Annotated in this window: 59 protein-coding genes and 3 pseudogenes (2 of these 62 running past the window's edge); 27 read left to right on the forward strand and 35 right to left on the reverse strand. The window is 39.9% G+C overall.

The annotated features are described in order from the left end of the window. Positions 1–160 carry the 3' end of a catalase gene (locus tag BM195_RS09080; protein WP_090236855.1) on the forward strand. The gene continues 1,451 nt to the left of window position 1, outside the view, so only the last 160 of its 1,611 coding nucleotides appear in the window; its start codon lies beyond the left edge, outside the window; the stop codon is at positions 158–160. 131 nt (positions 161–291) lie between these two features. On the opposite strand, the gene BM195_RS09085 is transcribed toward BM195_RS09080, so the two are convergent. From BM195_RS09085 to BM195_RS09130, 10 genes are all read right to left on the reverse strand, one after another. Further along, the gene (locus BM195_RS09085; protein ID WP_090236858.1) at positions 292–1,896 is read right to left on the reverse strand and encodes an ABC transporter permease; all 1,605 of its coding nucleotides are present in this window, start codon (positions 1,894–1,896) and stop codon (positions 292–294) included. Continuing rightward, positions 1,896–2,795 carry an ABC transporter ATP-binding protein gene (locus tag BM195_RS09090; protein WP_090236861.1) on the reverse strand — a complete coding sequence of 300 codons (900 nt, stop codon included), beginning with the start codon at positions 2,793–2,795 and terminating at the stop codon, positions 1,896–1,898. Before BM195_RS09090 ends, BM195_RS09085 begins: the two co-directional genes overlap by 1 nt. A gap of 12 nt (positions 2,796–2,807) precedes the next feature. Next, positions 2,808–3,431, reverse strand: a complete 624-nt coding sequence (locus BM195_RS09095; RefSeq protein WP_090236864.1) for a TetR/AcrR family transcriptional regulator — start codon at positions 3,429–3,431, stop codon at positions 2,808–2,810. A 290-nt stretch (positions 3,432–3,721) separates the two neighbouring features. Then, on the reverse strand, positions 3,722–6,544 hold the full coding sequence (locus BM195_RS09100; RefSeq protein WP_090236868.1) for a UPF0182 family membrane protein: 2,823 nt from the start codon (positions 6,542–6,544) through the stop codon (positions 3,722–3,724). 190 nt (positions 6,545–6,734) lie between these two features. Beyond that, entirely contained in the window at positions 6,735–7,193 is a 459-nt protein-coding gene (locus BM195_RS09105; protein WP_170848207.1) for a YndM family protein, read from the reverse strand. Positions 7,194–7,508: 315 nt separating this feature from the next. Further along, positions 7,509–7,907 (reverse strand): secondary thiamine-phosphate synthase enzyme YjbQ, encoded by a 399-nt coding sequence (locus tag BM195_RS09110; protein WP_211772920.1) that lies wholly within the window; start codon positions 7,905–7,907, stop codon positions 7,509–7,511. Positions 7,908–7,921: 14 nt separating this feature from the next. Next, the gene (locus tag BM195_RS09115; RefSeq protein WP_090236878.1) at positions 7,922–8,611 is read right to left on the reverse strand and encodes an RluA family pseudouridine synthase; all 690 of its coding nucleotides are present in this window, start codon (positions 8,609–8,611) and stop codon (positions 7,922–7,924) included. Positions 8,612–8,678: 67 nt separating this feature from the next. Next, a complete protein-coding gene (locus BM195_RS09120; RefSeq protein ID WP_090236881.1) occupies positions 8,679–9,344 on the reverse strand; it encodes a permease prefix domain 1-containing protein in 666 nt (221 codons plus the stop codon). Beyond that, positions 9,331–9,684 (reverse strand): PadR family transcriptional regulator, encoded by a 354-nt coding sequence (locus BM195_RS09125; protein WP_090236884.1) that lies wholly within the window; start codon positions 9,682–9,684, stop codon positions 9,331–9,333. Before BM195_RS09125 ends, BM195_RS09120 begins: the two co-directional genes overlap by 14 nt. Before the next feature lie 131 nt (positions 9,685–9,815). Continuing rightward, a complete protein-coding gene (locus BM195_RS09130; protein WP_090236887.1) occupies positions 9,816–10,397 on the reverse strand; it encodes an NADPH-dependent FMN reductase in 582 nt (193 codons plus the stop codon). Positions 10,398–10,636: 239 nt separating this feature from the next. Here BM195_RS09130 and BM195_RS09135 point away from each other — a divergent pair, with 239 nt between their 5' ends. After that, the gene (locus BM195_RS09135; protein ID WP_090236890.1) at positions 10,637–11,002 is read left to right on the forward strand and encodes a carboxymuconolactone decarboxylase family protein; all 366 of its coding nucleotides are present in this window, start codon (positions 10,637–10,639) and stop codon (positions 11,000–11,002) included. Between the two features lie 149 nt (positions 11,003–11,151). Here the strand turns inward: BM195_RS09135 and BM195_RS09140 are convergent, their stop codons facing one another. The 3 genes from BM195_RS09140 to BM195_RS09150 all read right to left on the reverse strand — a co-directional run bounded on the left by BM195_RS09140 (position 11,152) and on the right by BM195_RS09150 (position 13,536). Then, positions 11,152–11,718, reverse strand: coding sequence for an NADPH-dependent FMN reductase (locus tag BM195_RS09140; RefSeq protein ID WP_090237082.1), 567 nt, complete (start codon positions 11,716–11,718; stop codon positions 11,152–11,154). 290 nt (positions 11,719–12,008) lie between these two features. Then, complete coding sequence (locus tag BM195_RS09145) at positions 12,009–12,998, reverse strand: DUF3231 family protein (RefSeq protein WP_090236892.1); 990 nt, start codon at positions 12,996–12,998, stop codon at positions 12,009–12,011. A 250-nt stretch (positions 12,999–13,248) separates the two neighbouring features. Continuing rightward, entirely contained in the window at positions 13,249–13,536 is a 288-nt protein-coding gene (locus BM195_RS09150; protein WP_090236896.1) for a hypothetical protein, read from the reverse strand. Between the two features lie 52 nt (positions 13,537–13,588). Between BM195_RS09150 and BM195_RS09155 the strand changes: the two genes are divergently transcribed. The 3 genes from BM195_RS09155 to BM195_RS09165 all read left to right on the forward strand — a co-directional run bounded on the left by BM195_RS09155 (position 13,589) and on the right by BM195_RS09165 (position 15,470). Next, a complete protein-coding gene (locus BM195_RS09155) occupies positions 13,589–13,798 on the forward strand; it encodes a hypothetical protein (protein ID WP_090236899.1) in 210 nt (69 codons plus the stop codon). A gap of 359 nt (positions 13,799–14,157) precedes the next feature. After that, on the forward strand, positions 14,158–14,514 hold the full coding sequence (locus BM195_RS09160; RefSeq protein ID WP_090236902.1) for a DnaJ family domain-containing protein: 357 nt from the start codon (positions 14,158–14,160) through the stop codon (positions 14,512–14,514). A gap of 434 nt (positions 14,515–14,948) precedes the next feature. After that, the gene (locus tag BM195_RS09165) at positions 14,949–15,470 is read left to right on the forward strand and encodes a type 1 glutamine amidotransferase domain-containing protein (RefSeq protein ID WP_090236903.1); all 522 of its coding nucleotides are present in this window, start codon (positions 14,949–14,951) and stop codon (positions 15,468–15,470) included. 77 nt (positions 15,471–15,547) lie between these two features. On the opposite strand, the gene BM195_RS09170 is transcribed toward BM195_RS09165, so the two are convergent. The 4 genes from BM195_RS09170 to ltaS all read right to left on the reverse strand — a co-directional run bounded on the left by BM195_RS09170 (position 15,548) and on the right by ltaS (position 20,456). After that, positions 15,548–16,777, reverse strand: a complete 1,230-nt coding sequence (locus BM195_RS09170) for a winged helix-turn-helix domain-containing protein (RefSeq protein WP_090236906.1) — start codon at positions 16,775–16,777, stop codon at positions 15,548–15,550. A 208-nt stretch (positions 16,778–16,985) separates the two neighbouring features. Beyond that, positions 16,986–17,621: an endonuclease III domain-containing protein gene (locus tag BM195_RS09175; RefSeq protein WP_090236909.1), complete on the reverse strand. Its 636-nt coding sequence runs from the start codon at positions 17,619–17,621 to the stop codon at positions 16,986–16,988. 98 nt (positions 17,622–17,719) lie between these two features. Further along, positions 17,720–18,352, reverse strand: coding sequence for an HAD family hydrolase (locus BM195_RS09180; RefSeq protein ID WP_090236911.1), 633 nt, complete (start codon positions 18,350–18,352; stop codon positions 17,720–17,722). A gap of 169 nt (positions 18,353–18,521) precedes the next feature. Further along, complete coding sequence (gene ltaS, locus BM195_RS09185) at positions 18,522–20,456, reverse strand: lipoteichoic acid synthase (RefSeq protein ID WP_090237085.1); 1,935 nt, start codon at positions 20,454–20,456, stop codon at positions 18,522–18,524. A gap of 356 nt (positions 20,457–20,812) precedes the next feature. Between ltaS and BM195_RS09190 the strand changes: the two genes are divergently transcribed. Next, entirely contained in the window at positions 20,813–21,181 is a 369-nt protein-coding gene (locus BM195_RS09190; protein WP_090236912.1) for a thiol-disulfide oxidoreductase DCC family protein, read from the forward strand. A 285-nt stretch (positions 21,182–21,466) separates the two neighbouring features. Here the strand turns inward: BM195_RS09190 and BM195_RS09195 are convergent, their stop codons facing one another. After that, entirely contained in the window at positions 21,467–22,828 is a 1,362-nt protein-coding gene (locus BM195_RS09195) for a TrkH family potassium uptake protein (RefSeq protein WP_170848208.1), read from the reverse strand. A gap of 225 nt (positions 22,829–23,053) precedes the next feature. On the opposite strand from BM195_RS09195, the gene BM195_RS09200 reads away from it, so the two are divergent. The 3 genes from BM195_RS09200 (at position 23,054) to BM195_RS09210 (ending at position 25,748) form a co-directional block, all read left to right on the forward strand. Beyond that, entirely contained in the window at positions 23,054–23,728 is a 675-nt protein-coding gene (locus BM195_RS09200; RefSeq protein WP_090236913.1) for a potassium channel family protein, read from the forward strand. Positions 23,729–23,731: 3 nt separating this feature from the next. Continuing rightward, positions 23,732–25,045 (forward strand): TrkH family potassium uptake protein, encoded by a 1,314-nt coding sequence (locus BM195_RS09205; protein ID WP_090236914.1) that lies wholly within the window; start codon positions 23,732–23,734, stop codon positions 25,043–25,045. A 64-nt stretch (positions 25,046–25,109) separates the two neighbouring features. Then, complete coding sequence (locus BM195_RS09210; RefSeq protein ID WP_090236918.1) at positions 25,110–25,748, forward strand: potassium channel family protein; 639 nt, start codon at positions 25,110–25,112, stop codon at positions 25,746–25,748. Between the two features lie 214 nt (positions 25,749–25,962). On the opposite strand, the gene BM195_RS09215 is transcribed toward BM195_RS09210, so the two are convergent. From BM195_RS09215 to BM195_RS19000, 11 genes and pseudogenes are all read right to left on the reverse strand, one after another. Further along, positions 25,963–26,463: a DinB family protein gene (locus tag BM195_RS09215; protein WP_090236922.1), complete on the reverse strand. Its 501-nt coding sequence runs from the start codon at positions 26,461–26,463 to the stop codon at positions 25,963–25,965. A 118-nt stretch (positions 26,464–26,581) separates the two neighbouring features. Continuing rightward, positions 26,582–26,821, reverse strand: a complete 240-nt coding sequence (locus BM195_RS18550) for a hypothetical protein (protein WP_244535715.1) — start codon at positions 26,819–26,821, stop codon at positions 26,582–26,584. A gap of 302 nt (positions 26,822–27,123) precedes the next feature. Continuing rightward, on the reverse strand, positions 27,124–28,098 hold the full coding sequence (locus BM195_RS09225) for a helix-turn-helix transcriptional regulator (protein WP_090236927.1): 975 nt from the start codon (positions 28,096–28,098) through the stop codon (positions 27,124–27,126). 146 nt (positions 28,099–28,244) lie between these two features. Next, a complete protein-coding gene (locus BM195_RS09230; RefSeq protein WP_090236929.1) occupies positions 28,245–28,448 on the reverse strand; it encodes a GNAT family N-acetyltransferase in 204 nt (67 codons plus the stop codon). Positions 28,449–28,571: 123 nt separating this feature from the next. Further along, positions 28,572–30,563 (reverse strand): M6 family metalloprotease domain-containing protein, encoded by a 1,992-nt coding sequence (locus tag BM195_RS09235; RefSeq protein WP_090236931.1) that lies wholly within the window; start codon positions 30,561–30,563, stop codon positions 28,572–28,574. Positions 30,564–30,803: 240 nt separating this feature from the next. Continuing rightward, positions 30,804–31,060 (reverse strand): annotated as a pseudogene (locus BM195_RS19140) (ATP-binding cassette domain-containing protein); the annotation flags it as partial. Positions 31,061–31,106: 46 nt separating this feature from the next. Continuing rightward, positions 31,107–31,247, reverse strand: a complete 141-nt coding sequence (locus tag BM195_RS18555; RefSeq protein ID WP_244535716.1) for an ATP-binding cassette domain-containing protein — start codon at positions 31,245–31,247, stop codon at positions 31,107–31,109. A gap of 71 nt (positions 31,248–31,318) precedes the next feature. Next, positions 31,319–31,618, reverse strand: a complete 300-nt coding sequence (locus tag BM195_RS18995) for a hypothetical protein (protein ID WP_342028025.1) — start codon at positions 31,616–31,618, stop codon at positions 31,319–31,321. After that, complete coding sequence (locus BM195_RS09245; protein ID WP_342028026.1) at positions 31,608–32,264, reverse strand: protein kinase family protein; 657 nt, start codon at positions 32,262–32,264, stop codon at positions 31,608–31,610. The genes BM195_RS18995 and BM195_RS09245 overlap by 11 nt, the downstream gene beginning before the upstream one ends. 903 nt (positions 32,265–33,167) lie before the next feature. Continuing rightward, complete coding sequence (locus BM195_RS09250; RefSeq protein ID WP_090236934.1) at positions 33,168–33,695, reverse strand: methylated-DNA--[protein]-cysteine S-methyltransferase; 528 nt, start codon at positions 33,693–33,695, stop codon at positions 33,168–33,170. A 157-nt stretch (positions 33,696–33,852) separates the two neighbouring features. Beyond that, the gene (locus tag BM195_RS19000; protein ID WP_090236936.1) at positions 33,853–34,437 is read right to left on the reverse strand and encodes a bifunctional transcriptional activator/DNA repair enzyme AdaA; all 585 of its coding nucleotides are present in this window, start codon (positions 34,435–34,437) and stop codon (positions 33,853–33,855) included. Between the two features lie 807 nt (positions 34,438–35,244). Between BM195_RS19000 and BM195_RS18850 the strand changes: the two genes are divergently transcribed. Both BM195_RS18850 and BM195_RS09260 read left to right on the forward strand, forming a co-directional pair. Continuing rightward, entirely contained in the window at positions 35,245–35,376 is a 132-nt protein-coding gene (locus BM195_RS18850; RefSeq protein WP_280141254.1) for a hypothetical protein, read from the forward strand. Positions 35,377–35,425: 49 nt separating this feature from the next. Further along, positions 35,426–36,111: pseudogene (locus BM195_RS09260) on the forward strand (SDR family NAD(P)-dependent oxidoreductase). An 87-nt stretch (positions 36,112–36,198) separates the two neighbouring features. Here the strand turns inward: BM195_RS09260 and bla are convergent. Together bla and BM195_RS09270 are read right to left on the reverse strand one after the other, a co-directional pair. Next, complete coding sequence (bla, locus tag BM195_RS09265) at positions 36,199–37,134, reverse strand: class A beta-lactamase (protein ID WP_090236940.1); 936 nt, start codon at positions 37,132–37,134, stop codon at positions 36,199–36,201. A gap of 146 nt (positions 37,135–37,280) precedes the next feature. Beyond that, positions 37,281–39,293: a penicillin-binding transpeptidase domain-containing protein gene (locus BM195_RS09270; protein ID WP_090236943.1), complete on the reverse strand. Its 2,013-nt coding sequence runs from the start codon at positions 39,291–39,293 to the stop codon at positions 37,281–37,283. A 669-nt stretch (positions 39,294–39,962) separates the two neighbouring features. On the opposite strand from BM195_RS09270, the gene BM195_RS09275 reads away from it, so the two are divergent. The 15 genes from BM195_RS09275 to blaI all read left to right on the forward strand — a co-directional run bounded on the left by BM195_RS09275 (position 39,963) and on the right by blaI (position 54,593). Then, on the forward strand, positions 39,963–40,970 hold the full coding sequence (locus BM195_RS09275) for an AraC family transcriptional regulator (RefSeq protein ID WP_090236946.1): 1,008 nt from the start codon (positions 39,963–39,965) through the stop codon (positions 40,968–40,970). A gap of 43 nt (positions 40,971–41,013) precedes the next feature. Further along, complete coding sequence (locus tag BM195_RS09280; RefSeq protein WP_090236949.1) at positions 41,014–41,808, forward strand: SDR family NAD(P)-dependent oxidoreductase; 795 nt, start codon at positions 41,014–41,016, stop codon at positions 41,806–41,808. Positions 41,809–41,962: 154 nt separating this feature from the next. Then, positions 41,963–42,856, forward strand: a complete 894-nt coding sequence (locus BM195_RS09285; RefSeq protein ID WP_090236951.1) for a hypothetical protein — start codon at positions 41,963–41,965, stop codon at positions 42,854–42,856. A gap of 35 nt (positions 42,857–42,891) precedes the next feature. After that, a complete protein-coding gene (locus BM195_RS09290) occupies positions 42,892–43,140 on the forward strand; it encodes a hypothetical protein (RefSeq protein ID WP_090236954.1) in 249 nt (82 codons plus the stop codon). A gap of 113 nt (positions 43,141–43,253) precedes the next feature. Beyond that, positions 43,254–43,760 carry a hypothetical protein gene (locus BM195_RS09295; RefSeq protein WP_090236956.1) on the forward strand — a complete coding sequence of 169 codons (507 nt, stop codon included), beginning with the start codon at positions 43,254–43,256 and terminating at the stop codon, positions 43,758–43,760. Between the two features lie 97 nt (positions 43,761–43,857). Then, a complete protein-coding gene (locus BM195_RS09300) occupies positions 43,858–44,325 on the forward strand; it encodes a VanZ family protein (RefSeq protein ID WP_090236959.1) in 468 nt (155 codons plus the stop codon). Positions 44,326–45,141: 816 nt separating this feature from the next. Beyond that, on the forward strand, positions 45,142–45,531 hold the full coding sequence (locus BM195_RS09310; RefSeq protein ID WP_244535717.1) for a hypothetical protein: 390 nt from the start codon (positions 45,142–45,144) through the stop codon (positions 45,529–45,531). 121 nt (positions 45,532–45,652) lie between these two features. Continuing rightward, entirely contained in the window at positions 45,653–46,222 is a 570-nt protein-coding gene (locus BM195_RS09315) for a hypothetical protein (protein WP_244535718.1), read from the forward strand. 232 nt (positions 46,223–46,454) lie between these two features. After that, entirely contained in the window at positions 46,455–46,982 is a 528-nt protein-coding gene (locus BM195_RS09320) for a GNAT family N-acetyltransferase (RefSeq protein WP_090236968.1), read from the forward strand. 291 nt (positions 46,983–47,273) lie between these two features. Then, positions 47,274–47,960 carry a response regulator transcription factor gene (locus BM195_RS09325; RefSeq protein WP_090236969.1) on the forward strand — a complete coding sequence of 229 codons (687 nt, stop codon included), beginning with the start codon at positions 47,274–47,276 and terminating at the stop codon, positions 47,958–47,960. After that, positions 47,957–49,741, forward strand: a complete 1,785-nt coding sequence (locus tag BM195_RS09330) for a HAMP domain-containing sensor histidine kinase (protein WP_090236970.1) — start codon at positions 47,957–47,959, stop codon at positions 49,739–49,741. The genes BM195_RS09325 and BM195_RS09330 overlap by 4 nt, the downstream gene beginning before the upstream one ends. A gap of 200 nt (positions 49,742–49,941) precedes the next feature. Then, complete coding sequence (locus BM195_RS09335) at positions 49,942–50,670, forward strand: N-acetylmuramoyl-L-alanine amidase family protein (protein ID WP_090236971.1); 729 nt, start codon at positions 49,942–49,944, stop codon at positions 50,668–50,670. A gap of 195 nt (positions 50,671–50,865) precedes the next feature. Next, positions 50,866–51,717, forward strand: coding sequence for a polysaccharide deacetylase family protein (locus BM195_RS09340; RefSeq protein WP_090236972.1), 852 nt, complete (start codon positions 50,866–50,868; stop codon positions 51,715–51,717). A gap of 564 nt (positions 51,718–52,281) precedes the next feature. After that, entirely contained in the window at positions 52,282–54,051 is a 1,770-nt protein-coding gene (locus BM195_RS09345; protein WP_170848209.1) for a BlaR1 family beta-lactam sensor/signal transducer, read from the forward strand. A 152-nt stretch (positions 54,052–54,203) separates the two neighbouring features. After that, the gene (gene blaI / locus BM195_RS09350; RefSeq protein WP_090236973.1) at positions 54,204–54,593 is read left to right on the forward strand and encodes a penicillinase repressor BlaI; all 390 of its coding nucleotides are present in this window, start codon (positions 54,204–54,206) and stop codon (positions 54,591–54,593) included. A 29-nt stretch (positions 54,594–54,622) separates the two neighbouring features. On the opposite strand, the gene BM195_RS19145 is transcribed toward blaI, so the two are convergent. The 3 genes and pseudogenes from BM195_RS19145 to BM195_RS09355 all read right to left on the reverse strand — a co-directional run. After that, positions 54,623–54,742: a CysS/YqeB C-terminal domain-containing protein gene (locus BM195_RS19145; protein WP_425283905.1), complete on the reverse strand. Its 120-nt coding sequence runs from the start codon at positions 54,740–54,742 to the stop codon at positions 54,623–54,625. 34 nt (positions 54,743–54,776) lie between these two features. Further along, on the reverse strand, positions 54,777–55,208 hold the full coding sequence (locus BM195_RS19150; protein ID WP_425283908.1) for a YqeB family protein: 432 nt from the start codon (positions 55,206–55,208) through the stop codon (positions 54,777–54,779). Further along, positions 55,182–55,547 (reverse strand): annotated as a pseudogene (locus BM195_RS09355) (LLM class flavin-dependent oxidoreductase); the annotation flags it as partial. The pseudogene BM195_RS09355 and the gene BM195_RS19150, both read right to left, overlap by 27 nt. Positions 55,548–55,583: 36 nt before the next feature. Between BM195_RS09355 and BM195_RS09360 the strand changes: the two are divergent. Next, positions 55,584–55,985 carry a hypothetical protein gene (locus BM195_RS09360; protein ID WP_090236974.1) on the forward strand — a complete coding sequence of 134 codons (402 nt, stop codon included), beginning with the start codon at positions 55,584–55,586 and terminating at the stop codon, positions 55,983–55,985. 402 nt (positions 55,986–56,387) lie between these two features. Here the strand turns inward: BM195_RS09360 and glmS are convergent, their stop codons facing one another. After that, a protein-coding gene (gene glmS / locus BM195_RS09365) for a glutamine--fructose-6-phosphate transaminase (isomerizing) (RefSeq protein WP_090236977.1) crosses the window boundary here: on the reverse strand, positions 56,388–57,671 show its 3' portion. 519 nt of this gene lie beyond the right edge of the window; only the last 1,284 of its 1,803 coding nucleotides appear in the window; its start codon lies beyond the right edge, outside the window — the gene reads right to left on this strand; its stop codon occupies positions 56,388–56,390.

Raw genomic sequence — 57,671 nt, forward strand, 5'->3', positions numbered from 1 at the left:
AGCTGACGAAGAATATGGACGTCGTTTGCGTGAAGGACTGGAAAAGGCGTCCAAAATGATGATGAAAGACGACTCAAGTAAAAATCCGATCGGCAACAAGGATGCGGAAAAAGCACCAGATCAGGCAGTTGAAAAAGGACATGACGCTAATCCGTACTAACGGAAAAAAACTTAGCTTCCAGAAACTAATGATCAGTTCGGTGTTGAGGTAGTCAGCAGGTCAGCCCATTTCCAATTTTGCTTTCAAATTTTTTAACCCCCAGCCAATGAAAGCTGGGGGTTTTACGTTGTTCATTGCCCTTGAATATCCCGCCGTCTGTATCCGAGTATGCCGGCAATCGTTAATCCAATCACAATAACCGTAAGGACAACCACAGGCAGCCATTCCATCTCATCCACTGGCAATTCCGGGATATACCCAAACGGTGACAGTTTACCAACCCAATCCGGAAATTGAAACATGCCGCCAAAATACAAGACGAAAAATGAATAAAGCACATACAGCCAGATCAGACTGCTAACTTTTGGCACAAATCCAATAAGCAGTACAGTCAGGCCTATTATGACAAGCAACGCCGGATAATAAGCCAGTCCGGCACCATAGATCGTGCCAAATTCAAATGGTTCTTCCATTACACTGGCAGCGGCCATCCAAAGTCCAACAGCCGCAAGTGACAGCATGACAAATCCATTTATGACAGCAATCACCAAGTATCCTGCCAGAAGCCGTACGCGTGATACAGTCCTGCCCAATAAATGATCAAGCCGGTTCTTCTTTTCTTCTCCGTATAATTTAAGCATAGCCATCACAGGCGGAACCGTCCCGATTAATGCCATCACCACCATCAGCATGGAGACAAACTGCTCAGTAAATGAATAGCCCTCCTGTGAAACCAATAATTGCTGCATCATTTCATTACCTTCAAAAAATGAATCAAGATCACCCATGACCGAGCCATAAGAAACGCCTACCAGCAGCATCGCGACCGCCCATGAAATCATCCCGGTCCGCTGCAGTCTGAATGCTAAGCCAAGTGGACTGAGCAGCCTGGCAGATGCGTGTTTTTTGCCGGGTTTTGATCGAAGAAATCCCGCTTCCAGATCCCGAATAGTGTTCAAATATCCAGCTAGAGCAAACAGAACAATGGCACCGCTAAGCAGCAGCAACAGCACCCATCCATTGTTTTCACTGTAAACTTCGGCAGCCGAAACCCAACCTAACGGTGAAATCCAGGATAACGCTTCATTGCTGACATCGCCTATCGCACGGATAAGATATGAGACAAGCAGTAATGCCAACGAAATTCCAAAAACATTGCGTGCATTTTCCGTAATTTGTGCTACCAAAGCCGTGAGCCCAGCGAAGAATAAACCTGTCATCCCTAATACGAAGCCATATAAAAGAGAACCTGCCAAATTCATACTATCAATACCCAACGCATATAACCCAACACCGACTATAAGTGCCAGGAGCACATTTAACACGGTTAAAACGATACACGATCCACCCAAATTGGCAAGCTTTCCAACAGGGAGTGAACGGATCAATTCCAGCCGGCCATCTTCCTCATCTGACCGTGTATGCCGGTTCATCAGCAGGATATTCATCAAGCCGACAACAACTGCCGTCAAAAGCAGCATCTGATGTGCCGTCATTGCACCTACTGTATAATTTCCCAAATCCCCTGGCCCTACCATCGCAATCATTGCAGGGTTTTCCATTGTTTCAGCCATCGCATCGCGATCCTGCTGTGTCGGGTACAAATCAGAAAAGGCGATCGGAACCACTAGCGTAAAAAAAGAAATCGCAACCAGCCAGATCAGTATCCTAAAACGGTCAAGCCGCAGTATGAACCCCGACAGTTTTCCTGTATTGGAAAAAGACTGATTACGCATCAGGATTCACCCCCTGAAGCTCCTTCGTAATGACGCATAAACAAGTCCTCCAGCGTCGGCGGGGCGCTTTCCAGTTTAATCACACCAAATTGGCTGATATAGTGGACCACCTCATCCAGCTGCTCAGTGTCGACCTGAAATGACAGCGTTCCTTCCTTCTTTTCAATATGATGGACACCCTCCATATCGTCCAGTGAGGGAATCGCCTGCTTCGTCTCGACATTTAAATTGGTTCTCGTTAAATGGCGCAATTCATCAAGTGACCCCGACTCAATTATCCGACCTTCCCGGATAATGCCGACCCGGTCACAAAGTCGTTCTACTTCCGATAAAATATGACTGGAGAGCAAAATACTTTTACCATCATTACTGGCTTCCATCACACATTCCTGAAAAGTCCGTTCCATCAATGGATCAAGTCCCGATGTCGGTTCATCTAAAATATACAAATCGGCATCAGATGCAAACGCTGCAATTAGTGAAACTTTTTGCCGGTTCCCTTTTGAATACGTCCGGCACTTTTTTGAGGGGTCGAAGTTAAATTTCTGAATCAACTCTTCTCGTCTTTTTTGATTGGCCTTACCGCCGCGAAGTTTCATAAACAGGTCAATCACTTCCCCGCCAGTCAGATTCGGCCACAAATTCACATCTCCCGGGACATAGGCAATCCGCTTATGAATATCCACTGCATCCGCCCAGATATCCTTGCCAAAAATGGACGCACTGCCGCTTGTCGCTTTTAACATTCCCAGCAAAACACGAATGGTTGTCGATTTCCCCGCACCATTGGGTCCGATGAAACCATACACTTCCCCTTCCCTAACTTCAATATTAATGTGGTCCACGGCTTTGAAGCTCCCATACATTTTTGTGAGGTCTTCTGTTTTCAAAACAGCCATGCCATCCCCTCCTTATCGGTAAAACGTTTTTTTTAATATATCCAGATATTCAAAGAATTCATCCCAGTATGGATCAAAGTCGACAGATGCCAGATTTTGGCCTTTCAGACGATTGACGACCTCGTTCTGATAACCGTCCATCACCCATTTAATAAGATTGAATAGCTTATCAACATTGACATCATCTCTAAACAAAGATTTATCGATGTTGTGATACATGATTGAATACCCTTCTTCCAACAATTGATCATACAGCCTTCTTAAATGAGACGGTAATTCTGGTTCGTTTTCCAGAAAAAACATCCCCAGGAAATGGAACACATTGGGGTTCTCAGCCATGCTTTTCATTTTGACTGATAATATCTGTTTCATCCGTTCAATAAAATCCCTTTCGTTCGTATCGATTAAACCTAAATATTCCACAATTGTTGTATTCAGGGAACGTTCAATTAAATAATGATACAATTCCTTTTTACTTTGAAAGTAATAAAACAGCATTCCTTTCCCGATTCCGGCACTTTTAACAATGCGATTTGTTGAAGCACGTTCATAACCATTTTCCGCAAATTCCTGAAATGCCGCATCTAAAATCCGTTGCTGTTTATTTTCATCGAGGTTCTGAAATTTTTCCGTAATGTTTTTTCACCCCTTTTGTAACATAATTATGCATATAACCGTTCATCTAGACCATAATGGTCGATTTAATCCTAACATTTTAGACCATAGTGGTCAATGTATAAAATAAAACGTCAATCAGTGAAGGACAGAACCTTCCCACTGATTGACGTTTCAACTTATAGCGAGAGCCGAAGTTTTTGTTACAAAAATCAACCTTAACCTATTATCAAAATCCAGTACTGCCTCTTCAATTTTTATTCATTAAAATCGGGATAGCACTCATGGCGTATCCCGATTTAACGCTTTATTTAATCTTCCGTGTCATCCGCTGTTTCTGCATCATCGTCAGGTGGCTGGGAGCCCTCAGGATTTTCCGGATCATTGGACAATTCCATTTCCTCCAGCTGGCTTTCGAGCTCACTCATGATTTCTGCAGCCTCTTGCCAATTACCATCAGACAACGCTTGCTGATAGGACTCAAACAAATCGGAAAACTTCTGTAATCTTTCTTCAGCTTCCATAATCGGCTGTGAAGGATCCTGCTGCTCTTCTTGTTCGGTATCCTGCTTTTCGTTATCCTGACTATCCGGATCAACGATGTTCAGCATTGCATCCAGTGCCGCATCAAAGTTTGCTTCCATGACAATGTGATCACCGTATGCCATCACAACCCTTTTGACTTCCGGCAGTGATGTCTCATTGTTGGATTCGATATAGATTGGTTCAACGTAAATGATCGTATCCTCAATCGGTATTGCTAGTAAATTACCGCGGATAACGTCTGAACCGCCTTGTGCCCACAAATTCAATTCCTGGGAGATCTCGCTGTCCTGGTTAATCCGGTTTTCAATTTGTTGCGGACCATATATATTCCGCTGTTTAGGAAACTCATATACAAACATGTCACCATAATGCTCGCCATCGTTTCGTACACCTATCCAGGCAGTCATGTTTTGCCTGTTTTTCGGCGTATATGGTCTCATCAGGATAAATTCTTCTTCGTCCTGATCAGGCAATTTCATGGTCGTATAATACGGTTCCATTTCAATATCCTCACTAAAGTATCGCTCTGTCGGAACCTGCCAGGTATCCTCACGGTTGTAAAACATCTCTAAATCAGACATGTGATACGTTCCATACATAGAGGCCTGGATCGAGAACAGATCTGTTGGATACCGGAAATGAGCACGTATGTCCTCAGGCACTTCCTCTACTATTAATTCGGGAAATATATTCTGGAACGTTTGCAGTAACGGGTTATCCGGTTCTGCGGCATAAAAGTTTACTTCACCGGTATACGCATCAATCGTGACTTTTACAGCATTCCGAATATAGTTTGAATCACCCTGAAAGGCTTCGGAATACGGATAATTTTCTGCTGTCAGATAGGCGTCAATCATCCAAACGAGACTGCCATCATCACGCATCACTATATAAGGATCCTGATCATAGGTGAAAAACGGTGCGATTCGTTCGACCCGATCCATGATATTTCTGGTCGCAAGTAACTGACTGTCATCTGTCAGCTGGTCGGAAACAAGCATACGGAATGAACCTTCATTTATGGCAAATAGCAGCCGGTTCATGCCGCTTAGCTGAATACCGGTATCTGCCTCATACCGGTTATTCATATTTTCATCACCTGCTGGATAGTCAAATTCATCGACCTCACTATTGGTAATAACATTCGGATAGGATTGTTCACCGAAATAGACTTGTGGCCGTTCAACATCCATGACACCCTCAGGAGGCAGATCCTGCAGCATATATTCCGGCTGTCCCTGTGCTGTCACTTTGTTGACATGACTCATCGAAACCCCATATCCGTGTGTATACCGTAAATTCCGGTTGACCCATGTTTGAGCCTGATCAGGCAAGCTGGATGTATCCAGTTCCCTTGCACCCAAAAATACTTGTTCGTACTCTCCATCAACTTGATAACGATCAATATCAACATCATTGAATTCATAATACGTTCGGAACGTCTGTAATTGATTGTAAACATCAAGTAATGGCCGTACATCATTCATGCGCACATTATCAATTGTTCCGGCGTTGCGCTCCACCATTTCGGCATCAAGTGAATTGTTCCCGGGATGCTCTTGCTCATTAATACTGTCTAAATCATAGGCAGCTCTCGTATAATTTAAATTATCCTGCAAATACGGTTCTTCCATAGCAAATTCATTCGGGGAAACGGCAAAGTTCTGAACAGCAACAGATACCCCCTGGCCTGCAATGACTAATCCGATATAAACAGCAATTGGAGTCAGCATTGTCTTAACGTTTCCACGAACCAATTTTATAATCATCCAAACCGTCATAATAACAGCAACGGCAGCCAGAATATAGGCCTTGGGAATATTGACGACGTCATCCGTATAGCTTAAGCCTTCCACAACGCTTTTCTGAAATAAATTAACCTGATTCGTCGACAAAGCTCCAAACGGCTGCAGAAGATGATAACCGGCCAAAAGCAATCCAATGAAACCAAATGTCATACCCAGGTGCAACTGTGCTGAACGGCTCATTCGATACATATGGAATACAGAATATGCCCCGATTTCCACCAAAAGGAAAAAAATGCTTAGACCTAACAGGACAAACACAACTAAATTAAGAATCGGCAAAACATATACATAGAACGAAATATCCAAATTAAAATAAGGATCCGTTTGTCCGAATGATGCATGGTTGATCAGCTTCAACGACCGTTCCCAGCCGACTCCTTGGATGATACTGCTCCCGAACAGCCCGATAACAGCCGATATACCGAGCATCATCAGCATCATTATTTTCCGCTTTTCCAGAATCGGCGGCAACTGGCTCGAATCAAAATGCTTTATGTATGATCTTCGGATCCAAAAAAGTGTAAAAAATGTGCCTGCCGCAAACAAAACAAAGCCAGCAACCCCCAGCAGCACTTTACTTGTCAAAATGGTTGTGAAAACACCCGAAAAACCAAGTGAGTCCATCCATATATAATCGGTAATCCACTGCAGCGCAAATAAACCTGCTATCACGATTAGAATGATTGCAAGCACTACATAGCCAACCCAGTTTAACTTCTTATTCCATTTTATTTTCCGGTGTTGATTAGACCCATTTGAACCTCCGTCAAAAACATCCAATTTAAATCTCTCCCCCTACTATCAATTGAAAACATTGCATATCACCAATAGGAAACTTTCAAATAACCGATGGAAAATCTTCACTTCCCATCATACATGACTCGTTTCTAGAATGAAAATGATAGTTCGTTATTCTTACGTTTGATAAGGGGGAGAGGTTTCAAAAGATTATCGTTTACATTCTTCAGGCTCATTTATCGTGCTCATTGTCTTTATTATCTGTCACTTCCGATTCAAATTCCTCTGCAAATTCAGTCTGTAATTGACCAGTTCTCGGAGAATTTTCCCGTTCCTCAAATTTCTCCTTCTCCAGATTTTCAGTCAGATATGTATGGATAAATGGCTCACAGCACGTTATAAAAAATGCCGCCATCAAAGAAGTCGTAATAATGGGAATGCTTGCTTCTATAAACAAGCCGCACAGCAGCCATATTGAGAGGAATGCCAATGGAAAATCCACAATTGAAGCCGTAACATTCCCGAATCTGCGAAGTATGAATAAATCACCGATCAAATAAGATATTCCTGTCGTCAGCACACTAATCCAAAATAAATTCGTCAAATTCGCATTGTAGAAAATACCAAATAACGAAAAAACGGTAACACCGATCGCAATCGCTTTAATTCCCAATGTTTTTAAATGAATCATATAATAAGACCCATCCTTTCCTGTGTTCGTAACAGTTATAGTGTGGCTGAAAAGAATGGGAATATACATAGTGTCGGGACATCAGGAATTTTTGGGTACTGTTATAAAATTCAGTTTGCAGTTTGCGTTGGGATGGTGGCTACCGTTCTTCGACTGACGTTTTTTACCTGTCAGGTATTTCTTCTATTGTTTCCAGCCCTCTATTGATTGTTTAACGATGCATGTTCAGTAGTATCATTAACATTCAACCTCAAAAATTTCTCGGGCGTCTTTTGCCACGTAGTGAGTGACGTACATCTCCTCTGCCTGTATTTTTCAACCTTCCATGATCTTTACATGTACAGTCCTCGTTCTCGGTCCGTCAAATTCGCAAAAATAGACACTTTGCCAGGTGCCAAGAACCGGGCGCCCATCAGCAATAATCAATGTCTCACTGGCTCCGACAACAGACGATTTCATATGGCCATCTGAGTTGCCTTCCATATGGATATATTCCGGTTTGTTCGGAAACGTCTCATCCAATCCGTGTTTCAGATCGGTTTTGACATCGGGATCAGCATTTTCATTGATGGTGATCGCTCCTGTCGTGTGCGGGCAATAAACGACCATAATGCCATCCCGCACGCCGCCCTCAGACAGCGCCTCGTCCAAGTAGTGATCCAAATTCGTGAATGACTGTTTTTCATGAGTTGAAACCGTGAATGTATGCAATATGTTTCCCACTGTTATCAACTCCTTTTGCAAAAGTCCTGCCAAATAATCCATGGATATACTTTCGGCGGGAAAGATTCACTTTTCGTTGTGTCCTTCTTTGTTGGATGTTCAAAAGCTAATGTATGAGACCATAGAGCAATCTGCTGACCTGGTTGGTTCACCTTTTGGCCGTATTTCTGATCACCGTAGATGGGACAACCAATGGACGCTAATTGAACGCGAATCTGATGAGGTCTCCCTGTGTGGAGATTGATCGATAGTAAACTCAGGCCATCGCTGTCTCCAATCACCTCATAATCCAGCACTGCTTTTTTCGCCTTTTTGATTTTTTGTGACACAACGTAAACCTTGTTTTCCCGATGATCTTTCAGCAAGTAGTCCTCCAGCATGCCACGATCTTTTGAAGGACTCCCCCGGACCACAGCCAGATAACGTTTTTCAAATGCCTCCCTGCGTATCGCATCTGATAGACGTGATGCTGCTTTGGATGTTTTCGCAAACACCATCACACCGCCAACTGGCCGATCAAGCCGGTGGACAAGCGCCAAAAAGACATTACCAGGTTTCTGATAACGAACCTTTATATCGTCTTTCAGCATCGTCAGTAAATCTTTATCATTTGTACTATCTTCCTGTACCGGTATATTAACAGGTTTTTCAACCACAAGAAGATGGTTGTCTTCGTAAATAATCGGAATTTCCACCGGCTCATCACGTCTCCTTCACCAATGGTAGTTATAGCATAACATATAACTGCCTGCATGCTTAGGTTTACTGACTCTTTTTGCGGTCATTGCCTGTCAACAGCAGGCCTAACCATAATCCGATTCCCACAATGACGAATATCATGGATGACGAGATGGCAACATACATTTCACCTGTCGCAAGGCGTGCCGTCAAACCAGCATACAGACTAAAAAGAATGAGACCTGCTGATAAAGCGTACAGACCGGAACGAATTTTATTCATTCCAAATTTCTTCTTGGTTTCCCGAATTAGAATACTATACGTCAGTAATATGACGCCACAAATGATAAATATGGATGGCCCAGCTACGGCTATTCCCGGTATAGCCTTCATAAAATAAAGCATAGCGGATACGAACATTCCAAACAATACCAGGAGTACACCTGCAATGACGCCAGCTGCCGAAATACGCGCTGTCATGCTGCTGTAAACAGACTTTTTAGCGGCATCCCGGCCACGTTCACGCATATCATTGACTAGCCCGCTCAAGTCACCTATTGAGATAATCGCTTCCTTCAATGCTTCATCTTCCGTCATATCCCGTTTTTTAAAGTCCATTACTTTTTCTTTGATATTCGTTGTCAGTTCCTCTTTTAAATCAAATAATTCCTGACTCTCCCCGACATCGGAAAACAAACCATCAATATATTTCTGTATTTTCCGGTCCAAATCTTTTTTATGCCTTATCATGACCGAAACCTCCTTTGATCAGTTTTTCTAAAATTTCTTTAGCAAAGCCCCAATCTTCACGATTTTGCTGATACAGTTCTTCCCCTTCATCTGTAATGCGATAATATTTACGCCTTCCCCCCTGCGTTTCATCTCCCCAATAAGAAGTGATATAACCTTCTTTTTCCATCCGGCGGAAGGCAGTATATAATGTTGCTTCCTTCAGTTCATATTGCTGATCACTCAGCGCAATAATTTGCTTGTAAATATCATACCCGTAACTATCGCCATGGCGGAGTATATTTAAAATAATTGTCACCGTATGACCACGTATTAGGTCTGTTGAAATTTTCCCACCCACAATTCATCACCTCACAATGTATATAATAAAACACATTACTATTTATGTCAAAGTAATGTGTCAAAAATTATTGTCACTAAAAAAAGGGAGATGCACCAATTGTACATCTCCCCGTTTTATATCAGTATTATTTAGTTCGTCACTGATTCAGCATGTTCCCGTACTTGTTTTAATGCACCGCTCCAGGCAATTACCTGATCCAGCATTTTGTTGGCATTATCGGCATGATAATCAGCGGGTTTAAACTCGCTGAAGTTTTCAAAGTCTGTCATCAATGAGAATGTAACGGCTGTTTGCACATCTGCCACCTGAAGTTCACTAAAAATCAGACGCAGGTTTTCATGTGCGCGTGTACCACCAAGGCTGCCATAGCCTACAAACCCAGCTGCTTTATTCGCAACTTCCGGTTTCAGATGATCCAGTGCATTTTTAAGAGCGCCGCCTATCGCATGATTATACTCTGGTGCCACAATGACATAACCATCAAATGAAGCCATTTTTTCTGACCAGTCTCTGACGGCTGCTTCTGACTCCTTTTGCTGAGCTTCGGGAATTGATGCACCCAGCATTGGCAGCTGGTAGTCGGCAAGATCAACGATTTCATATGTCACATTGTCATTGCGTTTTACTGCAAAATCATGAATCCAATTAGCAACAGCTTCCCCATTACGACCTTCGCGGACACTACCCAAAATAATACCTATATTTAACACGTTGCTATTCCTCCTGTATTCTTGTGATGTTTTGAATCAATTTAACTGAATTCATTATTTCATGAAACAACGTTATATTACCATCCAATATACCCATGTTCAATTTATCTGTTTATAACACATAACCAACTTGTAACTAGTAAATAGAAGGATATCCGTACGCGGGGTCCAAATCATAAAGTGTAATGCCTGGTACATACTAACCTTGATTGAAATAATCGCAAAGGAGCTAAAGATGTATGGAAAATGAACCTAGAAATTCTACAGAAGCCGCCCTTCACCACTATAAACACGGATTAGGTTCCTTTACAGACAAGATGCCGGAATTAGCTGAACATTATAATGCATTCACACAGGAATGTTTTAAAGAAGGTGCTTTAACCAAAAAAGAAAAACAGCTGATTGCATTGGGAATCAGCCTCTACGCACAAGACGAATACTGTATTATCTATCATACAAAAGGCTGTCTGGATCAAGATTGCTCAGAGGAAGAGATCCTTGAATCAATCGGTGTGAGCGCAGCCTTCGGAGGCGGGGCAAGTATGAGCCAGGCTGTTACCCTTGTCCAGGAAAGTATTGAGGAACTAAATGAGCTAAAACATTAATATGATTCATAATAGTGGATGACACGAAGAAGCATATGGCTATTCTTTGTGCCATCCACTTTATTTCAAATATACCTAAGAAGTTGTTTTCGCCCCCTCCTGACTGCATATCCTATTGGCTAACGTCTGCAGATACGGGGCCATTTAACTCAGAACGGAAATGCTGAATCCTTTGCTTTTTGGATCTCGCGGAATACGTTCACACCATGCACAAGATCATCTGCAAGTCTGTTCAGCCTGAGTACTGCATCGTCATCCACAATTTCCTTCTGGTAATAACTTTTTTCTTCCACAAATACATATTTCTGGATGATAACAGCTTTCATATAGGAAAGAATCGGCTTCAGCTGGTGTTCCGGCACTAAATAATGTTTAGAAGACCCGGCCGTCGCAACAATACCGACAACTTTATTCTGGAAACCTTCATTTGGGAGCAGATCAAACAAGTTTTTCAACGTACCCGGGATGGATGCCTGAAAAATCGGTGTGCCAATAATGTAAGCATCTGCCGCCATTATTTTTTCCAATACGGTTTTTGTATCACCGGCGTAATCCCGGTAATCCCTTCCATCACTGAATACAAGTTCATAATCGCTTAGATCGATCAATTCTGTTTTAAATTCCTGATGCTCATCGTTTAGTTTATTTAAAATCTGTTCGACTGCAATCCGTGTTTTTGAGCCGATAACAGATCCGGATATGCCAATTACCTTCAACATTTATGCCTCCCCAAAAGTTCCAAGTATAAATAAATGGAATAATCTTATTTTCAGTTTCTTCTAATCTATTTTACACAAAAAAATTGATAAATACAGCTAATTGAACTGATACCTGTCAGAATACAGCCTACTATTTAAAGGCGGCTTGGACAGGCGTGATCAGTACGATTTTTTTTATGCGAAAAAGCACGTTTTCCGGATAAAACAACGTGCTTTTCTTCATGATATACATAAATTATAATGTTATCTGACTCGAGAAAAAGTAATCACACCGGTGAGCTATGAGCTTAATTTTGTGTTCTATCTTCCATTTGAGGCGGTTCTTCTGTCCATCCGTATTCGATCATAATATCGCCGCCATCATTGGCAAAGTTGAATACATCTTTAGCTGTTGTGATCATTTTCAGCGGTAGATCCTTTCTAAGGCTAAATGATGTTCCGATCATATTACTGCCTAAGCCAAAGCTGGTTAATAAAGAGGTGTTATACATCATAAGCTTATCAGAAAAAGGTGCTGTTCTTGAATTGGTTACCAACCCGGCTGCCGTCACCGGAACATTTACATCACTCTCTAATAGTATATCACCAAATTTCGATATGATTTTTTTGGACAATTCTTTGCCACGAAAGAAATATTTTTGAACCTGCTTTTCCTTAGCCACTTGTGAAAAACCAGTCATTAATTTCATACCTGTTACATTTGATTCAATCCCTTGGTAGAGATAAGACACCTCAACCGTGTTCAAGCTTCTCTTATGACCACTAAATCCTGAACGATAATCTTTTTGCTTAGCAAATACAGCCCGTTCTGGCAAATTTACAGCTGGTGACTTTTGAAGCACACCTTTATCCAGCAAAAACTGTGTCGTTTTTTCACAGTAATCCTCTGCGAATTCTGAGCACCGTCTATACAGATTAATTAAGTCCTGCCGGTAACTCATACCCAAATGGAGTGCGTGGATTCCCGATGCAATTTTCATCATCAACCGTAAGTACATCATACTGAACAGCTCATCAAATAATGGTGGCGTATCACGAATGATGTCATTTTCTGTATATCCAACCGGAACCGCCGCTCCCTCCTGCCTGAAAATACCAGCTATCTCAATAACAAAGTCAGCTTCCTTTTGATGAAACAACTGCAATATCTCAGTAACTTCCGGGTCCTGACTATGCTCCATAAAATGTTCAATAACCCTTAACATCATTGTTTTTTTCTGATAAACGATCCAAAGTGTCCCAAGCTCAGATGATGAGATTGGTATAGGGGTTGTCATCTAACCACTCCTTCATAAGTTAGTATACCGCTTTGATGCAATATTATAAGGAATAATTTAAATGTGAATTTATTATCCCTGCCATTTATAAATTGCATTTTAAGAACTTTTAACTTATGAGTTAGTGGATATAAAAATTCCTTGTACTCCGATGTGAGGAGAGGGCGAACAAATGACTAGGAGTATTTATTGTTTCAGATTATTCCGTTCGTAAAACGAGTGAACCGAGCAAAATTTTGGCAAAAAAATCCTATAAATAATGGTGTTCTCGAACCACTTGATTTTCACACAGCCCCAGATCCATCAGAAAACCTTCATAAACGAATGTCCCATTCCCGGCTTTAGTGGTAACATCAGAAAATACAACATGATTCCCGTCCGGCGACAATGCAGGTGATAAAATAATCGGCTCATTGGAGGCAAAATCTCCCGCCGGTAAAATCGTCTCCTCACTGCCGTCTTCAAGCGTATGGAAAACAGATGCAATATTGATAGCAAGCCAATGTAATCGTACCGCCCATAAAAAGCTGAACAGCAAGGGAAGTATAATAAATAAACAACAGCAAATGCTATCGCATGAGGTGAATAGCATGGGAAAACAAGAGAAAAAAACATTTAAAATGCGGACACAGGCAAATATGGATGGCGAATTAAACGTACAGGATGGACTTGAACCCAATAACCCGCTTAAAGAGGAAGATAACGATGCAGGGGATTCGGTTGATAAGCACAAGGAACTGGAGTCTGCCAATCAGGTTATTGCCGAGAAGGAAATAGAGCAGGTTAATCATAATTCGTGAATTTTAATATTGCAAAGCCGCATTTACCATTTATTCATGCGGCTTAAACAAAACGAAAACTGATTTGGAGCCTTTTTGCTTCGGTGCGCCATACTATTTTAAAGAAACTGGCGGCTGGTATGGTGCTAATCACAGCACAGGTACAGTAAAGGTCGCCTTCACACCGAAGCAAGTCATCATTGAATTCAGTTCTGCTCCAATTTTTAAATTGTAACTGCTGTACCATACACTAACAATTCGCTGCACCGCTTGCCACCTTAGACGTAACAAAGCGGACATTGACGACTGCGTCAGCCCTCTCTTACCATACGATTGAAAAGATGATACAGTTTCAGTAAACTAAGAACAGGAGGGATAATATGTACCTAATCGTTGAAGACAAAATCAAAGAATCCATTAAGAACGGTGATTTTGATGATTTGCCAGGAAAAGGAAAAAAACTTAACGTACGTGATGAGCTCCCTGGTCTGTCGCCGGAACTCAATCAAGCCTATAAGATTTTAAAGAACGCCGGCTTTGTTCCGGAAGCAAAAGAAGATCAAAAAAGCGGAAAAGATATGACCTCTGACGATTTATTGACGTATGCAGCAGGTGAAGAATACAAAGACAAGTCCCGCAAAAGCAAACAATTCGATCACCTAGTCAAAAAGCGAAAACTTCATCGCAATCCAAAGTTTCCATTTTACCGCAAAAAGATATTCGGAAAGTTGTCCTAAGAAGAACTGGGTAATGACTGCTATGAAATGTCAGGTACCAGTTCTTCTTTTTTTAGTAGTCGGATTAAACATACTACTTTGCCTTGACAGTTAATTCAATTGATACAGATTAATAATATATGTTGTCCCTTATGATTTTATTTGGAACATTAGCAATCATGGTGATGTCTCATAAAAAAATGAGACCTCCCGCTCTGAGTTAGCACGCTCCATTCGAGAGATCTCTCTTGGACATATTGAGGCACAACTTTTGACGGGGTTCGGTCGTTACACTGTTCCATGTGAACTCATGGAATAGTTTTTATATGCTATGCATTGTGAATTCTGTCTATTTATAGGATACTCCGGATATTGTGTTTGTACATGATGATAAAAAGACATAAACGGGAAAAACTAGGTGCTGTTAAACAAGAATGGTAAAGGAGCGAGTTATGATGAGTAAAAAGGTCGCCGTCGTGCTGACAGATATGTTTGAAGATGTGGAATATACCGACCCGGCGGATGCATTAAAGGATGCAGGTCATGAACTGACAGTGATTGAAAAGAAAAAAGGCGATACCGTTACAGGCAAGAATGGTGAAGCTGAGATTCCAGTCGATGCTCCCATCGATGAAGTGAAACCGGAAGACTTTGATGCATTGATGATTCCCGGCGGTTTCTCACCAGATATTTTACGTGCAGATGAACGTTTTGTTCAATTTTCCAAAGCCTTTATGGATGCCAAGAAGCCGGTGTTGGCAATCTGTCACGGACCTCAGCTGCTAATTACGGCGAAAACACTTGACGGACGCAAAGCAACAGGTTATAAGTCCATTCAGGTTGATCTTGTAAACGCCGGTGTTGACTTTATCGATGAAGAGGTCGTTGTCTGCGGCGATCAATTAGTCACCAGTCGTGAGCCGGACGACATTCCAGCATTTAATCGTGAAGCACTTAACATACTTGAGAATGCTTAACAATTCAGTTAGGGTGCTAAGGCTGAATAAATTGGTTCAAACATCAGATCAGCTATTACAATGAAAAACATAGTTCGTTAAAAAATCCGAATATCCTGCTCTGCCCGCTCAACGGTAATATCACGAGCACCATGAAAAGCGGCAAAAGCCTCCAAAGATGTCTTTAAATTGCCCCGGAGGCTTGGTGTGACTTCCACGTCTGGATCGATCTGAAGCAAGCGGACAGTCAATACTTGATTCTCTCTGTCCAGACCTGGGTCAACCCGGCCGATTAGGCGATCCCCGGCAAGAATTGGCATCGCGTAATAACCATATCGACGTTTTGCTTTTGGTGTATAAACCTCCCATTTGTAGGAGAAATCAAAAAGGTCAACAAGCCGCTCCCTGCGCCAGAGCAGGTTATCCAGCGGCGGCAGAAAAATGATAGGGTCATCATCCGATAACAGCTCCTGAAGGTGTTTATCATGACTTTTTAACCTATCCAAATCCTCAGCTAACATATAATACTGCCGGCGAACACCTTCTATTTCCAATGGGATAACCATGCCATCCTCAACCCGTTTCATAATCACTGCCTGACGTTCTGCAGCACTCATTTTTTGCCAGCCTAAACGGGCATCACCCGCATCAAAAACACGATAAGCACGCATATATTTTTCCAAAAGTGCTTTGTTCGATTCAGAAACATCCATATTTTCAGCTTCCTGCAGAAGTTTTCGCGGTATCGTACGCTCCGTCAGATCAAAGAACCGTTCACTGCCTTCTCTCCTGACAACCCTGATCATACCTGTATCAAGCAGTAGGTTCAGGGCATGAGATGTCGCCTTCGTCCGGGGATATTTATGATCCCATGCGCCATGTACACGATCTGCTGCCCGAAATGAGCGGGAAGGAAGCGGCCCCTCAAGCCGCAGCTTTTCCACAACATCATCAACGACAGCACCGAGTTTGTCCAATTCTTCGCGCATTTGGTTTCGGAAACGGATCCGGGTCGCTTCAAATAACGGATAATCATCCATCGGAATCGTACAAGCAGCATTCGCCCAATACTCGAAAAGGTACCCTTGTGACAATAGCTCGTTTAGCATGTCAGGCTGATAGCCGGGAACCCGTGCTGCCAACACAAGATGCTGGTTACGTGCAACAGACGCCACGGCATCCAACTGAACACATTCAAGCTGCCGGATCATCTGTGATGCCGACTTTATAGCAGATGGATCAGCCATCCCCTCATAATGGGAAAGCAGATGCTGGGTGTCCAGCAAGAAGCGGCGAACTGCTTGACGGTTTGTCTGGAATGATTTCATTTGTTCCCCATCCTTATTAGTAATCGAAGCCGTAATCATTAAGCGGTGAACCCTCAAGCAATATTTTACCACACAAACGATTCGTCTGAAGCAGTATTATTGTAGCCCGTCTGAATCGCCGCTTCCTGTATTACCTATATTAAAAAACACTCAATTCATGGCTAGTTTTGAATGAAATCGCTGTAGTTTGTCCTTCCAACCTATAAGGTCATCTTTGTTCACATATCTCTAATAACGGACAACCTTCACATATAGGCATTTTTTGACAATACACTTTCGCATGTTCTACCAGCAGTGCATGAAATTCATTAAACAGCTGCAATGACCCCGGTACTGCTTCTTCAACTTGTTCCCGAAAGTTATCATAGGCGGATGGCATATTGAAACCGAGACGATAAAAGATTCTTCTTGCATAAGCATCTACTACAAACATCGGTTGATCAAAGGCATACAACAGCATGACATCAGCGGTTTCACGTCCAATACCGTTAATGCTGAGCAGTTCATTTCTTCGTGTTTGCTTATCCAGTTTTTTTATGGTTGCAATATCATAATCATACGTTTTAAACCATTTCAAAAAAGCCTTGATCCGTTTGGCTTTTATGTTAAAAAAGCCACTGGAGCGAATCAGCTGTGCCAGTTCTTCAGTTGTTAGTTTTTCCATCCGTTCAGGGGTTAAATATGGCTTGACGTTCATTAATGCCTTTTCCACATTGCGCCAATTGGTATTTTGGACAAGAATGGCGCCAATCATCATTTCAAACGTCGTATCAGCTGGCCACCAGTTTTGCGGACCGTAAAAGTTAAACAATTTATGGTAGATCCGTTGATAATTGTTTGTCATGATGTGATACCTCAATTAATCAAATAGTATTATGTCAAAATTTGGTGAGACAGCATCAGTTGTAAAATCGTTGCAGATTATCCCCTTAACCAATAGACTCACCTTATATATTTTATGAAATCCGAAACATCCTTAAACAGTGCATCCGGTTTTGAGGTAAATTGTGCTGTCTGATAATTCGGGAGCCATTGAACACCGATGGTACGAACATTTGCCCTGTTACCCGCGTCAATATCCGCGTCACTATCTCCAACAAACATTGCCTCTGGACTTCCAGCATTTAAAACCGATAAAGCCCTGTTAATCCCCTCCGGATGCGGTTTCGGTTTTTTAACATCATCACCGGTTATCATCACCTCAAACGAATCATCCATATGAAGGGCTTTTAATGAGATATCCAGACTTCTTTTTGCTTTCCCGGTGACAATGCCTAATTTAAATCCTCTGCCACTTAAATATTTCAGCATATCGTTTATTTCATTATTTACTTGAACCAGCTGCTGATGATTTTCTTGATAGCTTTTATAAAACAGCTCAATAGCCTCTACGCTATTGCCGTTTGTTAAATTTTTTCTGATAATATCTGTCTCAGAAGGGCCAAACATTGCTCTTACGTTATCATCAGAAAGTTCCTTGCCGTCAAACGTTCTGAATACATCCTGAAAAGCCCGGTAACATATAGGCAATGTATCAGCTAACGTCCCATCAAAGTCAAATATAATCGCCTTCACAAATATCCCCCCCTGAAAATCTTCCTTTTATTCATATTATCAGACTACACTTTAAGTTTCACTGTAAAAAAGAATTGGTAAAACAACTTTTTCCCAGGGGAATACCGGAAACCTACTATCACCAGCATCACAAAAACCCCCTGTTTCTAATCACAGGGGGTAAAATTAATCATTCATCTTCATTTTCGTCTTCAGAAGACTTTCCATATTGGTAATCATTAGGATCAACAGGTTCCCATTGTTCATTAGGTTCATAGAATCGCAACAGATCCCCATTCAGCACTTCATCATTCAGACTCAGTTCGTAATGGACCTGATCACGCAGTTCCTTCATCTCGTCCGTCGGTTCTTCAATGACTTCTCCCGTATCATTATGATAAAAGACACCCTGTACATAGCTGTAGTCCTTTGTCATGAAGCTGCCATTACGGAACGGAACAAAGTCCTTATGCTCATCGGAAAACAAGTCAGTTCCAAACTGAATATAGTCTTTGTCCTCGATGCCCAGTAAATGCAGCAATGTTGGCATGACGTCTGCCTGGCCGGAAAATTCATGATTCGTTCCTTGGCCATCGACGCCCGGTACACGGATCATAAACGGAACCCGCTGCAAATTGGCGTTTTTCAATTGTGTGATTTCTTCCTCACCCAGAATTTCGCTCATTGCTTTGTTATGATTTTCCGAAATGCCATAATGGTCACCGTAAATCATAATGACAGAATCTTCATATAATCCTTTTTCCTTCAGATCCTCGAAGAACTGGCGCAACGACTCATCCAAATAACGCGCCGTCTGGAAGTAACGGTCAACAGTGCCATCTCCCGTTTCTGCCTTTTCAATTGTTTCATCACCTTCATCCAATATGAACGGATAATGGTGTGTCAATGTGATAAGATGGGCGTAAAACGGCTCATCCTTCTCAGCCAGATCTTCTAGCATCGGCATGGATTGCTCAAAGAATGGCTTATCCTTCAAACCATAGTTAATGACTTGTTCGTCACGCATATCATAAGAGCTGGAATCGTAAAACTTATCGATTCCAAACTGCTTGTAAATCTTGTCTCGATTCCAGAATGATCCCTCATCACCGTGGAGCACTGCACTTGTATAGTCGTGCTCCTGATCCATAATAGCGGGCAGAGACTGATACGTGTTCGTTCCTTTTGTCACAAACGCAGATCCCTGCGGAAGCCCATACAGCGAATTATCCATCAAAAATTCAGCGTCAGCTGTTTTTCCCTGTTCGGTCTGATGGAAGAAATTATCGAAATACGTGAAATTCTTGCTCTGATCATGGACTAGTGAATTCAGAAAAGGCGTCACTTCTTCACCGTGCAATTCGTAATCAATCAAAAATGACTGGAAGGACTCCAAGTGAATTTTGATAATATTCTTGCCTTCTGCTTTTCCGAAGTATTCCGCATTAGGCTCAGCGTATTTCTTGTTCGTATAATTTTCAACCTCGGTTATATCCTCGCTGGATGCCATCGAACGTTTGGCATTTGCTTTAACCGTCTGAGCTGTGTTGAGTACTGCGAAATTAGGTGCTCCAAGATATTTAACGATATAGTTATTGTCAAATACACGCTCGAGCAGCTGCGGACGATCTATTTCCGCCAAACCTAAATTAACGGCAAATACGAGCACGCCGGCAGCCATAACGGCAAATGGCTTTTTGACACTGAGTCGTGCCGGAGACCAATTTGTTTTCCGTTTAACAAACAGCAAGAGCAGTACAACCAGATCCAGAGCATACAAAACATCATGCCATTCAGCCAGTCCGAAGAAACTTTTTCCTATGCTCCCTGCATTGTCTGTCTGCATCAATGTTTGTATTGTTATAAAATCATCATAGAATCGGTAAAAAACAACATTGGCATACAGAAACAAGGTTAGCAGCGTATCAATGATCAGCAGCCAAATCCCGAAGCGTCTGCCTTTAAAAAACAACGCAAGACCCAGCAAAATCAGCCCTGTACTCAAAGGATTGATAAACAGTAAAAAATGCTGCAGTAAATTGCTGATTCCTAAATTAAATTCTGATACATATATAATATACGTTTTCATCCAAAATAGAACTAAGGCTAGTATGAAAAATCCCATTTTAGTAGATTTTAACGCTTTTAATTTTTTCACCTTAACTCACTCTCCAAATTGTTTTACTTGCAAAATATCATACCATGGGTGCGGTTTTATCCCGGTTAACTTCAGGTATGAACCTATGACACTTTCATGTCTGACACTTTCATGTCAATTCAACTGTTTATAGGGCTTCATAGAGCCATTCAGTTTTTAACCGAATTCTATTCTACACCCGTTTTCCTTTTTTGTTAAGCCCTAAATGAATGGTAATTTACACTAATCCTTTATTTCCTTTATACTAAAAGCTAAGCCATATTGGATTTGTACTGATGGATTGCTTGAAAACAGTTGAGTAAAGGGAGCGAGGAGATTTGCCGATGGATAAGCATGTCGTATTTTTTGATGCCGAATGCCCTTTGTGCCGTACAGTAAAAGCGGTGCTGAAGAAGCTGGACTGGAATGATGCCATTTTCTGGTATCCTGTCCAGGAAGTCAGTGAATCAACAAAAAAAAGGGTTCATCTTTACAAAAACATGTATGACGAAATCTATATGTATACGAAAGACAAACAGATGCTGACGGGCTTTTATACAGTACGCAAGATTCTTTCTTTACTGCCCGCCACCATGCCTTTAGCTGTATCGCTTTATCTTCCGTTTGCTGAAAACATTGGTGATCCGGCGTACCGTTTTATTTCGAAACGGCGGTACAAGTGGTTTGGGAGAGTGCCGTATAATAAGCCCTGACCCCACACGCCGCAGGTTAGTTAGGCGGTCGTGCAACCAGCCCCCCCCAATCGCTGTGCTGCTCAAGAATTTGCAGCGTATTTTCTCAAATGGACGGGGGAACATCTGTGATTACAATCGTGTCCCTGGCATCGTTCACCTTGTTGGTGCAGCATCTGATATATCCTATTCGATTCCTGAGAAAAACGTATTAATCGAATCATTGTAGAAGGGTTGTCACTCTGAAAACAGCAGCAAACAAGTGATCCAGTGAAAAGGCCGATCCTTCGAAAGTTGTCACCATCCTTAACCAATTATGACTTTTTCTTTAGGCTGATGATACAAGTCATTAGTTTCAGTTCCTCTCATAAGGAATAAGAATGAAAAAATCCCTATTCTTCCCACAAACATTAAGAAGATAATGATACATTTACCAAACATACTCAGTTCTGAAGTAATTCCCATAGAAAGCCCAGTCGTTCCAAATGCTGAACAGACTTCAAAAATAATCTCTATTAACGAAAACGGCTCTGTAGTGGCTAATAGGACCATAGCTGATCCACATAACATCGTAGCCGTCGTAATAACTATAAAAGACCGATAAATATCCTCAGGATCCACCTCTCGTCTAAATAGCTTAATACTGGAATTACCCTTGGCATAATTAAATATGGACAGCAGCATAATTGCAAAAGTTGTCGTTCTGATCCCGCCACCAACACTGCTAGGTGAAGCACCAATAAACATCAAAGCGCAGATCACCAACAATGTAGGTATTGTAAAATCACTGACATCCATCGTAGAGAGACCGCCATTTCTGGTGGTAACAGACTGAAACAGACTGTAAAATAGTTTCTCATGCCATGCTTTGTCCATTAAAAAAGCGTTTCGCTCAAAAAAATAAATTAATCCCCATCCGGCTGCTAACAGACTAAAAAAGGTCACAGATGTAAGTTTAGTAAACAAAGAAAAATGATGATTAGGATAAAGACTATCGCCTCTACTGCTGAGTAAAGCCTTTAGTTCTATCAGTACAGGGAACCCAATAGCTCCCAGAATCAACAAAATCATGTTAATAAACTGTACAAAGTAATCATGGGCAAAGGGCATCAGAGAAGACCCCGTGATATCAAACCCTGCATTTGTAGTAGCACTTACTGCTCCGAAAAAACCTTGTAAAAGCGCTTCCTGCCATGTGTCAAAATAGTGTAAGAAGTAAGTGCTTAAAATAATCGTGCCAAATAATTCAATGGTTAAAATAATTTTAAGGATGTTGATCATTAATTTAACTAATCCGGAAAATGTTGATCGGTTCTGGTCAATCCTGATTAATTGTCTTCCCCGAAGTCCAATCTTCCTCCCAAATATTAACCAAACAAACGTTCCTAAGGTCATAATCCCTATCCCGCCAAATTGTAGAATGACGGCAAGTACTATCTTGCCCGCGGCATTAAATGTTTCAGCTGTTGAAACAACCGTTAATCCTGTGACACTTACAGCACTGACTGCGGTAAATAATGTATCTATGAAAGAAACATCGACCCCTGACTGATGAAGGAAAGGCAACCCTAAAAGCACCCCTGAAATCAGCACAGCAGTTAAGTAAAATAATACAATCAGATGAATCGTAGATAGCTCTCTGATGAATGAATGAGTGCCTAGTTTCACTGTAAAAACCCCTCGCTGATCAAAATCATAACTATATCATAGAACGTCAAACAAAAAATAACAATCATCAATGACGAATTTTGAGGATTATTTTATATGAAACATTATTTTTTAGCTATTATGCAGCAAGATTGTACATAAAACAATTGTTAATATGCCAGCTTATATAAATGAAAAATAATGTGAATACTGCTAAAAACCCTAACTGAGAAAGGGAGTAGCAAATTGGGACAGGAAAAAACACGAAAAGAATTCGCCGTCATTGGGTTAGGGCGTTTTGGGGGGAATTTATGCAAAGAACTCGCTGATATTGGTGTCGATGTTCTGGCTCTTGATAAGAACATGGAACGCGTTCAAGAGTTTTCTTCAATAGTTAGTCATGCAGCTGAATTGGATGCCATTGATGAAGACTCTTTGGAACAAGTGGGAATCAGCAATTTTAATTATGTCATCATCAGCTTTGGGGAAAATCAGCAGTCAAGTATACTTGCTACGCTTATCTTAAAGGAAATGGGAATAGATCACGTATGGGTAAAGGCTCAAAATGAATATCACGAGAAAGTACTCAAGAAAATAGGTGCTGACAAAATCATTCATCCAGAACGGGATATGGCAGTCCGAATCGCTAATAATGTTGTATCAGATAAGGTAACAGACTATATTGAGTTATCTGATGAGTACAGCATTGTTGAGATTAAAGCAAGTAAAAAGATTAGCGGGAAAACATTATCTGAACTCGACATCCAAAACAATTATAATTGTAATGTGGTGGCAGTAAAACGGAGCTCAACTAATATCATTGTTTCACCTCCTCCAGAAACGGAAATTTTTCGAACAGATATACTTGTGACGATCGGCAGCAACAGTAATCTTAACCGTTTTGAGAACGAGGTGGTATAGCCATTGATTAATAGAAAATTCAATCCTGCTCAATTTTTGGTATTGATTTTTATAACGTTTATTGTTATCGGAACATTTTTATTGAAACTGCCTATTTCCACAACTGAGCCCGTCACCATACTGGATGCCATGTTTACAGCAACATCGGCATTGACGGTGACAGGGCTGATTGTCGTGGATACTGGTACAGCATTTACACTATTTGGCCATATCATCATATTGTTATTGATCCACCTTGGCGGCCTGGGAATTATGACATTCGCCGTTTTTATATTTTTAATGGCAGGAAGAAAGATTGGATTTAAAGAGCATGTGCTCATTACACAATCACTTAACCAGAACTCCATAGGTGGCGTGATCATTCTTGCCAAGAAAATCCTTTTATTTTCTTTATCCGTTGAGACTGTTGTATTCATTTTGTTAGTTATCCGATGGGTCCCGCTTCTGGGATGGGAAGAAGGTCTGTTCGCCAGTTTGTTTCATGCGATATCCGCTTTTAATAATGCAGGTTTTTCCATTTGGTCTGACAGCTTATCTGGTTTTGTCGGGGATCCGGTGGTCAATCTTATTATTACCTCAACGTTTATCCTTGGTGGTATTGGCTTTACAGTGATTTTTGACATATGGAAAAAGAAAAAGTTTAAAAAATTCAGCTTACATACAAAACTGATGGTTGTTGGTACAGTTGTCATTAATAGTATGGCGATGATATTAGTATTTCTGCTGGAATTCAGTAACCCTGGAACACTGGATAATCTGTCCCTCGTTGACAAAATACAGGCTGCTTTTTTTCAGGCTGTGACACCAAGAACGGCTGGATTTAATACAATTGGTACAGGAAGTTTAAATGACTCAACACTGTTTTTCACCATTTTATTGATGTTTATTGGTGCTGGCAGTGCGTCAACTGGCGGTGGCATAAAATTGACAACATTTCTTGCGTTGATGCTTTCTGTTACTGCTTTTCTGACCAGGAGGAGCGAAATCAGTGTTTTTCGAAAAACCATTACCGATGCAGCAGTGGTCCGCTCATTGGCCATTGCCGTTATAGGTTTTTCCTGGGTAGTGATGGATATTTTTATCCTGGATATAACCGAAGATGCTTCATTTATCACGATTGTTTTTGAAACAGTATCTGCATTTAGTACGGTAGGTCTATCTATGGGATTAACAGGGGACTTGACGGCGATTGGCAAGCTGATGATTATTGTTACGATGATGATCGGCAAACTCGGTCCTTTAACATTAGCTTTTTCGCTTGCAACGCAAAGGACTGCTCATGTCCGATATGCAAGCGAAGACATTTTGACAGGGTGAATTAAGTTTTTTAAACAGCATGGATCGGATGTTCCGTATTTAAGTGGATTGAGGGGGAGTTAATATGAAAAATCATTATATTATTGTCGGATGGAATCAACGGTCAAAACAGTTGATAAGCGCGATTACAAAGAGGGGGGAAGAGGTATTACTTATCGATAGCACACTTGATAAACCACCTCAGGATATACCTGACTCTATCATCATACATGGAGATGCATCAAATAAAGATACTTTATTAAAGGCAGATATTCAGCAGGCTAAATCAGTTGTAGTGACATCAGAATCAGCGATAGGAGAAAAAGAGTCAGATCATTATTCCATTTTGATTACAATTACAATAAAAGCAATTAACCCTGACATTCCAATTTTCACTGAGATTCTTACTAAAAATCAAATGGAAAATGCAAGACGTGCCGGGGCATATGTTATCCGGTTAAATGAGCTGATAGGTACATTATTTTTTCATGAGCTTCATAGTACCAAGGCAGAGTACACATCGCTGAAAAAGATGCTGGATCAGCGTTACAAATCTATTTCTGTTCCAGATGATTTAACCGGCAAAACGTTCAAAGAATGTCAGTATGCCTTACTGGATCAGAAAAATTTACTTGTATTAGGAATTGATCATGGTATCGACATATCCATTAATCCTACAGGTTCAACAACCCTAAACGAAGGTGACTTATTAATAACGCTTTAGAAGGAAGAATGTCCTTAGAAAAACGTTCTAACGAGTTACATAAGGATAAATTAGCAATCGCATATCATTAGACCGAACTTTCTTTATCGTTTGCCAAAACCGCCATAGCGTATGTTTGACCTTTTTTATATAGTTTATACGAATGACGGTTGATCATTATTCACCTTGTCTGCTTAATTCATGATTCAGCAAAAGCAATACAAAGCGTTATCATTTAGTATAGAAAAAACACATAATCAGTAGGTACGCCCCGTTCTCCTTGTTGATGCAGCATTGCTGTCACATTTCCGCGATGGTATGTTCCGTGATTCACTACATGGTGAATGAGGTCAGCAAGGGCGAACTCACTGCGACCATATCGAGGATGTTCAGTGAAAATAATGTGTTCTAAATCCTCCTGAGCGGCAAAAAAGTTATAATATTCCTTTGAAAGCCCGTCATATAGTCTTTCCAGCTCATTTATCGGTACCCCTGAGGCCTCTGACTGTCGACGCTCAACTTCATTGACAGTATCATTAAAGCTGCTTCCTTTCATCGTTTCCAGCCAGATAATGTCCCCTGCATAAAGATGGACCAGAACATCCGAGATTGAAGGGAATACACTTTTTACAGTTTTGTTATAAACCTCTTCAGGCAGCTGCTTCAAGTGCTGAAACAGTTGCTGGTTAGCCCATACGTGGTAATCGTACATTTTCTTTGCCCGGTTACTTTCCATTAGCTTGCTCCTCTCACATATATTTTCAACATGATAAATCCGAACACATCGTTTAATTCTATTTTCATGGATTTGTGCATCCTTTTTCTACCTTCCTGCAAACGTTGCTTTTGTATGATTAACGAAAAAACGGTACATGTTTCACACCAATCATACACGCACACACGAATATTTGCGCTTTGTGATGGATTTCATGATCATACATCATTTCCATGAATGTTTTTCCTGGTGCCCGAAAATCAGATAATGAAAAGACTTGTTCAGCTTCGAGGTCAGCATCCAGCAATGATGTGTACTCGGCTTTGGTTTTTCCCCAAATTCGCTTACATTGCGGCGAACTTCGGCCATAGTCGTGCATGCAACGACATCTGGCACTTCCAAACGTCCTTTCTTAACCAACTTAACGAAGGCGTCATTCCATTGGACAACATACATTGAAAGCTCGCCGAGTACTAAGCACCTTCCCAAGGCTTAAAATGAACATGCTCATCTTCAATCGGCTCCAACAGCTCACCAAGCACTTCACGATGTCTCACCCACTTGTTTACATATGTTCAACTTGTTTCATTTCCCGCCTCCTACTGCATTTTGAATTCGATCAGTGTTTAATCATTTACCGATCCTGCTGTCATCATAAAACAACTTGACTGACAAATACGGTCAGTCAAGTTCAATTTTTTGATAATGATTGTACAGCTTCGATATGACATCGGTCAGGCTTTCCCTTAAAAAAGACGGTTCCAACACTTGTATTGATGTACCATAGGGAAGAAGAAAATAAGGTACATACGTCGAAATCGCTTTCTCGCCTAATTTAAAATGAACCTGCTCATTTGACCGTTCCTGAAGAGCATGTCCGAATAACCAATGGTCACAAAGGTCATTTATTGCTTGTGGGCTTCCTTGAATACAAACGGAAATAAGCTGATCCTGATTTTGCAGATCAGGCAAAAGATTTTCAAGAAAGAAATAACGAGCTGAAAAATTCGATGGACGTTGGAATGCCCATTCAGTTCTGGACAGAGAGTTGATCCGGTCAACTCGAAAGTTTCGTATATCATGGCGGAGATGACAATAGGCGATCATATACCATTTATTCCTCCAATTGATAAGTCCATAAGGATCAACACGGCGTTTTCGGGAAGAGTCCCGATATCCTTTCTGATATTCCATTAAAAGGGTATACCCTTCTGCAGCCGCCACTTCCAGTTCCTGAAGCAAGGGTTCCAAGGAAGCGTCGGGCAATGGGCTGATCACATCAAACCCTACTGAGTGGCGGTCAATTGCATGCAATTGTTCTGGATTGGTATATCTTTTTAGCTTAGCGATTGCCTCGTGTAATGCATCACTAAAAGGATAGCCTGCCTCATCCGCAAATCTGGCCGCGTGTATAAGTGCTTTTTGTTCCTCCAGGTCAAAAAACAATGGAACTTCGGTGAATTCACGAAGTAAGCAATACCCTCCGTTATGCCCGGAGTCGGCGATAATCGGAACACCGCTGGCACACAAACCATCAATATAGCGGTAAACACTTCGTATATGTATCTCAAGTTCTTCAGCCAATTGGTTGGCAGTCATTCGTTTTTCAGTTTTCAGCAGCCAGAGAATAGCAAGCATATTATCGGCTTTAGACATTCTGGATTCATTCCCTTCTGAACTAAGAATACTGATTGCAAAATCCAGAGGTACGCTTCGGATACAATGTAAGGCCTAGAGGTACACAGTGGTTTTAATAACAGTATGTCAGTGAAACTGTTCCTGCCATAACGGCAGTGGCGACCCTAATACATTCGGTACATACCATGTGATCTGGGATAGGTATACTTGAATCCAAATTGTTCATAAATTTTGTTGGCGGCATCAGCTATCAGACTTACATAAAAACCAGAGTATGTATTTTTGTCCAGATAGTTCATAAGTTCCTTCATAACCAGCTTTCCAAGTCCCTGTCCTTGATAACCCGATTTCACGACAATATCAATCATCCACCGTATTCTCTTCTGTTTAATTTAATCTTAATATCGGATGAATTGGAGTGCGGATTAAATAGTTGGTAAACAATGAATAAGGGTGGATGCCCTTCAGCACTCACCCTTATTTCTAAAATACTATCTGACACCGCCTGGTCCCACACGGCGTGTTACAGTGGTGGAAGCATTTGTATCCGTTTCTGAACTTGCTTGAAATGTCAGCTCAGTCGGGGTCGGTTTCTGATTGCCTCTTCCGCCCGATGGAATCATGACATATACAGGAACAGTCACGGTTTCGCCTGCATCAGCTTCGATCACATTGTTTTCAATCATCGTCTCCCAGCCTGCTTCTGTATCGACATTCAGCCTGAATAAGTCCGTTTCTTCACCGGTGTTGGTAACAGTGAAGTTGTAAGTGGCCACACGTCCAGGAACTGCGCGATCAACGTCACCAACAGATGCATCCACACCGCTTTCAAAGCTGTTGGCAGCATCCATATGCCGTACAGCTACGCGATAGGAAAGGACTCCTTGATTATCATGATTTTTATCCAGAACATAGAAGTGAAGCCGGTTATGTTCATCCTGATATTCATTAACAACCCCTTCAGCAGTTCCGGCTTTAAAAAGGGCGTCGGACAATTGACGGTAGTCACCTTTCGAATACATCGCCTCCGACCCATCTGGTCTGGTGAAGTCTACCTGATCAATATCTTCAGGATGAGCGTCAATCGCCCAAATATATGGCGGTGCGTCCGTATTCTTCGTTTTAGCCATCAAAACACCTGAATCCGGCTGAAATGAATCAAATCCGACCCTGTCAACAACTTCAATCGTATAGTTGTCATACCACTTTTCACCGCGTTGCATATCGGCACGCCAATCATCCTCCAATGAATTCGGCGGAGTCAGATCCTCCATTTCAATGTTGATGCCATGAAGCCCGTCACGTCCGAATTCTTCGCCAATAGGAACTTCTCTTGCCGTAATATCAGCAACAACCGGCCCTGTTTCAGCAAGTTCATCACGATCCAAGTTCAAGTAATCATCTTCTTCCAAGAATCCTTGCTTCATTTTATTGCGCAACATATGATGCGCTGGGGCGGAACCTCCAAGTGTCGGCATTACCATCCAACGGGTGTGCGGACCGCCTGGACCATTGAAACTGCCACGGCTCATCAATTCCCAAGGCCCTGAATAGGTGCGTGATACCGGATCACCATAAGGGTTGTTGTAATTATCCCCCAGACTCATAATATGACCAAATTCGTGTGCAAAGGTCCCCATACCATCATTCTCACCCTGGATGGAAATGCCGTTACCTGCTCTTGACCAAAGACTTTTTGCAGCAACCCAAGAGGTCCAGTCAACATAACGGGTGTTGGCCCAATTTTGCATCGTATCAAATTCAGACGGCGGACCGAACGTATCCGAAACATCCTCTGGCCCTGCAAACATCATTTCGCCAAACTCCTGCCAGATGCCTGATTCATCATACCCTGCATGTAATACGAATGTGAAGTCGTACGTTTCACCAGATGCGTCAATATCGTCCTGGGCCTTTTCCAGGGCATCTTCCCTTAAATCATATGTGTCATCATATCCAGGTGGCAGATTTTCTTCCTGACCGAATTCGCCCATGCCATACTCGAATTCATTGTGATCCATTTGGTAAGTTCCAAATGCATCAATTTCAACTGCCCATTTTCCATATGAGTTTTCACGCCAAAATTCATCAATTGAACGGTAGTTATTCAACGGTTGCGGTTCAGTCAGAAAATTTTCCCAAAATTCCGGGACGTCTTCTCTCGGAATATTTCCGTTTATCGGGTTACCTGCCAGTTCAGATCCCTCTTCCTGACTCAAAATAAATTCGCGATCAGGAAAATCTACCACGACCAGAGCACCTTTAAGTACTCTATCCGGTTCCACATCGGTATTCCGCCAGTCAATTCCAGGAACCGATTTGTAATCATCCCATGTCATATCTTCCGGAAGAACCCATGATTGCGTGTCCTCTGGTTCCGGAAACGAAGGCAATCCCGGCTGAGCAGCAAATACCGATGTTGCCGACATGAAAGTGAGAAGGAATGCAATTAAAATAGTAAATGAAAATTTGACAAATCTCACTCTATTAACCTCCTTAGTAGATTTGTCAATAACTATATCACCACTCATTTTAATCTGACAATTTAAAACACTCGAAAATTTAAAAATAAGAAAAAAGATATATATACCCTAAAATTTTTGTCAAATGCTTGTTACTTTTGAACACCATCTATGAAACATTCATGTAATTCGACCTATTTCCATTATCACGTGCCGAAAAATCATCCCAGACTGAAAAAGCCTGAGATGATTTTTTTACCCTTCAAGCATGATAAGCAGTCTCGGACGATGCGTCAGCGCACAGGCAATGTTCAGTCTTCGTTTCATCCCACCGGAAAACTTTTTCGGAAGCTTCCATGCTTTGAGGAGAGCCCGACAAATTCTAATGCTTCCTGGACTCGCTTTTTGCGCTCCTCCCCTTTCAACCCATAAACACCTGCGAAGAATTCCAGATTTTCTTTGGCCGTCAGATCTTCAAATACGGTTAGCTCCTGGGTGACAAGACCTATCTTTTGTTTATTTTGTACCTGCTGAAGAGCTGGACGCTGCCTTCATCAAGCGGAATCATCCTGTCAGTGTATGAATAAGTGTCGTTTTACCGGCACCGTTTGGCCCGAGCAATCCAACAATCTCTCCTTTTTGAATATCAAGATCTACATAATCAAGAGCAAGCTCACTGCCATAGCGTTTTACAATACCTTTCATAGAAGCAATTGTCCAAAAATCAAGTCATAAATTGGATAAGGATGTTCACTTCCTTGGATATATAGTAAACATCATCCACTTATGGTTCTTAGTTCTTCCTTTAAATAATTCATTGTAACAACTCTTTCTTGTTCATTTAATGAATCAAATAAAAGCTGTTCCATAAACTCGCCTATATCTTCCAGCTTTCGTCTGCCTTGGTAAAAATGCAAGGCATCGGGATTGAGCTTAAAATTTTGGTGTGTTTTCTGATACATTTTTAAAAATGTATGAAAGTATGGCTTATCAACCAAAAACATTAAATCAGCTTCAACAGGCGCTAATTTCAATCCTTCCCAATCAATCAATACCAATTGTTCTTCAGATTCCATTAAATTCCAATAGTGCAAGTCCGTATGACAATAAAGCCATTTTTAAATCACTATTTTTCAAATATATCGCTAGTTTTTCAACGGTATTAACCAGATCATTTATTTGCTTTACGTAAGGACTGACTACTTTTCTTACACCACCTGCGATATGCTTATTTTCATCATTTAATATGTCCCTGAACAATTGCAAAAATGGGACTTGAAAGTCTTCCTTAATAGAATCTGTTTCTATGGGGATTTCTTCTCCATAGAAATGAAGACTGGCAATGATTTCCGAGAATTGCTGAATCTGGTCTTCTGTTAACTTACGGTTACCAATCGTCTCTCCATCAATGTAATCATAAAGCAAATAAATGCCAACATCATCTTCACACTTATATTCTCCATTCACGGTTAATAAAGGAACAGTGATGTTTCCCTTCAAATTGCTATTGTGCATCAACCAAACCATAATTGGCATATATTGATCAATAAGGGCCGTCAACTTCGGTGTGGATGCTCGGCTTTTTTCATATACCTTCAAGAAATAACGTTGATTCATGTCAGACACCTTATAAGCAAGTGTTGACCATCCACCTTGCTGAGGCACTATATCGGCAATGTCAACGTCATACTGATGTTTTAAAACACTTCTTATGTTATTCATATGGTCCCCCTGCCGACTTAATACTTTGAAAGATTATACCACAGCTTCCAAGGTAACGCTTTTTACAATGTTTATCTATTAAGGAAGGGAGTTAGCAAGCAAGTTTGTCTCTTCTTCCTAATTTAATCTTATTATATACGCCCGATTATCGTATAGTGCTAATCAGCTTTAAGGTAGGGTTGCTATTATAAGTCGAAGTGTACAGGTAAAAGTGGGGTACGACCTATACCCTCCATATTTTTCCATTAACCTGATTCAAGGTCATCTGAAAGAGTCTTTACTAGTTTGTCCTCAACTTCCTCGGGTAAAAACCCCCATGCTGACTGCGATAAACGTATTTCTATTTCCAAAAAAGCATCGGGCCGGCTATAAAATGTCTCCTGAAATCCGTCAACACAATCAAATGGAACAGGAATTTTTTAATATCACATTCCCCAAAGGACATCTATTGTTGTATAACGGGATCGCGATGTTATTTGTTATTTCACATCCCTTCATTATACAATCTCATAATATTTTAGTTATTTTCATTTCCCATTGTGTCAAAATACCTAAACTTGTATTTAAATAACTCATCATTTTAGATTGGTATTCTAAAAGCTCGCTGCACTTGTATATCCTTTGAATTACATGAGTCCAATCGTTTTAACAATCATTATCCGCTCCGATAAAAAGCACTATTTACATGCTTCGTAAAATGTCGCGATCCGTACATGGTCTGATCGACATTTTTGTAAATCCTTATCCATATTTTAAAATCCCTCCCAACAATGAATATTGAAAGCAAGAGAACATCGTCTATTCCTGACTACTCCCGATTATTTCAATCTTTACGACATTTTTCTTATGATAGTTTAGGAAGTGAGAAGCATGAGAAGTCACGATATAGATCGTCCCTGTCAATTAGATGCCAGTTTTCCCCTGCCATGAGTTAATAATTGCTTCTTCTGTTATTTTAGCCCCCTCAATCTTCAGCAATTGTTTTTTCATATCCGTCCCGCCTGCATAGCCGGTCAGTTTTTTATTAATGCCAACAACACGGTGACAAGGAAACAGGATAGGCAAAGGATTGACAGCATTCGTACGCCCTACTGCACGAGCAGCTTTCGGTCTTCCGATAGAAGCTGCTATGTCAGAATACGTTCGAATTTCCCCATAAGGAATCTTTCGCAAGGCCTGCCATATTCGCTTTTGAAACGGGGTCCCTTTCAGTGCAAAGGGCAAGCCGAATTGCTGGCGTTCCCCATGAAGATACTCCTTGAATTGTTGACAGACGGGTTTCCCAAGGTCATCGCTTCTTTTTACAGTTTGCTTGGCAGTAAAAACATGCCAGAGTTCATCTGTTAACACGATGTGTTCAAGTGTGCCCTCCTTTTTGAACATAAACCGCAGACAACCGATTTTTGTATGACACTCATCATAAATGATCATGTTCAGGGTTCCTCCCAGTACTGTTTTGATGAACTGCTTTAGATTCATAAATTGGTACAAAGTAGTAAGAGGTTCATCAAGTGCATATAAGTGACTTTCAAAGCCAGCCGCTTTCCCCCTCGCAGAATAATGCTAGTTTTAAGTCTTAACCAAGTCCTTAATAGGCTGGGGGTTCCATATGGTTGACCTTAAATTGACTTGGTGAAAGACCTGTGCTGCGTTTAAACGCATTGTAAAAACTCGAAATACTTTGATATCCTACGTGATAACCAATTTCCGTACTATTTAAAGTGGTTGTTAAAAGAAGCTCTTTCGCTTTCTTGACTCTGGTCTTTTCCAAATACATACGTGGCGTGTACCCGGTCCTGTTTTTAAAGATCCGATTTAAATGGAAACGGCTGACCCCCACCTTTACTGCCATATCATTCAGATGAATGTTTTGCCAGTAATGATGATCAATGATTTCTTTCGTATCTTCTATAATCAATTCAAATGGGTCATAATGCTTTGATTTCAATTCGGGTCGGCACCTCTTACAGGGACGATATCCTGCATTTTGGGCTTTGACAGCATTTGAAAAAAAGGATACATTTTGAGACTTCGGAGTTTTGGATCTGCAGGATGGCCGACAAAAAATCCCTGTTGTCTTTATCGCATAAAAAAACTTTCCATCATATTCAGGGTTACATGCAACTGTTGCCTCCCACATTGTATCTTCAGGAATATTACTTGACGCTTTCATCAGTTTCACCACCCTCTGCGGAGTAATTTCCATTATCAAACATTATGTACAAAACATACCCGCTGCTGCAAAACAGATAACAATAAAACCATTCTGCGTGGAATTCTAGTGGCTGAAAAAAAGAACCCCTAATCCCAACATGGTTGCGATATATAATGCCATTCCTTGATATAAATCAATCGATTTCATACCCATGATTTCACCCCTTATTCTACCTTTAGTGTACCTCCTAAGGGTAAGAAATTCTTTCTGTTTTTTGCGGTTTAATTTCTAAAAAAGATAGGTTGATCTTTTCTACCTATGGTCTTCAACAATTGCACGCGATTATTAAATAATTTTTTATTTTCATCCCTAGTGCACTGACGCTTATATTATCTCCCTAAAATCATTTGAAGAATCAAATTTTTGTGTTATGATTGTACTAACTTTAATGGATGGAGGTTTCATGATGATTGATATTCTAACTTTGAACCGTTAATTGAATACGTTCAAAGGCTCTGCTTATGCTCAGAGTAATAGATTGATCTTTCATTTATAAGGAAACCTTCAGTATACATATGTGTGTTATGAGAGAGGGGATTTATCTCCTCTCTTTTTGATTTCTAAAACTCGATATTTTGCTCCAATGGCACTTCCTGTGATTTTTTCAGTTGAAGGTATATCAGTACTATTGAGAGTGTAAAATAGTTCAACACATAAATGTTTTCGTGTTTGCATAACCATTTTGGGCTAAGCAGAGTACCTAACTTTCTGTTGATTGAAAAGAATACGAATTTACACCCAACCTCAAAAAGAAGTAGATAAGTTATGACAAACATAGAAAATAGACGAGTATGGTTCACTACAGGTGCAAGCAGTGGACTGGGATACGAATATGCAAAGGCGGCACTGGCGTCAGGTGATAAAGTAGCAGCTGCAGCAAGAACCATCGAAACGTGACATGAGTTAAAGAGTAAATACCGCGAAAGACTGTTACCGTTGAAACTCGATGTTACGAATAGAAGTAACTGTGTTATCTACAGTGAAGGCGGCAAAGGAACATTTCGAATACCTTGATATTGTTACCAATAATGCAGGTAACATGATCATGGGAATGATCGAAGAATTAAGTGAAGACGAGGCACGAAGCCAGATGGAAACAAATTTTTTGGTGCTCTCTGGGTCTATCAGGCAACTATGCCGTACTTTCGGGAGCAAGGTTCCGGGCATATCATACAAATATCATGCATCGGAGGTTTGGTTACCGGTCCAATGTCCGATAATTATAGTGCTAGTAAATTTGCACTTGAAGGAATGAGTGAAGCTTTAGCGCAAGAAGCTAAACATTTTGGTGTTAAGTTAACGATTGTAGAGCCGGGTGGCTATTGGACGAATCTTTATTTAAAAATGCAAAACAGTCATCCATTAGCACCCTATGAATCATTACGGGATGAATTGGCTCGCCAGTTTTCCGAAGGCTCAGTCGATAGTGATCCAAGCCTAGCAGCAGAAGCTATCTTAAAAATTGTGAACTGTGATAATCCGCCTTTAAGACTTGTCCTTGGCAGCATGCTTTTTGATGTAGCCATTGATAGCACAAAAGAGCGTATTGCTACATGGAAAGAATGGGAAACAGTAAGTCGTGCTGCAGAAAGGGACATCTCTGCGCCGGAAGGTTATGGGAAAACCGATTAAAAAACTTTTTTATCCAGTGAATTTAAGTAGAAGCTTTTCTTGGAAAAGTATCGTTCTTTATTTTGGCCTTAAGTCATACAACCCCCCCTAATTTTTAGGGGGATTAACATTTTCACTTCGAAGAGTATCGATGACTTCCTCTGTTGCCTGTGCAATAAGCTTATCCTTATATTCAGCATCCTTTTTATCGCGACTGGATAGGATGGCAAGAACAATAGGATCCCCTTCTGGTGGCCAAATGATCGCAATGTCATTTCGAGTGCCATATGATGCTGCTCCAGTTTTATCAGCTACTTCCCAACTCTCCGGCACGCCAGCACGGATTAATGTATCACCTGTCGTATTTCTTTTCATCCAATCGATTAACATCACACGTTTTTCTGTTGGGAGTACGTCTCCGACTGTGAATGCCTGGAGGCTGTCAGCAAGTGCTTTTGGTGTGCTAGTATCATGCGTTTCTCCTGGTTTAACCTCGTTTAACGCCGGCTCAATTCGCGCCGGCTCGGTAACATGATCGCCAATCTCTCTGAGGGATTTTTTTAGCCCGCTCGGACCTTCAAGCTGCTCAAGTATAAGATTTGCCGCAGTATTGTCACTGTATCTAAGAGCAGCATCACAAAGCTCCTTAAGCGTCATGCCTGTATCAACATGCTTCTTGGTGATCGGATTATAATTGACAAGGTCATCACGTGTATAGGTAATTCTTTGGTTTAGGTCTGCTATTGACTTTTGTTGTAATAGTGCGCCTACAGCTAGAACTTTAAAAGTAGATGCATATGCAAAACGTTCATCTGGTCGATAGGTTACTGTTTCGTTTGTACCCGTGTCCAGGGCGAAGACACCAAGTCTCGCATCAAACTCATCCTCAAGTTTGGCAAAATCATCTGTAATCGAAGTTTCTTCTTTTTGCTTCGATTGAACAGACTCGGCGTTATCCTCTGAACAACCGACAACCATAACACATACAAAAAGTAATACAGGTACAGTGTTTTTTAAATTAAAAATCGTGTTCCAACAAGTCATTAAAATCTAACCTCTTTCTAAACGTTTTTATCACCAATGCTCGAAATACATAGGCGAATTAGCAGGCAATGCCTATGTATTGAACTTTTTCAGTACTTCCCTTTTATCCATACGCCATCCCGGTTACAGCTTACCCAGCCAAATGACTACTGTAATGATTGAAAAACATTTTGTGCTTTCGGAACGACGTAACCGCTGCCACCGCGCTCTTTTACATCCTCAATCATCATTGCCAGCAGTAATTTGTTATCTTCTGTGTCGAAACCGATAAACCAGCCATTTTCCGTACCCTTTTTGTCTTCTTTATTATCTTTGATTTCGGCTGTACCAGATTTCCCTGCAATCGTCATGCCTGGAATATAAGCACCATGTGCCGTACCATTAGGATCGTCAACAACCTGGATTAAATCTTCTTTGATTAATTCAGCGATTTTCGGCTCAATCAGATTTTTCTTCCAGACAGTTCGTCCTTCTTCATCTTTCAACAAATAAGGGCTTAACAAATCACCTTCACTTAAAAAAGGCGTGTAAGCTAATGCAAGATGAAGAGGACTCATCATGACCTCACCCTGGCCATAGGCAGAATCAGCCAGCTGTGCTTCGCTATTGATCCCATTATTCGAAAGTATAGACGGATCAACCGAAAATGGAATAGGAAGTTCTTCGTCAAATCCAAATGCCTTTGCTTCGGTTAAAAAGGTGTCTTTCCCCATTTCGAGTGCTTCTTGAGCAAAATAAATGTTGTCGGAATATACAAAGGCATCTCGTAAAGTCACAGAACTTTTATCATGAACACGCGTCACGTAGTAATCACCCCATGACGCATCTTTTGTCCAGTGAAGTCCGTCAATCTGTCTGACTTTCTCCGGATCTGTTACACCTGATTTTAGCCCTGCAGCTGCTGTAATCGTCTTAAATACTGAACCTGGTGCATAGCGATTGATAAAGCGATTTAACAACGGTTTATCGGGATTGTCACGCCATTCCGCCCATTGCTCGCCGGAAAGACCTCTGATGAACGCATTGGGATTATAGGAAGGCGAACTGACAAGCGCCAGTACTGCTCCTTTTTTTGGGTCTATCGCTGCAGCAGTCCCTGCATCCCCTTTCAGCTGATCATAAATTTCCTGCTGAAGATTGGCATCAATCGTTAACTGAATATCCTTTCCTGAAACAGGATCGGCTTTAGCCAACGTTTCCTTAAAGCTGCCATCTGCGTGCTTAATATAAACATGACCGCCATCTTTCCCTCTTAACGCTTCTTCAAAAATCTCCTCAAGCCCGGTATTTCCAACGATATCACCCGAGGTATAACCCTTTTCTTGCAATTCGGTAATTTGTTCTGCCGTGATCTCCCGTACATAACCCGTTAAATGGGCTGTCGAAGCGCCGAAGGGATAAGTGCGGACTATTTTTTCTTGCGCTGCCACCCCGGGAATATCAAAATAGGGCCGAAGATTGTCTTCATCCTGCGGCAATGTGGCAAGCGGCACAAATGAATCAGGTTTTACCCATGAGGAACTTAACTTCTGGTTTATGTCATCCGGTGTTATACCCAATAAATCAGATAACGCTTCTTTAGAATCCTTCTTTTCATCGTCGAATTTGCCTGGTACGACTCCAATGACGTTAGTCTTAGCGTTAATCGCAAGACCAACGCCATTTTTATCGCTGATTTCTCCTCTCGATGCTACTAATGTTTCGGCCGCTACAGTTTCCCCTTCTTCCAGAGAAGGAAAAATAAGTGCCGGTTCCCATTCCACAAGCCATTCTTGGTCAGATTCATTTTTCTCCATAACTAAAGTCGCTTGATGGTCAAATTCAATAGGGCCAGCCAACGTTTCCATTTTCACGTGATACTTGAAGGTAACCGAATCGTCTTCCGCCTCCTCTTCGTTTTTGCCATCAAATATGCCATCTATCTTTATTTTTTTAGCTTCAATTCCCTGATAGATATCGTTATAACGTGCCACAAATTCCTCGTTCGTCATGTCCTCTTTAGATTGCTCGGACAGATGCTGATACATGTTTTCAAAATTCATGTCCTGCCAATTGGCAAGATATGCTTTAAAAGCATCCTCTGGCTTTTCCTTATCTGAGCAACCGTCTGCAAGAGCAAGAAACACAATCATGATGATGACCATCCAAAATCGTCTCAACCCTTCCAACCCCTTTACAAACGATCTTAATATGGTATACAGTATCCAATTCTATAAGTCTCAGCTGCAAATGTATGGTGCGCTGTTGTTACTTGATTCACGGCGACAGGTGAATACGCAATCTACAGCGTCATTAGTTTCACCCATTACCTTACCGTCATCTTGAAATTATGACTACAACTGTAATCTAATACTACATTTGTAGTCAGTTTGTGTCAAGTATTTATTAAACATATAAATGATTGCCAGCACCCCCGCTAATGTTGATTTAAAATAAAGTTCGATCAAAATCGGGGGATAAAGCCTGATTCAATGAAAAAAATCAGAGCCTGTTCATTTTTAAGACAACGTATACCAGATAAATTTTCAACTTAAAGAATATTTCTGATACAATACGATTAAACAATCGGGCCAGTTTGTGGAAGAAGGAGAGCAGGTTGTTTTATGATAACTCAGAATGTACTCCCTAATGAATAGGAATAAATAAAAAAACACTAATACATTTTCAATCACATCAACAGGATTAATTTGACGTAAACAGTTAGTTGTATGTCGCCTTTTGCTAGTTACAAAACAACATTGGATTGGTAATATATTAACTGTCCTACCAACAGGGTAGACACAATAAAAACTTGTCAAGTTATAGATAGCTAAGGGAGGGGTTTATAAATGACGTCTTATACTCGTATTAAATTCCCGGCAGGATTTTGGACGGGATTACGTCAATTAGGGATTGCCCCCCATGAAGTGGCCCGAAAAGCGGGACTTCCACTCACTATCATTAATGAACCAGTTGTCACCACCCCCCAATATTTCTCAATTTGGCAGGCGTATTCCGATATCATAGGTGACACAGCTAAAGGAATCATCAAGCTAACGACCGGCTTCGAAACAGTTCATTTTCCACCAACTGTTTTAGCAGCTTACCACGCTCGTGACTACCGCGACGCACTAACACGCATGGCTCGGTATAAACGACTGTGCCCCCCTGAAAGCTTACTTATCACAGAGGAAGGCGATGAATGTACTATCGAACTGGGATGGTTGTATACAGAGCAACCCGGTCCGTCGATGTTGATTGGTATCACGCTGGCATTTCTTTTGGAGTTAGGACGCCGGGGCACTGGTCAGCCATTGACGGCGAAGTCCGTGGAATTTTCGCATTTAATGGGCGATGTTCAGTCACTTGAAGCTTACTTCGGATGCCGTGTCCAAATCGGTGGAAGTCGTGACAAATTGACGCTCCATAGAAGTGACCTGGACCGCCCCTTTGTCTCGTACAACGCAGAGTTGCTGGAAATTCTGACCCCCGTATTGGGCCAATCGGCAGATGAGCAGCAACCTGGTAATTCAATTACCAAGATGGTCAAGTGGATCATGAAACGTAGCCTGCCAGGAGGGCGTTCCAACATCCAGACTGTCGCAGGCGAGTTAGGGATGAGTAATCGCACCTTGCAGCGCCGTCTTCATGACGAAGGGACGAGCTTCAAACATCTGTTAACACAAGTCCGACAAGAACAGGCACGGGAGTACTTAGCAGATCCCTCGCTCGATATTCGCGAAGTTGCCTTCCTGATTGGTTATGAGGATCAAAACTCGTTCTATCGGGCCTTTCGGCTTTGGGAGGGAGATACGCCCTCAAATTGGCGTACTGAACATTTAGGTACAACTCGATAAACTGACCTTGTTTTTAACTATAAACGAAAAGGAGAAATGTATTATGGACATGGGACTAACCAACAAAACAGCTTTAGTTACAGGCTCAACAAAAGGTATAGGTAAAGCAATTGCTATTGAGCTTGCAAAGGAAGGTGTTAATGTCCTTATTAATGGCCGAAATTATGAAGAGGTAGAGCGAATTGTAAATGAAATTAAATCAGATTTCCCTACAACCTCTCCTCAAAATGCTGCAGCCGATATTGTGGATGTTGAACAACGAAAAATTTTATTCGAAAAGTATCCCAATATTGATATTTTAGTTAACAATATGGGTATTTATGAAATCATGCAATATGAGGACGTTGACGATGAAGTATGGGAAAAATACTTCCGTACCAATGTTCTTGCTGCAAATGGTTTATCTAAATTTTATTTACCTAAAATGTTGAACAATGAGTTTGGCCGGATTATCTTTATTGCGAGTGAAGAAGCAGTGATGCCTTCAGGACAAATGCCTCAGTATTGTATGACAAAATCAATGCTATTATCATTGTCAAAAAGCTTATCTAAATTAACAATAGGAAAAAATGTTACAGTCAATACGATCATGCCAGGACCAACACTCTCTGAAAATGTGCATCAAATCATTGAGGGTATGTACGATAATAAAGATATGACTTTTTCAGAGAAAGAGAAGGAATTTATGACTGCAAACCTACCTCAATCTGAGATACAAAGATTTATTAGACCTACTGAAATAGGAAGGCTAACTACATTTGTCTGTAGCCCTTATGCATCCGCATTTAAAGGGTCCCCAATCCGTATGGATGGTGGGCTGGTACCGACTATCTTTTAACGCTCTTCAAGTATAGAAATGTGAAATAATATCATGCTAAGGCGTTGTCCTTGTTCTAGAATATCAGCAAAAATTAGAAAGAGACTATTCAATCATCAGGCGCACTTCCCGAATAAAAATATACCAGAATCGGACAATTTAAAGGAATAAATTCTTGCAAAAAGGAAGCAATAAGGGTGGTAGAATGAATAAATATCCCAATATACCTAACCTATTTGAAAAGGTTGCTGAGCATCAAAGAAGAATGGAAAAAATCACGCAGAGTCCTCTCGTTGAAATAATGAAAAAGCAAAAAAGATTTAGTGAATCCCTAAGTTCAATCGGTCGTGCAGCTTCAGAATTCCAAAAACAAATGGCCGTAGTTGCTAATCGATGGAAAGAACTATTACAGGAACGGGAATTGACTCTGGAAGAGTTATCGGAGCTTTTATCCGAGTTAAATTATCCGCCAATATCTACTGACATATCTATAGATTCTCTCCAAGATTTGAACAATCAATTAAGGGAATTAGAAAACTTTAATGACCAAGTCAATGTTTTAGATCAATTTATAGTTCGTGTTTTTCATAAAGAGTACATTGATGAGAAATTGGAAACATGGAATGAAATGGATTGTTTGAAAGACAGAATTCACATTATGGAGGAAATAGTTAATGCTCATAAACTAGAATTGTTTTCTTTGTCTACACTTGCAGTGTTTCCTCAAATTGAAGGTGTGCTAGCAGAAACGTTTCCTAAATTAAGGAATGATAAAGGAAATTTCACTGGTGATTATCAAAAGAAAGCATTAGAAGAAGTATTAGATACTGAATCGAATAAATTTGATGGTGTTTGGAATTCTTATTACAAAAAAAATACACTAAAAGGTTTTCTGCATTTAGAACCAATAGATTATTTAAGTAGACATGCTTTGGCTCATGGAGCGGATAAAGACTACGGAACTGTAGTTAATTCTACAAAAAGCTTGATGATATTTGATTACATTGTTACTAAGGTGGAATATTACAGAATTGAAATAGAAGAAAAGGAAGAAACTCTTCCAGAATAGGGCGCGAAAACGGAATAAGATGAGGAGGATATTTAATGAAAAAATATATTGTGTTTTCCATTAGTTTTATAATTTTATTTGCAGTATTCCAAATCCTTTCTGGGTATTTGTTGACTATTTTTTATACTCCAGATATAACAAGTGCTTGGAACCAAGCTGCTAATTTATCTAATAACACTGTTATTAAGGGTGGTTCTTCTTATGCATCATTGCTTATTGCATTTCTTGCAGCAATATTTGCGTATTTCACTCCAAAACTATTTTTAAAAGACAGCATACAATAAAAATTCAGTGGACAGTTACAGCAATGCAATCGCGCGCTAATCAAGAATATGATTTAGCGTCCGTTCCATACTTAAGAATCAGTTAACGGAATAATACAAGGAAGTGATGTACGATGTTCTTTTCACGCTGGACACTATTCCAAGGTTTTATAATTACTTTATTAGTAGTCCTTGCATTTATGGCAGATATATTCAAGAAAGATATCGGAATACCATTTTCCTCAACTAACGCAATAAATACATCGATGTTAATGACGTGTTTATTTTTAGTAGTGACAATTGGTTTACTTAGCTTATTGATGTACTTTCAAACGAAGAAAAGCGGCACGTTCCTAAAGCACCGGTTATGGGATAAAATGTATATTATTATACCCGTAGTATTTGCTATATCCTTGGTTGTCGTTTTTATCTTTTTTCTGGCAGGTCCTCTAAGTGAAGTAACACAAAGCAATCGTTGGATTGTGTATGTATTAATTTACTATATTTTATTTTTAATAAACGCGACTGTTTTAGCAATTATACATAAGGCAAAGCAAAATACTATCTCCAATGAAAATAAAGTCACCTATTCGTTTATTTGGACATCATTAGGTCTTGTAGTCGTTATTTTTATGCTGTGATAGTCTTAAACAAACGGGTGCGTTTTTGGAACAAGCAGGAACGCTTATTTTACCATTTGGAGAAGTTTTGTTTAAGAATGAAGAATGAGGGGAGAAAATGAAAAAGGCAATAAAGGTCATTTTTAGTATTAGTTTTATATTATATTTATTTGTATTGGCAATGTTATTATTCTTAAATAGGGTTGGTGGTACCTGGTCTACGGACCTTTCACTGTTAGAAACTATAAGGTTGAATTCCAATTTCGTTCCATTTAAAACAATAAGTACATATATTCAAGCAATTTTTGATGGTAGTATGAATGCTGATATACCTATAAAAAACCTATTCGGTAATTTATTTATGTTTTTACCAATGGGCATATATTTACCATTTTTCATAAACAAAGCAAATAAATTGCGGATGTTCACTGTTCTAATGATTTTAGTTTTATTATTTATTGAAACAATACAATTAGTTACAAGAAAGGGAAGTTTTGATATTGATGATTTCATCCTTAATATAATTGGTGCGTTAATAGGTTTTGGAATTTGGAGAACAAAAATTGTTCAGAGGATACTTAAGTAATTCTTCAACAATCGGGCGCTTTTCTTGAGAATAATTATGTTTATTATAGAGTCGAAGGTGGGAATTAATATGAGTTTTGTAACATTATTATTAGGAGTAGGTGTGGTATTATTTATATTTTTAATAATCGCTGTTGTTTCATCGAAGAAATGACTTACATAGCTCTGGCAAATCGTCTTGCTTATTATAGAAACGGGCGCCATTCCGGAATAAAACTTGACGACCATATTATAATCAAAGCCTACTCTGTGAAAAAAGGGCGGTGTATAAAATAATTTATGGAATTTAATCTATATCACGTACACATTCTCAGGAATTTGATTAAATTTTGTAAGAAAATAGGTGTTGCCTTAATATCTTCTATTATATTTAGTTTCATATTGCCTTTTGTATCTTATATTCAAGCTCCTGAATCCAATGAACCATTTCTAGGTATAGTAATTATAGGTTTATTTTATACATTGCCTGCATATTTAATATTTGGCATTCCAAGTTCATTCCTTATCAATAAAATAGTTCAAAAACTATCCGTGATTTCAAAATCTAAGCGATACTTATTAAATTTATTCCTCTATGGTATTTTTGGGTTTCTGACAGGATTTATACCAGTAATGCTATCCGGAGAAATGATATTAGATTTTAAGTTTTTTTCTTTAATGGGTGTCATTGCTGCTTTAATTTTTTATCATATATCACTTATACTTGAAAATTCCGATCTTCATTAAACGGGCGCAAATCCGGAATAAAGGACGGCGCCCAGTTTGCCATTTTCAGGCCATTATCTTGAATAATGTATCTTGAAGAGGAGGTAATGTAGTGGAAGTCGATTTTGTCTATATATCTTCAATCATTGTGGCGATTATGTTTGTGTTCCTGGCAATTTTTCAAGTGTTGCTTACACTCGGTTATCCTTTTGGTGAATTTACATTAGGGGGGTATTATAAGATTTTACCTAAAAAATTGCGTATTGTGAGTGCTGTTAGTGCTTTGATTCTCTTATTTATGGGTCTTGTTCTCCTGAAACATTCTAATGTTTTAAATGGTTTAGACTTTTTACCTACAAATATATTAGTATGGATTATTATAATTTCCCTCGGTTTAATGACTTTAGCAAACTTAATATCTCAGAGTAAGAAGGAAAGACATACTATGACACCATTGTCAGGTGTTGCTTTCATATTATGTTTATTTATTGCTTTATCATAGAGAATTTTATTTAATTCTCCTTCAACAATTGGGCGCGAATCTCTAATAAGACTTGCGCCAATTTTGCATCATGGGGCTAGATGTGCAATAAAGGAAAGATCATTCGGTAAAAATGTTGTTGATGGATGCTAAACTAAAGGGGAGTTTAGTTGAAGAAGACATTATTGAGGAAAAACCATTTTTCAGGGAGAGGATTTCATTGAAGAGAAAATCTATGCTATTTATGTTTTTAAGTTTGTTATTTTTTGTTGTTGGATGCACCTCAGATGAAACCGTTGAAAACAAATCAGATCTGCCTGAAGATATTCCTAATTTCGTTCAGGCAAGTGATTTTGAGACGATTGATTGGGAAAGAAAAGCAGTGGCATTTGGTGAAAGTGGGATTATCGGAAATGAAAACAAGTCTGGTGTTATTGGTGTTGATATGCCTAGCTTAAACGGCCAGAAATGGATGTGGCATCTATGGGGTGTAGAAAATGTTGATTTAACTGTTGTCGGATATCATAAAGAAACCGAGACCGTTCATCAAATTCTAAAAAGCGGTTGGACAAAAAGCGTTGCTGGAGCGAATAACGGAGCAGATTCCCATATGCCTTCCAGTGCAAAAGTGCCAAAGAAAGGAAAATGGGCAATGTTGCTTTATACTGAAGAAGAATTATTTGATATTTTGATTTATGAAATAAATGAATAAAGAGGGGTTACTATTAACTGCTTTTTTCACTAATGGGTGGCAAGAGTTGAATATCCCCACCACCGACATAATATATAGCAATCTTCCGTAAACGGCCGCTAATCAGGAATAAGTATTAGCGCCTAAACTGGATATAAGGGCCAGTTAACGGAATAAGTCTTTATCGAAATTTAAAAATTGCACTGGTTTAAAAAGACTGTGAATGAGATAATTTGTTTTGAGGTGACTTTCAATGTTGGGTGCTTTTGAAACAGATAGATTAATTCTACGTGAACGAACTTTTAAGGATTTTGAATGTTGTGTTAAAATGGATTGTGAACCAGAAGTTGTGAATTATATTCCAGAGCTAAAAAAGATTATAAATGGCACATCAGCTAGTGAAAAAAGCCATAGGGAATTTGTTAAGAAAAGGTTTGAGACTGATTATCCAGAAGGTATGGGATACTGGACTATAGTGGCAAAAGAGGAACCTCAACAATTTGTGGGATGGGTGTTGCTAATTCCTCTTGATACGGTTGGGCCAGAAATTGAAATTGGGTGGAGGTTGAGACCAAAATATTGGGGTAAGGGTTATGCTACAGAAGCAGCAAGAGTAATCATACAATATGCCGTTGAAAGCCTTAATTTACAAGAGGTAATTGCTGAAATTCATAAAATGAATACAGGCTCAATAAGAGTTGCTGAAAAAATAGGGATGGAGTACGCAGGAACAGAAGACACTAATGATTATATTAGATATGCTCTTAATCGGAGTTATTAATTGGTTTAAACAATCGGGCGCTAATCAGGAATAAGTATTAGCGCTCAAACCGCATATAAGGGCCATTATCTTTAATAACCGCTTTTATTTAAAGTATGAGCTAACCAAAAATTTCGATTTCGTTCTATTTTAATATTGTTCTGTTGTATGGATAAAAATTAAATGTAGGGTATTGCAATTAATCATCAAGAGGGTTTATCAGGAATGATATCAAGTAACTTCTTTATCTCATCTTTACATCGTTATGATATTCTTTCATAGGCACTAACCTTGGCATTGCGAGGGAGAAAAATGCAAAAAACAATATTAATTGTAGAAGATGAAGACATTTTACGTGAAATCGTTAAAGATTATTTGCTGAATGCAGGATATAACGTTTTAGAAGCTGCAGATGGAAATGAAGCGTTAACTATTTTTGAAGAACATGACGTACATTTAATTATTCTGGATATTATGCTGCCGGAGTTGGATGGGTGGTCTGTTTGCAGGAAAATCCGCAAAACTTCCAATGTGGCGATTATTATGTTGACAGCACGTGCGGATGAAGATGATACACTACTTGGTTTTGAATTAGGTGCTGATGATTATGTCACAAAGCCATACAGCCCGCCAATTCTGCTGGCCAGAGTAAAACGATTAATTGACAGCCGATTTTCTCAGGCGAATCAGCTGCCTGATGAAAATACTTTAATTAGTAATGGTATCCGTGCCCATTTCCCTACACGTACAGTAACATTAGATGGAGAAAATATAAATTTGACATACACAGAGTTTGAAATATTAACATATTTAATGCAAAATCAAGGGATTATTATTACGAGAGAACAACTAATCACTAAAATTTGGGGTTATGAATTTGCTGGTGATGATCGTACAATTAACAGCCATATCCGTAATTTACGACATAAATTAGGTAATAAAGCAAATTGTATTGTCACGGTTATTCGGGCAGGCTACAAATTTGAGGAAAAATCATGAAAAAAGGCATTGTATTAAAATTATTTTTGATGACAATATTATTGTGCATGCTCATTTTAGCAATGATTTATATTGGACAAACTGTATTTTTTAAGCAATATTATGCAACCCAAAAGGTAAATGACATTAAAACGAGTATTGAGTCTTTTAAGAAGGAATACCTGAAGGCCGGGGAAAATGTACAGGCAATTAAAAGGCTGGAGCAGGATTTCTATCAGGAACATTCGACGTGGATTACAACGTTGAATAGTGCAGGAAATATTAAATACACAAATGATTTTTCTGTGAAAATTCATTCAGATGCTTCTCTGAATAAGGACCTCGCTAATCGTGATATTACCATCCCTTTGTACAGTTTTATCGGTTTAGAAGACTTAGAAAGGGTGAAGTTTAATTTAGAACAGGGAAAGCGTATTATGATTGATGGGGTAATGAAAGATGATACAGTAGTTCCTGCCATTTTAACCAGACGGAACAGGAATTTTTTATTAGAGAATAAGCTGCTTTCGGGAGAGTTATATGGAAACAGAACTGAAACAAAACCTTTACCAGCAGGAGGCTTGCAGATATATTTAACGGGAAAAATTAAGAAATTACAATTACCTGCAGGGTCCGTACGTTCAACTATTTACACAAATCGTGTGTTTATCGAACAAATCAAACAATTTCAGGCAAATCTGCTATTTAATGATAATTATAATGGCCATGCGAAAACAATCAACTATGAGCAAAATGATGTTAAGTACAAAATATTAATCAGACCGATAAAAGATGTGAATGGTGAAACTTCTTACATTTTTGCTATGACATCATTACAGCCAATTGATGAAGCTCTACAAATGCTGGAAGATTATTATGTTTACTTAATTATATTTGTACTGCTCCTGATTATTCTGGCATCCTTTTATTATTCGAAAAAAATCGCCAAACCATTGCTGCAAATAAACGATACGACAAGCAAGATTGCCAACTTGGACTTTTCCGAGACAATACCTGTCAGGTCAAAAGATGAAATCGGTGCGTTATCACACAATATTAATAGCCTCTCTACCACGCTGCATTCGCATATTAATCAATTGCAGGAGGATATCGAGAAGGAAAAACAACTGGAACATACACGTAAAGAATTTATTTCCGGTGTGTCACATGAATTAAAGACACCTTTAAGTATATTGAAGAGCTGTATCTCCATTTTAGAAGATGGTGTCGCTAAGGATAAAAAAGATTATTATTTTAACGCAATGGCAAAAGAAGTCGATAGAATGGATATGCTCATTGTCGATATGCTTGAATTAGCAAAATTCGAATCCGGCACGTACAAAATGGAAATGGATGTCTTCTATATTGATCAGGTCATCGAGCATATTTGCGAACAATTAGCTTTAGACATCGCTGACAAGCAATTACATGTGCATAAACACCTATCCGGGACAAAGGTCGTTGCAAATCAGCATCGGATTGAACAAGTGATTACGAACTTTATTACCAATGCGATTCGTTACACACCGAAAAATAAAAACATTAGGATTTCCACGATAGAAGAGCAGGATCGTGTAAAAGTAAGTGTGGAAAATAACGGGACTCATATTGCAGAGGAACATTTAGAGAAAATATGGGATCGTTTTTATCGCAGAGATACGTCTCGCGGACGTTCGGAAGGAAGTACGGGCTTAGGGCTTGCTATTTCAAAAAATATTTTAGAACTTCATGGTATGGCGTATGGTGTAACGAATACGGAATATGGCGTGCTGTTTTACTTCTATTTGAATAAAAAAGAGTAGATATTTTTATTAAGAATGTAAGCCATCCGTTCAATGGGTTTGAACGGATGGCTTTTTTGTGCGGAATGTCCGCAAAGCCGATTTTATCCAGTCGCGAAATTTTTATACGGTATTGACCTTATCTGCACTTAATCTTTACATCTGTCTATTAATCTTTAAAACGTACAAAGACGCTTTGAAAAAGAAAGGATAGATGAAAGATGGTATTTCAACGGAAAAATTGGAGAAATCACAGGACACGGAATATGTTGGTTGTGACATTGCTCATATTTCCAATCCTGATTTTATCGGCTTGCTCCGGCAATTCCAACAATAATGCTAAGGACAGCAGTAATAACAGTAAAAACAAAAACACAGCTTTTAAGGTGGTAATCGATCCGGGACATGGCGGTGAAGATAACGGGGCAACAGGCGCCAGCGGCCAATATGAAAAGAGTTTTACGTTAAGTTTGTCAAAAAAAGTGAAAAAGCTGTTGGAGCAGGAATCGGAAATGGAAGTTTTCATGACGAGAACAGATGACAGCTTTATTTCGCAGGAAAGCCGCTACAGACCAAAATATGCCAATAAACTGAATGCGGATGTATTTGTATCTATTCACGGCAACACGTTTTCCAATCCGAGTGTTTCAGGCACCGAAACATTTTACTACCACAATAATTCCCGCCAGTTTGCTCAGATTTTACAGAAACATGTGGTTGAATCTACCGGATTCAGGGATAGAGGAATCAAGAAGAAAGATCTGTTCGTCGTAAGGGATACGGAAATGCCGGCAGCTTTGATTGAAGTAGGTTACCTGACGAATCCCGCGGACGAGTCCGAAATGCGTACGGACGATCTTCAATCACGTGTCGCAGCTTCAATTGTTGAAGGCATTAAAGAGTACAAAGAACAGTCGGATGAACAAGGCTTTTTAAATGGGGTGTTTTAAGGTCAGGACTAAAAATCAATACAGCAATATATAGCGCAGCATGCCATCCAATTTTCTGACGTTATAAGTCACTAAATTGGATGGCTTTTTACATTTCATCCAATCTTTAGCTCAAATCCATTTCATCTTCATTTTGTCTTTATCTCACTTTATTAATCTATCTACAAGATTAAAAAATGGAATAGAGGTCTTTACATGAAAAAGCTTATACTATTTATTTTCCTTGGCTGTTTGGTTGTTTTTTATGCCTGTAGTAAAGATTTAGAACCTAATGACAAAACAGCTGAGTTATATTTGGAATATAAAGATTCACCAGGCGCTGAGTTTCATCCGGAATATAAAGATTTACCAGATTCCCGAAAAACAAAATCAGATAAGTCAGAGGCGAATAATGGATCCGTTTCTCCAAATGCAGAAAAGACTGTTTATTTAACCTTTGATGACGGTCCTACTTCAGCAACAACAGATATTTTAGATACTTTACACCAATTCAATGCTAAAGCAACATTTTTCATGCTGGAACCTTCTATGAGGGAATCACCAGAAGTTGTAGACAAAATCGTAGAGCAGGGTCATGCTGTGGGTTTACATGGTGTGACCCACGACATAAACCACTTTTACAAATCTGAACAATCTGCTCTTAAAGAAATAACTACGGCACAGGAGACACTTCAACAAATTACAGGAGTCAGGTCCAATCTGATTCGGACACCTTATGGCAGTGTTCCGTATTTAACTAAATCATATCGGGAGGTTTTAGACAGCAATGGTTTTAAATTGTGGGATTGGAATGTTGACAGCAGGGATTGGTCCTTATCCAGTGACCAATATTTAGATACGGTCATTGGACAAATAGAAGAATTAGTAAATGCAGGAGTGATACCAATTATTCTTATGCATGATAAACAAAATACAGCTGATCATTTGTCTATTCTATTAACCTATCTATCAGAACATGGATTTCAAACAAAAAAAATTGAAGAAAATATACAACCATATAACTTCAATTGTTATCAACGTTGTTATCGACTATCCACACAGGAATAAGAAAAGCAAGATTTGGAGAACAGGCAATACAAAATAAGCATACGGAGAAAATGGATGTTTTCTCTGTATGTTGAAGTTGCCTAAAATCACTTGTAGTTTCGTAGATTCGCTTGTTATACGGGATCGTGTCCCAACCAGCCTCAAACATGTTTCTACAAGTAGGGGGGAACAGTATTACGGACGAGATCGTTGTCCTACGGGCGCGAACGTTCTACCTCGGCTACATCAATCATAGAATCTATGAAAAATAGGTCAACCAGAATAACTGGCTGATCTCGTAATACGAAGGGTGCGATTGTATAAAAATTAGCCTAATTTCTCGTTAGGCTTTATATATTATGCTACAATGCAAAATAGTACCCAAAAAAAGTGCAAAATAGCGCTGAAAGTGACAAAGTAGAGATTCCATAATTATGTTGAAATGCATTATTTATTTCTAATATTTATCATAAGTAATGTGATGAGCTGTTAAGGTGAAGTGCTGCTATTTTTGTGTTAGGTTTGATAAGGCATATTGAATCTTTGAAACAAAATGTGAACGATTTGGGAATGGAGACGAATGCTATGTTTGTTACTCACTTTGTCGTCAGTTTTACCGTATCGTCTTTTACGGTTGGCATGATTATGCTATTTCGGAAATTGTTCAAAAAACAATTATCAGCGAAATGGCAATATAATCTCTGGTTTTTATGGCTGATGGCATTGACGCTTCCTTTGATACCCAATCATTTGTTTGATTTTGGTCATCACTTTTCGTGGGATCGTCATCAACATAATGCATCAGGTCATTCAATTGCTCCTGAGGGGAACCAAACATTAAATGACACCAACTGGATGCAAGACTTTGCGATATCGGTTAATCGCTTCGACATGACCTTCCTGAATGAAATGTTAGCCTTTATATGGATAACAGGGATGTTCATCATGATTGGTCTGACCGTACGCAGCTGGTTAAATCTTAAACGCATTAAAAGCACCACATCCAGCTTAAAAAATAAAGAAGTCACAGCCCTATTTGAACAGTGCAAGCGAGATTTAAATATATCGAGACATTTGATTGTTGGGGAGTCACCGCTTGTTAAGTCCCCTTTGACGTTTGGCCTTTTTAAGACCTTCGTTGTACTTCCGAATCATTTTGAAAAATGGTTGTCTATGGACGATATCAAACACATCTTCCTGCATGAATTGAACCATTATAAATATAAAGATATGGCAACGAATTACATGATCATCTTTTTTCAAATTTTATACTGGTTTAATCCTTTCGTCTGGATTGCGTTCAGGGAAATGAGACTGGATCGTGAAATTGCCTGTGATATTGGTGTCTTAAATACTTTGGATAAGCAGGACCATGTCAAATATGGCAATACGATCATTGATTTTGTTGACAGATTCTCACGGCCAAGATATTTCACGTTCGTCAATCAGCTCAATGGTTCCAAGAAACAAATCAAAAAACGTATTGAACATATCGCATCATTTACGACTGAATCAAAACGTCTAAAACTGAAAAGCATCATCATCTTTCTGATTTTGGCGGTACTTATTGCAAGTCAACTCCCAATCGTTTCGGTACTGGCATATGAGGATAATCGTCATGACTTTGCAGGGGAACAAACGGTGTATGAGGATCTAAGCACGTATTTTGCCGGATTTGAAGGGAGCTTTGTATTATATAATTTGCAAGCTGATCAATATCATATCTATAATGAAAATAAAAGCACATTAAGGGTTTCGCCGAATTCCACTTACAAGATCTATAGCGCGTTATTTGCATTGGAGTCCAATGTAATAACAAGAGAAAGTTCAACCATTAAATGGAATGGTGAGCAGTATCCTTATGACGCTTGGAATAGGGATCAAAATTTAGCTTCCGCCATGGAAAATTCCGTGAACTGGTATTTTCAGGAGTTGGATACGAGCGTCCATCAGGATACCATCCAATCCTATCTAAAACAGATAGGCTATGGTAATTACGACCTTTCCGGTGGAATAACCCAATATTGGCTCGAATCTTCGTTAAAGATTTCTCCAATAGAACAAGTACAATTACTCAAAGCTTTTTATACAAACAACTTTGGATTTGAGAATGAGAATATTCAAACCGTTAAAGAGACCATACAATTAGAGGAAAAGGACGGCGCCACGCTATCAGGGAAAACAGGCACAGGGAATATCAACGATAAAAATATTCGCGGCTGGTTTATTGGATATGTCGAGACCAGAAAGAATACCTATTTCTTTGCGACGAATATACAAAATAGGAATAATGCCACTGGAAGCGGAGCAGCGGAGATAACACAATCCATCTTACAGGATAAAGGCATATATTAAAGATTTAATAAAATAAAAGAAATGCCTTTTTCTGTACCTATTCAATATAAGAAGGAAAACGTTGCTTGCAGTCGAGCTGAAAAAAGCTGACATACTTAAAATATATCAATGCTGTACTAGTTATAATCATAAAAAGTAGGAGGAGGATTCGTGTGTCAGATAAAGTACCGAGCATATCGGAAGCCGAATGGGAAGTCATGAAAGTACTTTGGAAAAAGGCACCGCAAACAGCCAACGAGGTCATTTCCTCCTTGCAGGAGCAAACGGACTGGAAGCCGAAAACAGTACGCACACTTTTGGATCGACTCGCCCAGAAAAAGGTTATTGATGTAAATAAGGATCAGAAAGTCTATACTTTTTTTCCGCTTTATTCCCAGAAGGATTGTCAGCACGCCGAGACACAATCCTTTATTAAGCGAATTTATGACGGAACATTAAAGTCGATGCTCGTTCAGTTCATCCAGGAGGATTCTTTATCAGAGGAAGATATTAAAGAACTACGCTCCATTTTGGATAAAAAGTCTAAAAAAGCGAATAAATAAAGTAAGCGAGCCTTCAAAGTGTTCGGCTATTATTTTTTTACTTTGCGAAAATACTGATGATAACCTTGATCGCGTATAACTATTCCAAGCTCACTTAAATCTTTTCTCAAATGTTCGGCCTCCTTTTTTTCTCCTTCTCTCAGTGCCACCCTCCGAGAATATAGAAGGGAATTGATCTCTTTACTAAGGCTTATGTTCTAAATTCCACTTTTGATATTCGTGGATAAAAGAGTCTTTATCACGCCAAGGATAATGATGATAGAGGAAAGCGTCCTGCGCTGTATCCGAATTTCTGTCGAATGTTCCACGATATAACTCTTCGCCCGCCAGCCCTAGAATAACAAGTGTTTTATCTTCTATATAAACAGATGAAATATCTTGTTTATCAATGACTATGTTTGTATTGTCTCCTTTGATTAGACTCATGTTAGAATCGGTTATGACGACTTTTAGATTTTCGCTAAAAATAATAGCTGTTAGTATTAATCCGATTATGATACCAACAAACGTTGCTGCGATTGATCCCCAAAAATTTAATGAAGCAATGAACACAATCAATTTTTCCAATGGTACAATTGGCAATTTTAATATTATTTCCGTGCCGATGAGCTCAATGTTTTTCATGACTTTATCAAAGGGCACGCCACCAAAATCGATTTGGGCGATATAGCGCTGATGGCCAAAAAGTTCATGCTGATAGAGGATTTTTTCAATGATTTCTTGAGGGCTCCCGATATTCAAAACATTATGCGGATCTGGCCCCTGGGCAAAGAGTTGCTTTGAAAAACCTTGTCCGTTCGTCCGTTTCATTCCTATATTGACGTGAGGGTACATATCTCTTAAAGCCTGTTGTGATGTTTCAGCTGCATAGAAAAGACCGGAAGTGGCAACGGGCAGTTCTGATGTATCAAAGCCACTCTGTTGTGCAGCCTCACGATACGCATCAATCGAGCGACATTTTATTATCACTTCATGGATAAATATGACTTAATGGAAAAAGTGTTAATAGAAGATTTGATGCTCAATGTAAACAATGAAAGCGCTGAGCATGATGAACTTAACCAAGAGACAATTGTAAGTATTTTCTTATCTGTCACGAACTTTCAAAAATCCTTGTCAACGAAATACCGAAGAAGCTTCGAGGCTTTTAGAACAACCATTGAAGCCATTATACTGAAAGAACTCCAAAATATTTTTTATCAATTGTTGTTAAAGCGACAGTCACCAGTTAGTGACCACTCTCAAAGAATTGTAGCTGTCATGTTAAGCTGGGGGATTTACGGGGCTTCCGTGGATTGGCAAGACAATAGTACGATACCGCCAGAAGAATATATAACATTAGCTCTACCTTATATTACTCATGGGATAAAATTCCTTGATTCAGATAAGTGATGATCCGTAAACCAGTATCTGGTTAATCTAATTGATCGGCTAACCAACAACCTCTGTCGTATTGTTAAGAATCTCCGCAGATAAGGTAATGGTGTTTGTTCAACCGTTAAATAATGAAGACGTTGGAAGGTCAGTATAATATTAATTACAATTTAAAACACATAAGAAGAATCCTAAAAAAGTACAACATTATTTGACCTATTAGAAAAGACGGAAAGAGAGTACTTCGCAGGGAAAAGACTAATTTTGGGTGACATGATGGCAGGTACAATTTATCCTTGTTTAAAACCATGCTAATTTATCAGAATAAAAAACAACCCCTTACGAATATTTATCGCAAGGGATTGTTTTAATCGAACTTTATTTCAAAGCCACTAAAATTAATTTCTATTAAATACTCTCCTACTCCACTGTCACACTCTTTGCCAGATTTCTTGGCTTATCAACGTCACAGTCACGGTGCAGTGCTGCATAGTAAGCAAGCAGTTGCATGGGTACGACACTAACAAGCGGTGTCAGCAGTTCATGCACATGCCGGACGACAAATGCGTCAGTATCCTGCTCGAGACCTTTCATGCTGAAGACCATATCATTTGCACCACGGGCAACGACTTCCTGTACGTTACTGCGAATTGCATAGTTAACATTTTCCTGTGTTGCCAGTGCAATCACTGGGGTTCCATCTTCAATCAACGCAATCGTTCCATGCTTCAATTCACCGCCAGCAAAGCCTTCTGCCTGAATATAGGAGATTTCTTTCAATTTCAGTGCGCCTTCAAGGCAGACAAAGTAATCTGTTCCCCGGCCGATGAAAAAGGCGTTGCGGGTTGTTCCAAGGTTTTCCCTGACAAGCGTCTCAATTGCTTCTTTCTGATCTGTCAGGACTTCCATGGCATTCGCGACAATGGCAAGTTCCTGCATTGGATCAAAGTCCAATTCCAAATCTTTCGCCTGTGCTGTATCAACGGCTAATATTGCCAGAACCGCGATTTGCGCTGTATAGGCTTTTGTTGAGGCAACGGCAATTTCCGGTCCTGCATGCAGATGCAGTGTATAATCTGCTTCACGAGAAAGGGTGGATCCCGGCACATTCGTCATCGTTAGTGCTGGATGTCCCATTTCTTTAATTTTGACTAAAACGGAACGGCTGTCCGCTGTTTCGCCGCTTTGTGATATGAACACAAATAACGGTTTCTCCGACAACAGTGGCATATTATAGGAAAATTCACTTGCCACATGGACTTCAACCGGTATTCCGGCCATTTTCTCCAGGAACTGTTTGCCGACAAGGCCTGCATGGTAGCTGGTTCCTGCCGCAATAATATAGATGCGGTCACACGCTTTCATCGCGCCACGTATATCCTGATCGAGTTTTAGCTGATCATGTTCATCCTGATACTCCTGGATGATTCGACGCATCACAAATGGCTGTTCATCGATTTCTTTCAGCATGAAGTGCGAATAAGTTCCTTTTTCCGTATCGCTGACATCGATTTGTGCTGTGAATGGTCTGCGGTTCACGACAGCTCCATTCAATTTCTGAACTTCGACAAAATGGCGGTTGACCAGCACAACTTCCTGATCATAGATTTCCAGATATTGATCTGTCTCTTTTAGCGTTGCCATGGCATCACTGGCAACGACATTAAATCCGTCACCCAAGCCGACGAGCAGCGGACTTTTATT

The organism is Lentibacillus halodurans (assembly GCF_900112045.1).
Classification (GTDB): Bacteria; Bacillota; Bacilli; order Bacillales; family Amphibacillaceae; genus Lentibacillus; species Lentibacillus halodurans.

Coding starts and splice junctions, on each gene's coding strand:
- BM195_RS09360 (WP_090236974.1), top strand. CDS start 55,584: ATGGAAAAAGTGTTAATAGAAGATTTGATGCTCAATGTAAACAATGAA.
- BM195_RS09215 (WP_090236922.1), bottom strand. CDS start 26,463: ATGGAAAGTAACCGGGCAAAGAAAATGTACGATTACCACGTATGGGCT.
- BM195_RS19000 (WP_090236936.1), bottom strand. CDS start 34,437: ATGAAAGCGTCAAGTAATATTCCTGAAGATACAATGTGGGAGGCAACA.
- BM195_RS09300 (WP_090236959.1), top strand. CDS start 43,858: ATGAAAAAGGCAATAAAGGTCATTTTTAGTATTAGTTTTATATTATAT.
- BM195_RS18555 (WP_244535716.1), bottom strand. CDS start 31,247: ATGAAAGGTATTGTAAAACGCTATGGCAGTGAGCTTGCTCTTGATTAT.
- BM195_RS09225 (WP_090236927.1), bottom strand. CDS start 28,098: ATGTCTAAAGCCGATAATATGCTTGCTATTCTCTGGCTGCTGAAAACT.
- BM195_RS09210 (WP_090236918.1), top strand. CDS start 25,110: ATGAAAAATCATTATATTATTGTCGGATGGAATCAACGGTCAAAACAG.
- BM195_RS09345 (WP_170848209.1), top strand. CDS start 52,282: ATGTTTGTTACTCACTTTGTCGTCAGTTTTACCGTATCGTCTTTTACG.
- bla (WP_090236940.1), bottom strand. CDS start 37,134: ATGACTTGTTGGAACACGATTTTTAATTTAAAAAACACTGTACCTGTA.
- BM195_RS09290 (WP_090236954.1), top strand. CDS start 42,892: ATGAAAAAATATATTGTGTTTTCCATTAGTTTTATAATTTTATTTGCA.
- BM195_RS09245 (WP_342028026.1), bottom strand. CDS start 32,264: ATGAATAACATAAGAAGTGTTTTAAAACATCAGTATGACGTTGACATT.
- BM195_RS09320 (WP_090236968.1), top strand. CDS start 46,455: ATGTTGGGTGCTTTTGAAACAGATAGATTAATTCTACGTGAACGAACT.
- BM195_RS09145 (WP_090236892.1), bottom strand. CDS start 12,998: ATGACAACCCCTATACCAATCTCATCATCTGAGCTTGGGACACTTTGG.
- BM195_RS18550 (WP_244535715.1), bottom strand. CDS start 26,821: ATGCACGACTATGGCCGAAGTTCGCCGCAATGTAAGCGAATTTGGGGA.
- BM195_RS18850 (WP_280141254.1), top strand. CDS start 35,245: ATGACAAACATAGAAAATAGACGAGTATGGTTCACTACAGGTGCAAGC.
- BM195_RS09105 (WP_170848207.1), bottom strand. CDS start 7,193: ATGATTCATTTAAAAACATTGGGAATTAAAGCGATTGCGATCGGTGTT.
- BM195_RS09250 (WP_090236934.1), bottom strand. CDS start 33,695: ATGATCATTTATGATGAGTGTCATACAAAAATCGGTTGTCTGCGGTTT.
- BM195_RS09120 (WP_090236881.1), bottom strand. CDS start 9,344: ATGATAAGGCATAAAAAAGATTTGGACCGGAAAATACAGAAATATATT.
- BM195_RS09090 (WP_090236861.1), bottom strand. CDS start 2,795: ATGGCTGTTTTGAAAACAGAAGACCTCACAAAAATGTATGGGAGCTTC.
- BM195_RS09135 (WP_090236890.1), top strand. CDS start 10,637: ATGGAAAATGAACCTAGAAATTCTACAGAAGCCGCCCTTCACCACTAT.
- BM195_RS09160 (WP_090236902.1), top strand. CDS start 14,158: ATGTACCTAATCGTTGAAGACAAAATCAAAGAATCCATTAAGAACGGT.
- BM195_RS09190 (WP_090236912.1), top strand. CDS start 20,813: ATGGATAAGCATGTCGTATTTTTTGATGCCGAATGCCCTTTGTGCCGT.
- ltaS (WP_090237085.1), bottom strand. CDS start 20,456: ATGGGATTTTTCATACTAGCCTTAGTTCTATTTTGGATGAAAACGTAT.
- BM195_RS09335 (WP_090236971.1), top strand. CDS start 49,942: ATGGTATTTCAACGGAAAAATTGGAGAAATCACAGGACACGGAATATG.
- BM195_RS09230 (WP_090236929.1), bottom strand. CDS start 28,448: ATGATTGATATTGTCGTGAAATCGGGTTATCAAGGACAGGGACTTGGA.
- BM195_RS09275 (WP_090236946.1), top strand. CDS start 39,963: ATGACGTCTTATACTCGTATTAAATTCCCGGCAGGATTTTGGACGGGA.
- BM195_RS09165 (WP_090236903.1), top strand. CDS start 14,949: ATGAGTAAAAAGGTCGCCGTCGTGCTGACAGATATGTTTGAAGATGTG.
- BM195_RS09315 (WP_244535718.1), top strand. CDS start 45,653: ATGGATGCTAAACTAAAGGGGAGTTTAGTTGAAGAAGACATTATTGAG.
- BM195_RS09085 (WP_090236858.1), bottom strand. CDS start 1,896: ATGCGTAATCAGTCTTTTTCCAATACAGGAAAACTGTCGGGGTTCATA.
- BM195_RS09175 (WP_090236909.1), bottom strand. CDS start 17,621: ATGACAAACAATTATCAACGGATCTACCATAAATTGTTTAACTTTTAC.
- BM195_RS09295 (WP_090236956.1), top strand. CDS start 43,254: ATGTTCTTTTCACGCTGGACACTATTCCAAGGTTTTATAATTACTTTA.
- BM195_RS09325 (WP_090236969.1), top strand. CDS start 47,274: ATGCAAAAAACAATATTAATTGTAGAAGATGAAGACATTTTACGTGAA.
- BM195_RS09155 (WP_090236899.1), top strand. CDS start 13,589: ATGGGAAAACAAGAGAAAAAAACATTTAAAATGCGGACACAGGCAAAT.
- BM195_RS09330 (WP_090236970.1), top strand. CDS start 47,957: ATGAAAAAAGGCATTGTATTAAAATTATTTTTGATGACAATATTATTG.
- BM195_RS18995 (WP_342028025.1), bottom strand. CDS start 31,618: ATGGAATCTGAAGAACAATTGGTATTGATTGATTGGGAAGGATTGAAA.
- BM195_RS09340 (WP_090236972.1), top strand. CDS start 50,866: ATGAAAAAGCTTATACTATTTATTTTCCTTGGCTGTTTGGTTGTTTTT.
- BM195_RS09280 (WP_090236949.1), top strand. CDS start 41,014: ATGGACATGGGACTAACCAACAAAACAGCTTTAGTTACAGGCTCAACA.
- BM195_RS09170 (WP_090236906.1), bottom strand. CDS start 16,777: ATGAAATCATTCCAGACAAACCGTCAAGCAGTTCGCCGCTTCTTGCTG.